At 72.5% G+C, this 56,980-nt stretch carries 49 protein-coding genes and 1 pseudogene (1 of these 50 running past the window's edge); 25 read left to right on the forward strand and 25 right to left on the reverse strand.

Features of this window, described 5'->3' with window-relative positions; all coding sequences use genetic code 11:
- The 3 genes and pseudogenes from EAO75_RS46050 to EAO75_RS25500 form a co-directional block, all read right to left on the reverse strand.
- Positions 1-1,613, reverse strand: a pseudogene (locus tag EAO75_RS46050) (hypothetical protein); the annotation flags it as partial.
- Between the two features lie 52 nt (positions 1,614-1,665).
- Positions 1,666-4,002: a hypothetical protein gene (locus tag EAO75_RS25495; RefSeq protein ID WP_147997348.1), complete on the reverse strand. Its 2,337-nt coding sequence runs from the start codon at positions 4,000-4,002 to the stop codon at positions 1,666-1,668.
- Between the two features lie 144 nt (positions 4,003-4,146).
- On the reverse strand, positions 4,147-4,545 hold the full coding sequence (locus tag EAO75_RS25500) for a hypothetical protein (protein ID WP_147997349.1): 399 nt from the start codon (positions 4,543-4,545) through the stop codon (positions 4,147-4,149).
- 265 nt (positions 4,546-4,810) lie between these two features.
- Between EAO75_RS25500 and EAO75_RS25505 the strand changes: the two genes are divergently transcribed.
- Together EAO75_RS25505 and EAO75_RS25510 are read left to right on the forward strand one after the other, a co-directional pair.
- The gene (locus tag EAO75_RS25505; RefSeq protein WP_147997350.1) at positions 4,811-5,974 is read left to right on the forward strand and encodes an exonuclease SbcCD subunit D; all 1,164 of its coding nucleotides are present in this window, start codon (positions 4,811-4,813) and stop codon (positions 5,972-5,974) included.
- The gene (locus tag EAO75_RS25510; RefSeq protein ID WP_147997351.1) at positions 5,971-8,997 is read left to right on the forward strand and encodes an AAA family ATPase; all 3,027 of its coding nucleotides are present in this window, start codon (positions 5,971-5,973) and stop codon (positions 8,995-8,997) included. Before EAO75_RS25505 ends, EAO75_RS25510 begins: the two co-directional genes overlap by 4 nt.
- Before the next feature lie 246 nt (positions 8,998-9,243).
- On the opposite strand, the gene EAO75_RS25515 is transcribed toward EAO75_RS25510, so the two are convergent.
- Positions 9,244-9,690 (reverse strand): Lrp/AsnC family transcriptional regulator, encoded by a 447-nt coding sequence (locus EAO75_RS25515; protein WP_147997352.1) that lies wholly within the window; start codon positions 9,688-9,690, stop codon positions 9,244-9,246.
- Positions 9,691-9,838: 148 nt separating this feature from the next.
- Between EAO75_RS25515 and EAO75_RS25520 the strand changes: the two genes are divergently transcribed.
- The 3 genes from EAO75_RS25520 to EAO75_RS25530 all read left to right on the forward strand — a co-directional run bounded on the left by EAO75_RS25520 (position 9,839) and on the right by EAO75_RS25530 (position 11,855).
- Positions 9,839-10,348 carry a rhodanese-like domain-containing protein gene (locus tag EAO75_RS25520; protein WP_147998066.1) on the forward strand — a complete coding sequence of 170 codons (510 nt, stop codon included), beginning with the start codon at positions 9,839-9,841 and terminating at the stop codon, positions 10,346-10,348.
- Between the two features lie 57 nt (positions 10,349-10,405).
- On the forward strand, positions 10,406-10,921 hold the full coding sequence (locus EAO75_RS25525) for an immunity 21 family protein (RefSeq protein WP_147997353.1): 516 nt from the start codon (positions 10,406-10,408) through the stop codon (positions 10,919-10,921).
- A gap of 100 nt (positions 10,922-11,021) precedes the next feature.
- Positions 11,022-11,855, forward strand: a complete 834-nt coding sequence (locus tag EAO75_RS25530; protein ID WP_147997354.1) for an SDR family oxidoreductase — start codon at positions 11,022-11,024, stop codon at positions 11,853-11,855.
- Between the two features lie 39 nt (positions 11,856-11,894).
- Here EAO75_RS25530 and EAO75_RS25535 read toward each other — a convergent pair whose 3' ends face one another.
- Entirely contained in the window at positions 11,895-13,583 is a 1,689-nt protein-coding gene (locus EAO75_RS25535; RefSeq protein ID WP_147997355.1) for a DUF885 domain-containing protein, read from the reverse strand.
- A gap of 64 nt (positions 13,584-13,647) precedes the next feature.
- The gene (locus EAO75_RS25540; protein WP_147997356.1) at positions 13,648-14,154 is read right to left on the reverse strand and encodes an Lrp/AsnC family transcriptional regulator; all 507 of its coding nucleotides are present in this window, start codon (positions 14,152-14,154) and stop codon (positions 13,648-13,650) included.
- 93 nt (positions 14,155-14,247) lie between these two features.
- Between EAO75_RS25540 and EAO75_RS25545 the strand changes: the two genes are divergently transcribed.
- The gene (locus EAO75_RS25545; RefSeq protein WP_147997357.1) at positions 14,248-15,486 is read left to right on the forward strand and encodes a trans-sulfuration enzyme family protein; all 1,239 of its coding nucleotides are present in this window, start codon (positions 14,248-14,250) and stop codon (positions 15,484-15,486) included.
- Between the two features lie 3 nt (positions 15,487-15,489).
- Here EAO75_RS25545 and EAO75_RS25550 read toward each other — a convergent pair whose 3' ends face one another.
- From EAO75_RS25550 to EAO75_RS25570, 5 genes are all read right to left on the reverse strand, one after another.
- Entirely contained in the window at positions 15,490-16,944 is a 1,455-nt protein-coding gene (locus EAO75_RS25550; RefSeq protein WP_261989399.1) for a GNAT family N-acetyltransferase, read from the reverse strand.
- A 130-nt stretch (positions 16,945-17,074) separates the two neighbouring features.
- On the reverse strand, positions 17,075-19,735 hold the full coding sequence (locus tag EAO75_RS25555) for a DUF6493 family protein (RefSeq protein WP_147997358.1): 2,661 nt from the start codon (positions 19,733-19,735) through the stop codon (positions 17,075-17,077).
- Entirely contained in the window at positions 19,732-21,141 is a 1,410-nt protein-coding gene (locus EAO75_RS25560) for an SWIM zinc finger domain-containing protein (RefSeq protein ID WP_147997359.1), read from the reverse strand. The genes EAO75_RS25555 and EAO75_RS25560 overlap by 4 nt, the downstream gene beginning before the upstream one ends.
- Before the next feature lie 153 nt (positions 21,142-21,294).
- On the reverse strand, positions 21,295-22,869 hold the full coding sequence (locus tag EAO75_RS25565) for an alkaline phosphatase D family protein (RefSeq protein ID WP_147997360.1): 1,575 nt from the start codon (positions 22,867-22,869) through the stop codon (positions 21,295-21,297).
- A gap of 227 nt (positions 22,870-23,096) precedes the next feature.
- Positions 23,097-24,575 (reverse strand): PLP-dependent aminotransferase family protein, encoded by a 1,479-nt coding sequence (locus tag EAO75_RS25570; RefSeq protein WP_147997361.1) that lies wholly within the window; start codon positions 24,573-24,575, stop codon positions 23,097-23,099.
- A gap of 47 nt (positions 24,576-24,622) precedes the next feature.
- On the opposite strand from EAO75_RS25570, the gene EAO75_RS25575 reads away from it, so the two are divergent.
- The 10 genes from EAO75_RS25575 to EAO75_RS25620 all read left to right on the forward strand — a co-directional run bounded on the left by EAO75_RS25575 (position 24,623) and on the right by EAO75_RS25620 (position 34,403).
- Positions 24,623-25,540 (forward strand): DMT family transporter, encoded by a 918-nt coding sequence (locus tag EAO75_RS25575; protein WP_147997362.1) that lies wholly within the window; start codon positions 24,623-24,625, stop codon positions 25,538-25,540.
- A 65-nt stretch (positions 25,541-25,605) separates the two neighbouring features.
- Positions 25,606-26,100, forward strand: a complete 495-nt coding sequence (locus tag EAO75_RS25580; RefSeq protein ID WP_147997363.1) for a hypothetical protein — start codon at positions 25,606-25,608, stop codon at positions 26,098-26,100.
- Entirely contained in the window at positions 26,084-27,046 is a 963-nt protein-coding gene (locus tag EAO75_RS25585) for a bifunctional lysylphosphatidylglycerol flippase/synthetase MprF (protein ID WP_147997364.1), read from the forward strand. The genes EAO75_RS25580 and EAO75_RS25585 overlap by 17 nt, the downstream gene beginning before the upstream one ends.
- Before the next feature lie 99 nt (positions 27,047-27,145).
- On the forward strand, positions 27,146-28,279 hold the full coding sequence (locus EAO75_RS25590; protein WP_147997365.1) for an acyl-CoA dehydrogenase family protein: 1,134 nt from the start codon (positions 27,146-27,148) through the stop codon (positions 28,277-28,279).
- A 56-nt stretch (positions 28,280-28,335) separates the two neighbouring features.
- Positions 28,336-29,457 (forward strand): SDR family oxidoreductase, encoded by a 1,122-nt coding sequence (locus EAO75_RS25595; RefSeq protein WP_147997366.1) that lies wholly within the window; start codon positions 28,336-28,338, stop codon positions 29,455-29,457.
- Entirely contained in the window at positions 29,454-30,737 is a 1,284-nt protein-coding gene (locus tag EAO75_RS25600) for an aspartate aminotransferase family protein (protein ID WP_147997367.1), read from the forward strand. The genes EAO75_RS25595 and EAO75_RS25600 overlap by 4 nt, the downstream gene beginning before the upstream one ends.
- 65 nt (positions 30,738-30,802) lie before the next feature.
- Entirely contained in the window at positions 30,803-31,267 is a 465-nt protein-coding gene (locus tag EAO75_RS25605; RefSeq protein ID WP_147997368.1) for a type II toxin-antitoxin system RatA family toxin, read from the forward strand.
- The gene (locus tag EAO75_RS25610) at positions 31,239-31,802 is read left to right on the forward strand and encodes a flavin reductase family protein (RefSeq protein WP_147997369.1); all 564 of its coding nucleotides are present in this window, start codon (positions 31,239-31,241) and stop codon (positions 31,800-31,802) included. The genes EAO75_RS25605 and EAO75_RS25610 overlap by 29 nt, the downstream gene beginning before the upstream one ends.
- Positions 31,799-33,121, forward strand: coding sequence for an NAD(P)/FAD-dependent oxidoreductase (locus EAO75_RS25615; protein WP_147997370.1), 1,323 nt, complete (start codon positions 31,799-31,801; stop codon positions 33,119-33,121). Before EAO75_RS25610 ends, EAO75_RS25615 begins: the two co-directional genes overlap by 4 nt.
- 37 nt (positions 33,122-33,158) lie before the next feature.
- Positions 33,159-34,403 (forward strand): wax ester/triacylglycerol synthase domain-containing protein, encoded by a 1,245-nt coding sequence (locus EAO75_RS25620; protein WP_147997371.1) that lies wholly within the window; start codon positions 33,159-33,161, stop codon positions 34,401-34,403.
- Positions 34,404-34,469: 66 nt separating this feature from the next.
- Here the strand turns inward: EAO75_RS25620 and EAO75_RS25625 are convergent, their stop codons facing one another.
- The 6 genes from EAO75_RS25625 to EAO75_RS25650 all read right to left on the reverse strand — a co-directional run bounded on the left by EAO75_RS25625 (position 34,470) and on the right by EAO75_RS25650 (position 40,934).
- A complete protein-coding gene (locus tag EAO75_RS25625; RefSeq protein ID WP_147997372.1) occupies positions 34,470-35,360 on the reverse strand; it encodes an SAM-dependent methyltransferase in 891 nt (296 codons plus the stop codon).
- A gap of 70 nt (positions 35,361-35,430) precedes the next feature.
- Positions 35,431-36,984 (reverse strand): ABC1 kinase family protein, encoded by a 1,554-nt coding sequence (locus EAO75_RS25630; RefSeq protein ID WP_147997373.1) that lies wholly within the window; start codon positions 36,982-36,984, stop codon positions 35,431-35,433.
- 139 nt (positions 36,985-37,123) lie between these two features.
- On the reverse strand, positions 37,124-37,753 hold the full coding sequence (locus tag EAO75_RS25635) for a hypothetical protein (RefSeq protein WP_147997374.1): 630 nt from the start codon (positions 37,751-37,753) through the stop codon (positions 37,124-37,126).
- Between the two features lie 22 nt (positions 37,754-37,775).
- Positions 37,776-38,225, reverse strand: coding sequence for an RNA polymerase sigma factor (locus EAO75_RS25640; protein WP_261989400.1), 450 nt, complete (start codon positions 38,223-38,225; stop codon positions 37,776-37,778).
- A gap of 234 nt (positions 38,226-38,459) precedes the next feature.
- Complete coding sequence (locus EAO75_RS25645; protein WP_147997376.1) at positions 38,460-40,220, reverse strand: NAD(P)/FAD-dependent oxidoreductase; 1,761 nt, start codon at positions 40,218-40,220, stop codon at positions 38,460-38,462.
- Positions 40,221-40,277: 57 nt separating this feature from the next.
- A complete protein-coding gene (locus EAO75_RS25650) occupies positions 40,278-40,934 on the reverse strand; it encodes a hypothetical protein (protein WP_261989401.1) in 657 nt (218 codons plus the stop codon).
- A 220-nt stretch (positions 40,935-41,154) separates the two neighbouring features.
- Between EAO75_RS25650 and EAO75_RS25655 the strand changes: the two genes are divergently transcribed.
- From EAO75_RS25655 to EAO75_RS25665, 3 genes are all read left to right on the forward strand, one after another.
- Positions 41,155-42,537 (forward strand): cation:proton antiporter, encoded by a 1,383-nt coding sequence (locus tag EAO75_RS25655; protein WP_261989402.1) that lies wholly within the window; start codon positions 41,155-41,157, stop codon positions 42,535-42,537.
- Positions 42,538-42,635: 98 nt separating this feature from the next.
- Positions 42,636-43,172: an SRPBCC family protein gene (locus EAO75_RS25660; RefSeq protein WP_147998070.1), complete on the forward strand. Its 537-nt coding sequence runs from the start codon at positions 42,636-42,638 to the stop codon at positions 43,170-43,172.
- A gap of 42 nt (positions 43,173-43,214) precedes the next feature.
- A complete protein-coding gene (locus tag EAO75_RS25665; RefSeq protein ID WP_147997377.1) occupies positions 43,215-44,084 on the forward strand; it encodes an alpha/beta fold hydrolase in 870 nt (289 codons plus the stop codon).
- A 13-nt stretch (positions 44,085-44,097) separates the two neighbouring features.
- Here EAO75_RS25665 and EAO75_RS25670 read toward each other — a convergent pair whose 3' ends face one another.
- Positions 44,098-44,928, reverse strand: a complete 831-nt coding sequence (locus tag EAO75_RS25670; RefSeq protein ID WP_147997378.1) for an alpha/beta fold hydrolase — start codon at positions 44,926-44,928, stop codon at positions 44,098-44,100.
- Between the two features lie 145 nt (positions 44,929-45,073).
- Between EAO75_RS25670 and EAO75_RS25675 the strand changes: the two genes are divergently transcribed.
- Together EAO75_RS25675 and EAO75_RS25680 are read left to right on the forward strand one after the other, a co-directional pair.
- Positions 45,074-45,958 (forward strand): RNA polymerase sigma-70 factor, encoded by an 885-nt coding sequence (locus tag EAO75_RS25675; protein ID WP_147997379.1) that lies wholly within the window; start codon positions 45,074-45,076, stop codon positions 45,956-45,958.
- A 250-nt stretch (positions 45,959-46,208) separates the two neighbouring features.
- Positions 46,209-46,970 carry a GntR family transcriptional regulator gene (locus EAO75_RS25680; RefSeq protein WP_147997380.1) on the forward strand — a complete coding sequence of 254 codons (762 nt, stop codon included), beginning with the start codon at positions 46,209-46,211 and terminating at the stop codon, positions 46,968-46,970.
- A 228-nt stretch (positions 46,971-47,198) separates the two neighbouring features.
- Here the strand turns inward: EAO75_RS25680 and EAO75_RS25685 are convergent, their stop codons facing one another.
- The 3 genes from EAO75_RS25685 to EAO75_RS25695 all read right to left on the reverse strand — a co-directional run bounded on the left by EAO75_RS25685 (position 47,199) and on the right by EAO75_RS25695 (position 50,360).
- Positions 47,199-48,356, reverse strand: a complete 1,158-nt coding sequence (locus EAO75_RS25685; RefSeq protein WP_147998071.1) for an ROK family transcriptional regulator — start codon at positions 48,354-48,356, stop codon at positions 47,199-47,201.
- 157 nt (positions 48,357-48,513) lie between these two features.
- A complete protein-coding gene (locus EAO75_RS25690; protein ID WP_147997381.1) occupies positions 48,514-49,176 on the reverse strand; it encodes a response regulator transcription factor in 663 nt (220 codons plus the stop codon).
- A gap of 14 nt (positions 49,177-49,190) precedes the next feature.
- A complete protein-coding gene (locus EAO75_RS25695; protein ID WP_147997382.1) occupies positions 49,191-50,360 on the reverse strand; it encodes a sensor histidine kinase in 1,170 nt (389 codons plus the stop codon).
- 108 nt (positions 50,361-50,468) lie between these two features.
- Here EAO75_RS25695 and EAO75_RS25700 point away from each other — a divergent pair, with 108 nt between their 5' ends.
- From EAO75_RS25700 to EAO75_RS25710, 3 genes are read left to right on the forward strand one after another with little or no spacing between them, the layout of a single operon-like run.
- Positions 50,469-51,389 (forward strand): ABC transporter ATP-binding protein, encoded by a 921-nt coding sequence (locus EAO75_RS25700; protein WP_147997383.1) that lies wholly within the window; start codon positions 50,469-50,471, stop codon positions 51,387-51,389.
- A gap of 3 nt (positions 51,390-51,392) precedes the next feature.
- Positions 51,393-52,118 (forward strand): ABC transporter permease, encoded by a 726-nt coding sequence (locus EAO75_RS25705; protein WP_147997384.1) that lies wholly within the window; start codon positions 51,393-51,395, stop codon positions 52,116-52,118.
- Between the two features lie 41 nt (positions 52,119-52,159).
- The gene (locus tag EAO75_RS25710) at positions 52,160-52,588 is read left to right on the forward strand and encodes a hypothetical protein (protein WP_147997385.1); all 429 of its coding nucleotides are present in this window, start codon (positions 52,160-52,162) and stop codon (positions 52,586-52,588) included.
- A gap of 4 nt (positions 52,589-52,592) precedes the next feature.
- On the opposite strand, the gene mug is transcribed toward EAO75_RS25710, so the two are convergent.
- Both mug and purB read right to left on the reverse strand, forming a co-directional pair.
- The gene (mug, locus tag EAO75_RS25715) at positions 52,593-53,141 is read right to left on the reverse strand and encodes a G/U mismatch-specific DNA glycosylase (RefSeq protein WP_147997386.1); all 549 of its coding nucleotides are present in this window, start codon (positions 53,139-53,141) and stop codon (positions 52,593-52,595) included.
- Positions 53,142-53,154: 13 nt separating this feature from the next.
- On the reverse strand, positions 53,155-54,597 hold the full coding sequence (gene purB, locus EAO75_RS25720) for an adenylosuccinate lyase (protein WP_147997387.1): 1,443 nt from the start codon (positions 54,595-54,597) through the stop codon (positions 53,155-53,157).
- A gap of 324 nt (positions 54,598-54,921) precedes the next feature.
- On the opposite strand from purB, the gene EAO75_RS25725 reads away from it, so the two are divergent.
- The gene (locus EAO75_RS25725) at positions 54,922-55,884 is read left to right on the forward strand and encodes a hypothetical protein (RefSeq protein ID WP_147997388.1); all 963 of its coding nucleotides are present in this window, start codon (positions 54,922-54,924) and stop codon (positions 55,882-55,884) included.
- An 85-nt stretch (positions 55,885-55,969) separates the two neighbouring features.
- Here EAO75_RS25725 and EAO75_RS25730 read toward each other — a convergent pair whose 3' ends face one another.
- Both EAO75_RS25730 and EAO75_RS25735 read right to left on the reverse strand, forming a co-directional pair.
- Complete coding sequence (locus EAO75_RS25730) at positions 55,970-56,752, reverse strand: SGNH/GDSL hydrolase family protein (protein ID WP_147997389.1); 783 nt, start codon at positions 56,750-56,752, stop codon at positions 55,970-55,972.
- Positions 56,753-56,834: 82 nt separating this feature from the next.
- Positions 56,835-56,980: the 3' end of a hemolysin family protein gene (locus EAO75_RS25735; RefSeq protein WP_147997390.1), read on the reverse strand. The gene runs 868 nt beyond the window's last position; 146 of the gene's 1,014 nt are visible here — the last part of the coding sequence; its start codon lies beyond the right edge, outside the window; the stop codon is at positions 56,835-56,837.

Here is a 56,980-nt window from a genome sequence, read left to right on the forward strand (position 1 = left end):
GGGACCGGCTCGGACACGAGCAGCAGTGGATCCGGCTGGACCTGCCCGCGGCGGGCGGCTTCGGGGCCCCGCGGGTCCGGTTCCGCAACGCGCTGCTGGGCCAGGTCATCCTCGCCTACGCCTGGAATCTGCTCGACGGCCGCCGTGACGCCGTCCTCGACTGGCTTCGTCAGCTGCTGAGCCATCGTGACCTGGACGTGCGTGCCCGGGCCGCGGACGCGGCTCACCCTCGGCGCGGTGTCGTCGCTGCGACGGTCAGTGCGTCCGCCGCTGTCCCGGTCCGTGCCGCCGTCGCCGCGACGGTCGCCGGTGGCGCGGTCGGAGCGGTGGTCGTCACCCGTCCTCCCGGCGCCTTCCCTCTCCCTGTCGGCCGTCGGCTCCCGCCAGGGCCGTGTTCTGCCGCTGTCCTCGGCGCGGCCGGCCGGGGCGTCCGCGCGGCGTTCCGTCGACCGGGCGTCCGCGCGGCGTTCCGTCGACCGGGCGTCCGCCCGTCCGCCGAAGGCTCCCGGCAACGGTTCGTCTGCGGGCGGCCCGGCAGGTGGTCCGGCGGGCGCGGAGCCGGAGCGCCGGCCGCCGGAACCGGACAGCCGCGAACGGGGCGTACCCCCTTCGTCCCGCGGCCGCGTGCGGTCCGTGTCGAAGTCCGAACCGTCGTCGTACCGCTCCCGGAGGACCTCGCCCTTGAGCGGTTCGGGTTCCCGGTCCCGCAGGTCCCGGTCGTCGCCGTCGCCGCCGGGTTCCAGGGCCCGCGCGAGGGTGCCGCGCAGGCGCCCGCGTCGGGTGGCTGTCTCGAACAGGCCGTCACCGTCCCTGAGCACTTCGTCCAGGACGGCCCGCTCCAGCTCCGCCTGTTCGAAGGGCTCCCGGTCGGCGTCGCCGCGTTCCAGGATCATGCGCATCACCTCGCGCCGGACCTCCCGCTTCTCCGCCTCGCCCTTCTCGATCCAGGCCAGGGCGGCGCGCGGGCCCTCCTTCTCCATGATCCCGGCGATCAGACCGTCGACGCCCTCCTCGCGGATCATGTCCAGGTGCCGCTTGCGGCGCATGCCCTCCAGCCGTGTCTCGCGCACGACGTCCCGGAACTCCCGCCCGCTGGCGGCGATCTCGTCCTCGTCGACGAGGAGTTCGATCTGCAGGTTGCGCAGCCGGATCGCGTCGTCGCCGCTGAACCCGGCCAGCGCGGCGTTCAGCGCCATCTCGGCCTCGTGGAACTCGGCGATGTCGTAGTCCCGGGCGACCGAGCGCATCGTCTTGCGCAGAAAGCCGTAGAGCGCGCCGCTCATGTCACGGATCCCGCGGGCGACCACCTCGGCGGGGTCGGCGACCCGGCACACGAGGTCCACCCGGCTGCGGAAGGAGAACGTGGGATCGCGGCTGAGCAGCGGGATGTCCAGGATCAGCCGGTGCTCCGCCATGTCGACCGTGAACACACTGAGGTAGGCCCCGAACCGTGACGAGGGTATTTCCTCGCCGCTGCGGACCGTCAGCGAGGGACCGCTGTCCCGGACGAGAACCAGGGCCCGGCCGGGAGCCGGTGGCCGCAACGGGTTCACCAGCCGCCACTTGGGGACGTCGTCGATGCTCAGGACCGGGTCGTAGGTCTGCTCCTCCATGTCTCCCCCTCTCTTTCCAGTGCTGTTGCGAATGCCGGTGGTACGAGGCCGCTCACCTGGAGCGGTCGAGCGTGCGCAGCAGGCGGGCGGCTCCCGCCGAAGGCCTCTCGCGGTCGCGGGCCCACTTGTCCAGCCACCACGTCAGCCGCTCGCGGTGCCGACCGGGCCGGCGGGCCACGGACAGCAGCAGTGCCTCGACGGCGTCCAGGGAACCGGGGGACTTGACCGCGAAGTCGTCGATCCACTTGTGCAGCGCGTCCAAGGCGGCGTCCTGCACCGGGCGCCGGGCCAGGGCACGCGCCCACAGCTCCGCCAGCCGCTCACGGTGGCGAGGCAGCTCGGTCAGGAGAACAGGCACGCCCGGCACCCGGGCGTGTCCGCTGCCGCCGACGTCGAGGACCGGTGCCTCGTACGGCTGGGAGACGGCGAACACGAACGCCGACAGCGACTTGACGACCATGGGGGACAGGTCCTGCGGCTCGGACCACTCCAGGTAGGCGTCTAGCACCGCGGAGCTCTGCCCCTGGTGGATGAGGTGGACGCCGCCCCATGCCACGGACGGCAGCGTGCCCCAGTCGTCCTCCCGGTCCAGCGCACTGCGCAACACGGCCACGGCCCGCCCGGGCGCCGTACGGCCGAGCAGCCCGCCGACCGCGTTGGCCGCCGTCCCCGCCAGACGGCGCTGGTAGGCGGAGGCGTCGCCGCGCGCCCACCGGTGCAGCACTTCCCACACCGCCTCCGCCGTCTCCGGGCGGCTTCCCGCCACACTGAGCGCGGTGGCGGCGGCCTGCCGGAGCGGCCAGGACGTACTGCCGGCCCACGTCGTCAGGAACCGGTGCACCGCATGGTGCGGATCGGCGAGCGCCAGCACGCCCGCCGCGACCGCGGCCCGGGCACGCACGTCCAGGTCACGATGGCTCAGCAGCTGACGAAGCCAGTCGAGGACGGCGTCACGGCGGCCGTCGAGCAGATTCCAGGCGTAGGCGAGGATGACCTGGCCCAGCAGCGCGTTGCGGAACCGGACCCGCGGGGCCCCGAAGCCGCCCGCCGCGGGCAGGTCCAGCCGGATCCACTGCTGCTCGTGTCCGAGCCGGTCCCCGAACCGCACGTCGGGTGGGGCGGGTTCGGGCTCGCTGAGGGCCGCCCGCAGCTTCATCGCGGCGTCCGCGACGGTGAGGTAGCCGCACTCCTCCAGCACGGCAGCGGCCAGCGCGAACGCCACGGCGTCCGGGGCGCCGTACTGGTTGAACCAGGCGCGCACCTGCTCACTGGGGTCCCGCAGCTGGGCCACGGCAGCGGCCACATCGGCGTCGGCGCGGATCACGGAGGCCAGCCGAGCCGCGTTGCGGGCCGAGGGCTGCTCGCGCAGGGCGGTTGTGGCGCCGGTGCGCTCGAGCAGCGAGCGGAGGTCGGCGCAGGCGTCCGCGCCGCCGCTGTGACCGAGGACCCGGCGTTCGACGACGGCCAGCGGGTCCACGGGAGTGAGCGCGTGCCGGGCCACCTGGTCGCCTCCCGGGCCGCTCGCGAGGACCTCCAGGTCGTGTCCACCGGTCAGGACCAGGAAACAGCCGGTGGCGCGCAGCGTGGCGACCACCGCGGCCCACTGTGCCGTCCCGTGGGAGTGCCCGCTGAGGAAGGCAGAGGCGAACTTCTCGACGGCGGCGGACCCGTCGTCGAGCGCTGCCAGGTACCCCGAGTGCTTCACCGGCGGGTCCCAGCCCACCTCCAGCACGGCGGCGGGGGTCAGTAGCCGGTGGCAGCCCGCCCCGCCGCCGTCCATGGCCAGGGCCTCCCCGAGCAGGTTCACCGCTGCGGCTTCCCGGCCGCTTCCGGGCGCACCGGTGAGCACGAGCACCCGCCGCTCGCACAGGGCATCCAGCGCCTCGCCGTAGGCCTCGGGCGCGACGAACAGTTCGGTGTGGTCGGCGATGTCGGCCGCGTCCATGGCCAGCACGGACACACCGCCCGGCCGCGGCCCGCCGGCACGGGCGCCGCCGGCGTGGAAGCCCCCGCCGAAGCTCACGTCCGCGTTGAAGAGAGCGAGCGTACCGATGCGGGTACCGGAGGCGTCGGCGCTCAGCCGGCGGGCGATCTCGTCGGCGATGGCCCCGGCACGCAGGGCTTCGGACCGCTCGGCGTCGTCACGCCCGTACCCCTCGGCCAGCGAAAGCAGCGCGTCCTTCTCGCTGACCGGCCCGTCGTGCACCTCGGCATCCGTCCGCGGTGACTCGGTGCCGGGGGTCTCGACGTCCTTCTTCGGCTCCGCCGCGTCCTCGTCGACGGCGGCCCGCTTGGTGTCTTCCTTGTTCTTGCCTCGTGGCGGATCGTCTCTGCGGTCCCCCGTACCGGCTCCGGGCCGGGCACTCTCGGGGGAGCTGTCCTCGCTCATGTTCTGGTCTTTTCGGCCTTCGGATCAGCAGTGTTGTCGGTGCACGGAACGTGCGCGCGCGTGCGGATCGGGACGCGGGGAAGGCGGACGTGTCGACGCCGGACCGGACGGTCCCGGCCGATACGGCTCACGACGTCGGTGGTGCTACGACGTCGTCCAGTTCCCCTGAACTTCGACCTTGCCGTTGAACACCTGGGCGTTCTTGATCAGCCCCGCACTGATCTGCGGACCGGACCGGCCCTGCGCGGCGACGGCCTCGTCGACCAGCTTGCGGATCTCCGCCTCGAAATCCGAGTCGAGCATCATGTGCCCGGCGAGCTGCCGCTGAAGGTCCTGTTGAGCGTTCTCGTCGTCGGGGGAGCCGGTCACCTGCTCCAGGGCCTGCTCCGCTGCCGCGTTGCCACGGAACCGTGCGCGGATCCGCTCCACCAGGCGGGCACCTCCGGCCCAGCCCGAGCGGCCGGCCTCCTGCCCCGCACTCTCCAACGCTCCCTTGACCACGAGCGCCACACCTGCCGCTGCGACGGCCGTCACTGGATCCATGCCGTTCCCCCGAAGTCCTGCCTGAACAGGGGAGAAACTGTAGGGCGGCGTCTGCCGGACCCGGAGTGCTTCTTCTCACTATGGCTGGAATGTGTCGCTTCCTGATCGGGATGCGGCCAGGATCGCTCGGTTCCGTTCCGCTTCCTGATCGGTTCCCCCGGGTGTCGTGGGGCAGTCGGCCCGACGGCACAGGTGCAGTCGGGTGCGGGACGATAACGGGAGTAACCGCCCGTGCTGTCAGACCCGGCCGTTAGTCTCGGGGATCATGAGACTGCTGCACACTTCCGACTGGCATCTCGGCAGGGCGTTCCACCGGGTCAACATGCTCGGTGCCCAGGCCGGGTTCATCGGGCACCTCGTCGCGACCGTGCGCGAGCGCGGCGTCGACGCCGTGGTCGTGTCGGGAGACGTGTACGACCGGGCGGTGCCGCCGCTCGCCGCGGTCGAGCTGTTCGACGACGCCCTGCACCGGCTCGCCGACCTCGGTGTGCCGACGGTGATGATCTCCGGGAACCATGACTCGGCACGTCGGCTCGGCGTGGGAGCGGGGCTGATCGGCCGCGCGGGTATCCATCTGCGGACCGAGCCGTCGGCGTGCGGCACGCCGGTCGTACTCCAGGACGACTTCGCAGACGTCGCCTTCTACGGTCTGCCCTATCTCGAACCCGCCCTGGTGAAGGACGAGTTCGGCGTCGAGAAGCCCGGGCACGAGGCCGTGCTCGCCGCCGCCATGGACCGCGTGCGCGCCGACCTCGCCACGCGCGCGCGTGGCACCCGGTCGGTCGTCCTGGCGCACGCCTTCGTCACCGGCGGCCAGGCCAGCGACAGCGAGCGGGACATCACGATCGGCGGGGTGGCCGCGGTGCCCGCCGGGGTCTTCGACGGCGTCGACTACGCGGCGCTCGGCCATCTGCACGGCTGCCAGACCATCACCGAGCGCGTCCGCTACTCGGGTTCTCCGCTGCCGTACTCGTTCTCGGAGGCCGACCACCGCAAGAGCATGTGGCTCGTCGACCTGGACGCCGAGGGCGCGGTCACCGCCGAGCGCGTCGACTGCCCGGTGCCCCGCGCGCTGGCCCGGATCCGGGGCACGCTGGAGGAGCTGCTCGCCGATCCCGGGCTCACCCGGCACGAGGAGGCGTGGATCGAGGCGACGCTCACGGACGCGGTGCGCCCGGCGGACCCCATGGCCCGCCTCGCCGAACGCTTCCCGCACACGCTCAGCCTCGCCTTCGCCCCCGAGCGGGCGCCGGAGGATCCCGACGTGTCGTATGCGCAGCGGCTCGCGGGCCGCAGCGATCAGGAGATCGCGGAGGACTTCGTGGCGCATGTGCGCGGGGCCGGTCCCGACGAGCACGAGCAGGGCGTGCTGCGGGACGCATTCGATGCCGTACGGGCGGACGAGACCGTGCGGGAGGTGGCGCGGTGAGGCTGCACCGCCTCGACATGACGGCGTTCGGACCGTTCGGCGGCTCCCAGACCGTCGACTTCGACACACTGTCCCTGTCCGGCCTCTTCCTGCTGCACGGACCGACCGGCGCCGGCAAGACCTCCGTCCTGGACGCCGTCTGCTACGCGCTCTACGGCTCCGTGCCCGGCGCCCGGCAGAGCGGCCAGGGCATGACCCTGCGCAGCGACCACGCCGAGGCCGGCACCCGCACCGAGGTCCGCCTCGAACTGACCGTCGCGGGACGCCGGTTGGAGGTCACACGCCAGCCGCCCTGGGAGCGCCCCAAGAAGCGCGGCTCGGGCACCACGCTCGACAAGGCGCAGAGCTGGCTGCGCGAGTACGACGTGCAGCCCGGCTCCTGGAAGGACCTCAGCCGCTCGCACCAGGAGATCGGCGAGGAGATCACCCAGCTGCTCGGCATGAGCCGCGAGCAGTTCTGCCAGGTCGTGCTGCTGCCGCAGGGCGACTTCGCGCGCTTCCTGCGCGCCGACGCGGAAGCCCGCGGCAAGCTGCTGGGGCGCCTCTTCGACACCCACCGCTTCGCCGAGGTCGAGAAGCGTCTCGCCGAGCGCCGCCGTGGCGCCGAGGCCCAGGTGCGGGAGGGCGACGCCGCGCTGCTGGCCGATGCGCACCGCATGCAGCAGGCGGCGGGCGACGCGATGCGGTTGCCCGAACTCGCACCGGGCGAGCCGGGCCTCGCCGAGGCCATCCTGGGCGCCGCGGCCGTCGCCCGCAGCACCGCCCGAGAGCAGCTCACCATCGCCCACTGCGGCCTCCTGGCCGCCGAGTCCGCGCAGGCAGCCGCCGAGCGTGCGCTGGCCGACGTACGCGAAGTGGCCCGCCTGCAGGGGCGGTTCGCCGAGGCGCGGGAGCGGGCCCGGCTGCTGGAGGAGCGGGCCGACGCCCACCGTCAGGCACAGGCGCGCATGGAGCGCGGCCGCAAGGCCGAGGTGGTGGCACCCGCTCTGGAGCTGCGGGAGGCGGCCGACGCCGAGCACCGGCAGGCGGCCACGGCACAGGTACACGCGCGTGAGCTGCTGCGGGGTGCGTTCGCAGACGCCGGTGATTCCCAGGCGCAGGGCGCTTTCGCCGATGCCGGTGCGGTGGGGCTCGCCACCGCCGCCCGCCGGGTCGCCGAGGAGCTGGGCGGGCTCGAATCGGCCCGTCGCGGCGAGCGGCGGCTGGCCGAACTCGTCGATGAGCGTGCGCAGTTGGACCGTCAGGAGCGCGCCGACGACGATGTCCGGCTGGAGGCGGAGGCCTGGCTCGGCGAGTGGGAGGAGACCCGCGTCGCGCTCCAGACGCGCATCGAGTCCGCGCAGGACGCCGCGAACCGCGCCGACCAGCTGGCCGAGCGGCGCGAGCCCGCGCGGCAGCGGCTCGCCGCCGCTCGGATGCGCGACCAGCTGGCCGCCGACACGGACACGGCGGCCCGACAGGCGACCGAGGCCCAGGACCAGGCGCTCAAGGCCAGGGCACACTGGCTGGACATCAAGGAACAGCGCCTGAACGGCATCGCCGCCGAGCTCGCCGCGCAGCTCCGGGACGGCGAACCCTGCGCGGTCTGCGGAGCCGTCGACCACCCCGCACCCGCCCGCAAGGACGTCGGCCACGTCGACAGGGCGGCGGAGGAGCGCGCACAGGCCGCCTACCAGCAGGCGGAGGAGCGGCACGCAGAGGCCGAACGCCGCCTGGGCGTCGTACGGGAAGCCCTGGCCGCGGCCACCGCCGAGGCCGGTGACATGCCGACAAGTCGACTCGCCGAGGCGGCCGACGAGTTGGAGCGGCTCTACACCCAGGCCCGCCGGGACGCCTCCGGGCTGCACTCCGCCCACGAGGAGCTGCGCCGCGCCGAGGCGGAACACGACCAACGCACCGCGGCCCACCAGCAGGCGGAGGTCCGGGCCGCCGCGCGGATCGGCCATCGCGAGCGACTGGACCGGGAGAAGGCCACCCTGGAAGCGGAGTTGGCCGAGGCGCGCGGCGCCGCCGAGAGTGTGGCCGCGCGGGCGGGGCAGCTGGAGCGGCAGGCCGCGCTGCTCACCGAGGCCGCCGACACCGCACGTGCCGCGGAGGACACCGCCCAGCGGCTCAAGACCGCCGACGCCCGCCTCGCCGACGCCGCCTTCCGCGCGGGCTTCGACACCCCGCAGGCCGCGGCCGCCGCGCTCCTCGACGACGGCGCCCACCGCGACCTGCAACGACGGCTGGACGCCTGGCAGTCCGAGGAGGCCGCCGTCCGCGCCGTCCTCGCCGAGGCCGACACGGCTGCCGCCGCCCAGCAGCCGCCCGCCGACCTCATGAGCGCCGAGCACGCCGCCTCCGCCGCCGCCCGGCGGACCCGTGACGCCGCCTCCACGCGCGACGCGGCCGCCCGCCGCTGCACCGAACTCGACCGGCTGTCCGCGCGCGCGGCCACCGCCGTACGCCAACTCGCCCCGCTGCGCACGGAGTACGACCGCGTGGCCCGCCTCGCCGGGCTCACCTCGGGCACCTCGGCGGACAACGAACGCAAGATGCGCCTGGAGTCGTACGTGCTGGCGGCCCGTCTGGAACAGGTCGCCGCCGCCGCGACCGTACGGCTGCGGCGCATGTCCTCCGGCCGCTACACCCTGGTCCACTCCGACGACCGCACCGGCCGTGGCCGCAGCGGCCTCGGGCTGCACGTCGTCGACGCCTGGACCGGCCGCGAACGCGACACGGCGACTCTGTCCGGCGGCGAGACCTTCTTCGCCTCCCTCGCCCTCGCCCTCGGCCTCGCGGACGTCGTCACCGACGAGGCCGGCGGTGTCCGCCTCGACACCCTCTTCATCGACGAGGGCTTCGGCAGCCTCGACGACCAGACCCTCGACGAGGTCCTCGACGTCCTCGACTCACTGCGGGAACGGGACCGCAGCGTGGGGATCGTCAGCCATGTCCCCGATCTGCGGCGGCGGATCCATGCGCAGCTGGAGGTGGTGAAGGGGAGATCGGGGTCGGTGCTGCGGCAGCGGGGTGCTTGAGTCCCGCGGCTGCCGGCAACCAGCCACGACCTGGCACGGTGGCGTGCGCAGGCAGGAGATCCGGCCGCTGCGGCCGAGGCCGAGTCCGAGGTGCTGGCCGATCGACTGCGCGTGTTGGGCCCGAGGCACCCTGCCGCCCGGGCCACGGAAGCCGCCCTGGCTCGCTGGCAGGCAACGGCACGGCATGCATGACCGGCGCGTGAGCGGTTCTCGGCCGTGCGACGACCTGTCGAGGCGTCGGTGACCTCACTGGCCGAGGGGACGCCGAGGCAAGGGTGACGAGTAGACGACGCTCGTCGTGACCGAGCCCAGCGTGCCGATCCTTCCCGACACCTCCTCCAGGTGCCGCATCGAGCGGGCCGTGACCTTGATGACGAAGCAGTCGTCGCCCGTGACGTGGTGGGCCTCCAGGATCTCGGGAGTGGCGGCGACCAGGTCATGGAAGGGCTTGTAGTTGCCGTTCGGGTAGCGAAGGCGTACGAAGGCCAGGATCGACAGGCCGAGCCGCTCCGGGTCCACCACGGCGGCGTACCCCTGGATGACGCCCGCCTCCTCCAGCCGCCGCACCCGCTCCGTGACCGCGCTCGCGGACATGGACACGGCACGGGCCAGCTCGGCGAAGCTGGCGCGGCCATCGCGCTGGAGGACATCGAGGATGCGCCAGTCGGTGGCGTCCGGGGAATACGTGGTCATGGACGAGGAATAGCAGGGGAATCACCGGCAGATCAAGAGGAGGGCCGGGGATTGGCCCTTCAGGAAGTGGATCATGGGTCATAGGTTGATGGGCATGACGAACCCTGCCGCCATCGCCTCCATGACAGTCCCTGCGACCGCCGCCTCCATGACCGTTCCTGCGACCGCCACTCCCATCCCTGCTACCGCCACCAGCGCCAATCCTGTCCTGCGCGTCGCGCCCGCCACGCCCGCCGAGGCCGCCGCCCACTTCCGTGCGAGCCTCGCCTTCCACGCCGACGTGTCCGACGTCGCCGCCGCACTCTCGGCCGACGGCGACCCCGGATTCGTCGTCGTGGACTCCCGTTCCACCGAGTCGTGGGACCAGGGCCACATCCCGGGCGCGATCCACCTGCCCACCGCCCTCATCCCCGAGCAGGCCGAGCAGCTCCTCGACAGGTCCGTGCCCGTGGTGACGTACTGCTGGGGCCCCGGCTGCAACGGGGCGACCCGCGCCGCCCTCGCCCTCGCCGAACTCGGCTACCGGGTCAAGGAGATGCTCGGCGGCTTCGAGTACTGGGCGCGAGAGGGCTTCGAGTACGACACCTGGCAGGGGCCCGAACGCCGTACCCCCGACCCGCTCACGGCCCCGGTCGACGCGGACAACTGTGGCTGCTGAGGCCCCTGTTGGACACGGTGAGCTTGTGGGCCGGCTGTGCGTGTAGGTTCTGCTGCCATGGTGAGATACGCGGATCCGGGCACGGTGGAGTGGATCGAGTCGGGCGGCGGCCCCCTGATAGCCGTACCGGAGACGGTACTGCCGTTCTGGGCGGGCGCCGACGGCGACGAGACGGCCTCGGACTACGACCGGGCCTGCGAGGTCGACGGGTTCGTCGGACTGCTGCCCGTGGGAGACAGCGCGGCGCTGGTCTTCGGTGACGAGCCCGCGTCGACCTCCTATCTGCCCGACCACGCCACCTTCGTACGGTGGTGCGCGGCCGACTCCGAGGCGGAACTGCTCGCCCGGGTCCCGGACGCGCTCGCCACCGCGGACTGGGGACGCGAGGTGCGCTGGAAGGTGCCGGGGACGGTGGTGCTGTTCGACTCGGCCTGGCCGGGACGGGACACGGAGCGCACCGAGCATCTGCGGGTGGCCCTGGAGCCCGGGGCGTACGCGGTCCGCGCCGCCCAGGTGCAGCCCGGCCCCGAGACCTGGCTGGGACTCGTCCAGCTGCGCCGGCTGCCGAACTGACCCGCGGGGCGCCGCACGGCGCCGTGCGAACAGCCGTCACGCACGACCACCCTGAATAACCGGGTGCGCCGGACGCGGCCGTTCATCATCATGATCTGCCATGCCGCGATTCCCGCACCCCGCCCCGGAAGACCTGCTCCGCGACCCGCTGCCCCTGCGTGGCCGGACCGCCCTCGTCACGGGGGCCGGCAGACGCGCCGGCATCGGACATGCCGTGGCCCGGCGGCTCGCCGCGTACGGCGCGAGCGTCTATCTGCACCACCATGTGCCGCACGACGCCGCCATGCCCTGGGGAGCCGACCGACCCGAGGAGGTCGCGGCCTCCGTGCGGGAGGCGCTCGGCGATCCCGCCGCCCAGGTCCTCGACGGTCCGGGCGACCTCTCCGACCCGGCCGCGCCCGCCGAACTGATCGCCACGGCCGCCTCGGCCCTCGGCGGGCGGCTCGACATCCTGATCGCCAACCACGCGGTCAGCGGCTTCGACGGCACCCTCGACGAGATCGACGCCGGGATGCTCGACACGCACTGGGCGGTGGACACCCGCTCGGTGGTGCTGCTCGTCCAGGCCCACGCCCGGCTCAGGCCGGCCGGTCCCGGCGGGCGCGTGGTGATGATGACCTCGGGGCAGGACATCGCCGGCGGCATGCCCGGCGAGATCGCCTACGCCCTCCAGAAGGGCGCCCTCGCCTCGATCACCCGCTCCCTGTCCACCACGCTCGTCGAACAGGGCATCACCGTGAACACCGTCAACCCCGGGCCCGTCGACACGGACTACCTGACCGGCGAGGAGTACGAGGCCGTGGCGGCCCGCTTCCCCGCCGGCCGGTGGGGCATGCCCGACGACCCGGCCCGCCTCATCGCCTGGCTGGCGACGGACGAGGCGGGCTGGATCACCGGTCAGGTCATCGACTCCGAGGGCGGATTCCGGCGCTGATCAGAGGTGCTGATCAGCGGGCCGGATCCGAGGCGTTGATCAGAGGGCCGACAGCTCGTCCACCAGGTCGTCCAGGCCCAGCGAACCCTGCGACAGGGCCGCCATGTGCCACGCCTTCAGGTCGAAGGCGTCGCCGTGCCGCTCGCGTGCCTTCTCCCGGCCCTGCAGCCACGCCCGCTCGCCGAGCTTGTAGCCGATGGCCTGGCCCGGAATCGTCAGATACCGGGTCAGCTCGCTCTCCACGAAGTCCGCCGGACGGCTGCTGTGCGACCCGAAGAACTCCTGCGCCAGCTCAGGAGTCCAGCGCTCGCCCGGGTGGAACGGGGAGTCGGCCGGGATCTCCAGCTCCAGGTGCATGCCGATGTCGACGATGACCCGGGCGGCCCGCATCATCTGCGCGTCGAGGTAGCCGAGCCGGTGCTCCGGGTCGGTGAGGAAGCCGAGCTCGTCCATGAGCCGCTCCGCGTACAGCGCCCAGCCCTCGGCGTTGGCGCTGACCCCGCCGATGGTGGCCTGGTAGCGGGAGAGGTTCCCGGCGACGTACGTCCACTGGGCGAGCTGGAGGTGATGGCCCGGCACGCCCTCGTGGTACCAGGTCGAGACCAGGTCGTAGACCGGGAAACGGGTCTGGCCCATCGTCGGCAGCCAGGTGCGGCCCGGACGGGAGAAGTCCTCCGACGGGGCCGTGTAGTACGGGGCCGCCGCGCCGCCGGGCGGGGCGATGCGGGACTCCACCTTCCGTACCGGCTCGGCCAGTTCGAAGTGGGTGCCGTCCAGCTTCTCGATGGCCTCGTCCATCAGGCTCTGCAGCCAGTCGCGGACCTCGTCGACGCCCTCGATGTGCTTGCCGTGCTCGTCGAGGTGCGCCAGCGCCACCCACGGGGTCGCGGCGCCCGGGAGGATCTTCTCGGCCTCCTTCTTCATCTCGCCGAGCAGCCGGTGGTACTCGGACCAGCCGTACGCGTACGCCTCGTCGAGGTCCAGGTCGATGCCGTTGAAGTAGCGCGCCCAGCGGGCGTAGCGCTCGCGGCCCACCGTGTTCGACGCGCCCTCGATGGCCGGCGCGTACACGTCGCGCATCCAGTCCCGCAGCTCCACCACGGCGGCCGTCCCCGCGCGGGCTGCCTCGTCCAGCTCGGCGCGCAGCGCCTCGGGACCCGCCGAGACGAAGTCCTCGAACCAGCCGCGTCCCTCGCCGGTGTCGGACCACTCGGTGAGCTGCTCGACGAAGGTGGCGGTCGGGCGCGGCGCCGCGTACAGCTTGCGCTCCAGGCCGAGCGCGAGCGACTCGCGGTAGCCCGCATACGCGGCAGGCACCGCGCGCAGCCGCTCGGCGATCGCCGCCCAGTCCTCGTCGGTCTCGGTCGGCGTGACGGTGAAGATCTCCCGAACCGAGTGTGCGGGCGTGGCCATGTTGCCGACCGAGCGCAGACCTTCCTCGGTGTCGTGCACGGCCAGTTCCGCGGTCAGGCGCTCGCGCAGCAGGCGCCCGCACCGGCGCTCGATGTCACTGTCCGCGCCGGGCCGGGCTTCGGCCTCGTCGAGCCGGGCGAGCGTGGCCCGCTGGAGCTGCGCGAGCGCCTCCTGGCCCGCGGGAGAGAGATCGGGGAGCTTGCTCGAGCTCTCCTTCACGCCGAGATACGTACCGGTGACCGGGTCGAGGGCGATGAGTTCGTCGACATACGCGTCGGCGACCTCACGGGGAAGCGGGCTGTTGGTCTCAGACATGCGGTCCATCCTCATACGGCGACCGCTGCCGCGTCAGCCCGGTTTCACCGGCCCTTGTCCCAAGTCAGCCCGATTTCGCTGAGGGCGTGTTTCCCGGCGTGTCGGGTGGCAGCAGCGGCCCGCAGTGCCACTCCTGGAAAATCAGCCGTGTCTCCACGCGCGCGACTTCCCGCTGGGACGTGAACTCGTCCAGCACCAGCCGCTGAAGATCGGCCATGTCCGAGACCGCGACATGGACCAGATAGTCGTCCGGACCGGTGAGATGGAAGACGGTCAGCGACTCCGGCAGCGCCCGGATCCGCTCCACGAAGGGCCCCACCAGCTCCCGCCTATGCGGCCTGACCTGCACCGACAGCAGCGCCTGAAGACCTCGGCCCAGCTTTGCCGGGTCCAGCCTGAGCTGGTGGCCGAGAATCACGCCCGAGCGGCGCAGCCGCGTCACCCGGTCAAGACACGTCGACGGCGCGACCCCGACCTGCGTGGCGAGGTCGCGATAGGTGGTCCGGGCGTCGTTCTGCAACAGCCGCAGCAGATGCAGATCGACCGGATCCAGTACGACAGATTCGGCCATTGGCCGAACGTAACACGGGATTCGCCCACCTGTTCCCGGTCACTGTTCACTCTTCCGGCCATGGATCCAGCGAGCAGGGAGGCGCCGAACCGCATGACCGGGTACGACGACGCACGCACCGCACCGAGAGCACTCGCCACCGAGGCCGTGCACGCCGGCCGTGACGACCTCGCCCGGCAGGGCCTGCACGCCCCGCCGATCGACCTGTCGACCACCTACCCCTCCTACGACAGCCGCGGCGAGGCCGCCCGCATCGACGCCTTCGCCACCACCGGCGCCGAGCCGGACGGCCCGCCCGTCTACGGCCGCCTGGGCAATCCGACGGTCGCCCGCTTCGAGACCGCCCTGGCCCGCCTGGAGGGCACGCAGGCCGCGGTCGCCTTCGCCAGCGGGATGGCGGCACTGAGCGCGGTCCTGCTGGTACGGGCCTCGATGGGCCTGCGCCACGTTGTCGCCGTACGCCCGCTGTACGGGTGCAGCGACCATCTGCTCACCGCCGGGCTGCTGGGATCGGAGGTGACCTGGACCGACCCGGCCGGCGTCGCGGAGGCGCTGCGCCCGGACACCGGCCTGGTCATGGTCGAGTCCCCGGCGAATCCCACGCTCGCCGAGGTGGATCTGCGGGCGCTGGCCCACGCATGCGGCTCGGTTCCCCTGCTCGCGGACAACACCTTCGCCACACCCGTGCTCCAGCGCCCCGTCGAACAGGGCGCCAGGCTGGTGCTGCACAGCGCCACCAAGTATCTCGGCGGGCACGGGGACGTGATGGCGGGCGTGGTGGCCTGCGACGAGGAGTTCGCGGGACGGCTGCGGCAGATACGGTTCGCCACGGGCGGCGTCCTGCATCCCCTGGCCGGCTATCTGCTGCTGCGGGGCCTTTCGACCCTCCCCGTCCGGGTGCGGGCGGCCTCGGCGAGCGCCGCCGAACTGGCCCGCCGCCTCGCCGCCGACCCGCGTGTGGCCCGCGTCCACTATCCGCGCATCGGCGGCGCCATGATCGCCTTCGAGGTGCACGGCGACCCGCACGAGGTCATCGCCGGCGTCCGCCTGATCACCCCCGCCGTCAGCCTCGGCAGCGTCGACACGCTCATCCAGCACCCGGCGTCCATCAGCCACCGCATCGTGGACGCGGACGACCGGCGAGGAGCCGGCGTCAGCGACCAGTTGCTGCGGATGTCGGTGGGGCTGGAGGACGTGGACGACCTGTGGGGCGACCTGGATCAGGCGCTGGAGGCGCGGCAGCGCCCCTCCAGGGACGCGGGTCTGGATCGATATGCGGCTCCGCCGCAGGGCGCGACCGGCCACCACGCACCCGCGGTGGCCGGCCGATAACCCCTACGGCGCCTCGGCCCTCCCCGTCTCACTCGCGCTCGACACCCGTCCCGTAATCCCCACGACGCTCTCGGCCTCCAGAGGAGCACCGAGCCGGGCCGTGATCACCAGGGTCCCCTCCTCGATCTGATAGTCGAGGGGGAGCCCCAGGGCGCGCATCGCGGCGACCATCCCGGTGTTGGAGGACTGCGTCACGGCGTACACGCTCTCGCAGCCCGCCTCGACCGCCATCGCCACCAGCCGGCGCAGCAACTCGCCGCCGATGCCGCGCCGCTGCCACGCGTCCTCGACGAGCAGCGCGACCTCGGTCTCGTCCCCGTCCCACAGCAGATGGCCGAGGCCGACGATGCGACCCGAGGCCGTCTGCACGGCCAGCGTCCGCCCGAATCGAGGGCTCAACAGGTGCTTCAGATAGCGGTCCGCGTCACCGACCGGACCGTGGTAGCGCATGCCCAGCGTCCGCGGCGAGCACCGCTCGTGCATCTCCTTCGCGGCCTCTCGGTCACCGTTGTCCGCCCGGCGCACGGTGATGTCGTTGCCCTGGGGCAGCGTCAGCACGTCCTGGCTGCGCGGCACGCGCGGACCGAGCCGGGCGTCCAGCTCCACCAGGGCCCGCGCCCGCGCGAACTCGGTCGGCGTGAACGGCAGATACGGCCGCACCACGGTGATCACTCCACCTTCCGGTGCCCGCAGCCGCATCACGGTGTCCTCCAGAACCCCTTCCACCGGCACCGGCTCGGGTCCCCGACCGCCCACGGCGGGCACCGCGGGCAGTGACCGGATCGTGCACCGGCCCAGCAACTGCCGCAGCGCCAGCGGCAGTTCCGCCGCGTCCAGGGCGGTACGGGTGGCCAGGCCCAGGACCCGGGTCGGCGCGTCCACCAGGTCATGGGCGTCGGCCCGCTCGATCCAGGTGCCGGAGCCGCCGGCCACCGAGACCGCGCTGCTGATCTCGGCCGCCGCGAGCCCGCCGGGCGCGCGCAGCAGGAACTCGTCCACCGTGCCGTCGGCCAGCGGATGCGTCTGCAGGCTCAGAATGTCGACCCGCAGTTCCGCGAGCGCCGCGCACAACGCGGCCAGCGAACCCGGTTCGTCCTTCACCGTCGTCCGCATCCGCCACAGCGCACCTTCCCCGGACACCGTCGCCGCCGTGTCGCGCGGCTGGTCCGACCGCCCGGCCGGCTCCTCGGAGCGCGGCCGGGCATCGGTATCACTGGTCGGCGGTGCGTGACCCTGGCGGCGTGTCCTCCATACGCGGAAGCCGGCCAGGGTGACCAGCAGGGCCGCCGCGGCCAGGAGCAGCGCCGGTCCGTCAGGCCCGAACCCGTTGAGGTTCGCCGCGGCTTCGGCCACCGCCACCGCCGTCAGGACCGCGGCGAGTTCGACGGCGTTGCGCCGCCAGTGGTGCACGGGACGCCCGTGCTTCGCACGCCTCACATCAGATATGTCTCGAGTCATGCACCCACTGTGAAGGAACGGTGTTGCGTGATCACGAACGTATTGTGACCGGGCGGTAAAGAGCCGCTATGTCGTTATTGTGGCTTTTTCAACTGTGTGGGATGGGACGACCAGGACGAGCACACGCCCGTCAGGCGGCCACACCCTCCGCCAGCGCGCTGTGCAGCCGCCGGGCCTGCGCCACGAGTCGCGACGAGCCACGGCGCTCCGCCGTCAGCGCCAGGTGCGGCAGCTCCTCGCGTGCCCCCGTTCGCTCCGCGCACTCGGCAGCGACGGCCAGGAGATCCGCCAGCCCCCGCGCCGGAGCGACCGCCCCGTCGCCCGCCAGGTCCGCCAGCAGGATCGGCAGGGTGCGCCGGAGCACTCCCCACACCGTGGCGTTCGCCCCCGTGGCCGCCGCCGTCCGCACCGACTCCACCAGCCGCGACGGCTTCACGGCACCGCACTGCACCAACTGCCCCAGATCCGCGCCGAGTCGGTCCGTGTCGAGCTGCCCCTGGGCCGCCAGCACCAACAGGGCGTCCACCGCGGCGAGCCGGTCCTCCGGATGCCGTGCGCCGAGCCCGTACGCCACGCACAGGTGCACGGCCTCGCCCGCCTCGCCGCCCGCCTCGGCCAGCAGCGGAAGTATCGCCGCGCCGCCACGCGAGTCTTCGACGGCGACCGCATAGAGATCGCGCAGCATTCTGACCGCCACCAGCTCGCGCTGTTCGGGCAGCAGGGCGAGCCAGTGCGGCTCCATGCCGTCGCTCCAGTGGTAGCAGTGCCAGCGGTCCCGGAACACGCTCACGGACTGTCCCAACGGGCGCAAGCCGGGCGGGAAGTCACCCTGTAGCTCGGCGATCTCCCCGGATTCGACGAATATGCGGTTCCCCGAAGTCCGGCGTCGGGACACCGGCGCGGCCCAACCGCCGCTGAGCAGCCACTGCTCCAGACGCCTGCCCTCCGTCGTGCCGAGCGTCGCCGCACGCGCCGCGGCCGCCTCGGCCGGCCCACGCTCCTCGCGCCGCACCCGCAGCAGCGCCTGCGCGAAGTCGGCCGCCGACACCCGCGCCCCGAGGCGCCCGTACTCGGCCAGACGTGCCACCAGTTCGTCCGGCTCCAGCAGCCCCGTGCCCCAGGTGGGCGTGGACAGCAGGAACGGCAGGGGCTCGGTACGGATCCGGTACGCCACCTCGCAGAGGCGGACCTCGAAGGCCCGGGTGAGCGGGCTGTGAGCGCACTCGCCGCTGACGGTGCCGTGCTGGAGGGCGTGGTGGAGCGTGGCGGTGCGCACCTTGCCCAGGAGCGTCGCCAACAGGAGCTCAAGTCCGTGCGCCGGGCTGTTCAGGCCGTGGTACCCGGTGAAGTAGTCGTCCGCGCTCGACCCGTACGGTGGCTCGGGCTGCGCCCACCAGCGCCCTGCGACGACGGGTTCCAGCGCCTCCAGCAGCGCGTCCCGGTCGCCGTACGCATGACGCACGAGTCCGTCCAGGGCCCGCTCGAACGCCGCGACGTCACCGCCGGCCACGAGCAACGCGCCGACCTCCTCGGCGAGTTCCGCCGCCGACTCGGGCGCGGGCGCCACACGCACCGGCTCCGGTGCGGGCGGCAGGACCTCCTCGTAGGCCACCGGCTGCGACGGCACGGGGGAGGCGCCCAGGCTCTCGGCCGCCCGCTTGCGAAGCGTCGGAATCAACTGGGCCGCGGCCACGGCGAGTTCCTCCCGCACCTCGGCCGCGCCCGGCTTGCCCACATGCCGCTCCACCAGCTTGAGCGCCCGCTCCTGCACCTCCGCGTCCTCGTGCCCGAAGGCCTGGGCGACGGTGGGCAGCAACTCCCCGGCGGTGGACGGGTCGCGGGCGATGACCTTGCCGAGCAGGACCAGCTGGGCGCGCACGAGCTTCTTCTCGGTGCGGAACAGGACCGCGCCCGACATCTCGACCAGCTGACGCGCGGCCACCTCACCGTCCAGGGCCAGCGACGCCAGCACCGACTGCGCGTGCGCGGCCACGACGGACGCGGCGTCGGCGGCCAGCGCGAGCCAGTCCGCGATGTGCTCGCGCTGCTCCTGACGGGTGAGGTCGAACGCCTGGAGCATCCGCAGGAACACCCGGTGGTCGGCGGCCGGACCGCCTCGCAGCAGCCGGGCCAGGCACGCGTCGACCGTAGCCTTCCGGTCCAGGACGCCGTCGACGGTCAGCTGGGCGATCGCCTCGTGCCAGCTGTTCGGACCCTCGACGGCGGTCCAGGCCAGACGGCTGCCGATGTCGTCCGTCTCGAAGAGCGCCGCCACCAGCCGAGCCAGGTGCGGGTCCCTGCGCAGCCGGGCCAGGACGGTGTCGCCGCGCTGCCAGACATGGCCGATGTGCTCCACCCAGCCGTGGACATAGGCCTCCGTCGTCGGCACCGGGCAGCCGGAGAGCCGGACCAGGCCCGCCGTCAGCTCGTACGGCACCCGCGCGGAAGGCGGACGCTCGGCGATCCGGTGTGCCACATCGCCGAGCCAGGCGGGGGCCCGGTCGCCCAGGACGTCGATCAGCACACCCGGCGACGCCGGCCACCAGCGCATGTCGGCGGCGGCGAGCCAACTCGCCACACCGGCCGCACCGGTCTGGCAGGCGGTCCCCGCCGCATGCAGGGCGGGATAGGCGCGGCGGGCCTCGGAGGTCCACTGGTCCGCCCTCAGCTCCTTGCGCAGCTGCCTCAACTCGGGGAAGAGCGCCCGCCGTTCGGCGTCCGTCATGCCGTCCAGGAGGCTCACCACCTCGGCCGTCCGTCCCGCCCGCACCGCATCCATCAGTGAAGTCATCGCGCATCCCCCTCGACTCGTGCCAGGTCCCGCTCAGCCGCGGGGACGCCCCGCCGCACCATGCGTACCGCCAGCGCGTGCTTGCACGGCCCGCGCCCGCCCCGGTACTTCGCCCACCACGGACAGCTGCAGCTGAGCACCCCCGCCTCGTCGCGCACCCGGTGCACATGCCCGTCCTCGGCCGTCACCGTCCCCAAGGCGCCGTCCAGCGCGACCGCGCCCGCCGCCACCAGCGCCCGCGCCGAACGCAGGCGAGGGTTGTGGCGCTCCACCCGCTCGGCGTCGTAGGGCAGCTCCCGGTGGAAGTAGGCCGCCTCCGCCGTGTCGTATCCGACCCGCCCCGACGTGCCGAGGCGGACGAGGGCCGCCCGGACGCGCTCGGGCGTGAGGCCCGAGGCCGCGGCCAGGTCGGCGACGTCGACGCGGGGTTCCCACGCCAGGAGCACCGCGATCAGCTCCGCGTCCTCGGCGGCCTCGTCGGTGGCGAGCGCGTCGAGGACGCCGCCCTCACCGGAGAAGCCGCGCGAGGCGTCGGGCGACAGTGTCAGGGTCAGCCGCATGCCGGGCAGGACCACCTCCCAGGCACTCGCCGTGGCGGGCGCACCGCCGGTGACCGCCGGGCCGTACACGCGCAGGGCCGTGGCATGCCGCAGCACCCGCTGGAGCGCGACCAGCCGCTCCGGACCCGGCAGGCACACCGCGCCGGGCACCGCGCGCGTGGTCGGCCGCAGTCCGCTCCCCGACGGCACCACCCACCGCGGGCCGCCCGAGACGCCGCGCGCCCCACCACGCGGCAGCGCCCGCAGGAACCGCACCGCCTCCGCGGCCGGCAGCTCGGCCCGCAGGTCGAAGCCGGCCGCAATCACCTGCGCCTCCGCGAAGCCCCGCAGCCAGCGGTCCGGGAGCGGCACCTTCTTCTCCACGACCGGCCCGTCCAGCGTGGTCACCGCCAGCTCCTCGGGGCCCACCCGCAGATGCAGCGGATCGTCCGAGCCGATCCTGGACAGGGCCTCGCGCAGCGGGTTGTTGACGTCGACGTTCGTCGTGCCGTGCCCCACCTCGCCGCCGTCCAGACCCGGCTCCAGCACGTCCAGGCGGGCGTACACCCCGCAGCAGCCGGAGAAGGACTCGAAGCGCAGCCGGTCGCCGTTGCCCGTCACCACCGGGTCGAGCGAGGCCGGCCGCTGCCGCTGGTAGTACCGGGCGGCCGCCACGTCGGCCACCGCGAGCAGCGCGGCCGAGGCCACCTGAGGAGTCGTCAGGAAGCCTGCGAAGAACTGCGGATGGTCCTTCACCCCCGAGGGTGTCGCACCCCGGGAAGTCTCCAGCCCCAGCAGCTGTCCGCCCGCTGCGGACTCCAGCACGGAGGGTCGCCGATAAGCCACGGCCTGCAAAGATCGCGTCATGGAAAAACCGTAGAGGCGGCCACTGACAATCCGCCCTGACCTGCGAAAACACCCCGGCGGGTGGCGAGTTGGCGCAGACCCCCGCCGCGATGTGCGAGTGCCGCGCACCAGGGGATGACACAGGTACGCGGCACTGTCACGAGCGTACGGGATCTACTGGCCGACGCGTCCCGGCTGGAGCACCTGGGTGAACAGCACCGTGCCGTCCTGCTCGCGCAGCCGCACCGTCAGCTCACCGCTGTGGCCGTCGATGTCGACCTCGCCGAAGAACTGGTAGCCGCCGGCGGGGGAGACGTTCGCGGTGGTCGGCGCCTTCACGAACACCCGCTCCGGACCGAAGGTGTCGTCGAGCGTGCTGGCCGGGAAGGCACCCGCGTTGAGCGGACCCGACACGAACTCCCAGAACGGCTCGAAGTCGGAGAAGGCCGCCCGCGCCGGCTGGTAGTGCTGGGCGGAGGTGTGGTGGACGTCGGCCGTCAGCCACACCGTGCCGGTGATCCGCCGGTGCTTGATGAACCGCAGCAGCTCGGCGATCTGGAGTTCACGGCCGAGCGGGTTGCCCGGGTCGCCCTGGGCGACGGCCTCGATGTTCGGCTTGCCGTCGCCAGTGTCCGGTACGACCAGGCCCAGCGGCATGTCCGAGGCGATCACCTTCCACACCGCCCGGGAGCGGGACAGCTCGCCCTTGAGCCACTTGAGCTGCTCCGCGCCGAGGATGCCCTGGGCGTCGGTGGTCTGGTTGTCCGTGGAGTTGGCGTTGCGGTAGGTGCGCATGTCCAGCACGAACACGTCCAGCAGCGGCCCGTGGTGGACCGTGCGGTACACCCGGCCGTCCGGGCGGCGCAGCGTCGAGATGGGGAAGTACTCCGAGAACGCCTGGCGGGCCCGCCCGGCCAGGACGTCGACGCTCTTCTCGGTGTAGCGGGTGTCGCCGAGGATCTCGCCGGGGTACCAGTTGTTGGTCACCTCGTGGTCGTCCCACTGGATGATGGAGGGGACCTGGGCGTTGAACCGCTTGAGGTTGTCGTCGAGCAGGTTGTAGCGGAAGTTGCCGCGGAACTCCGCCAGGGTCTCGGCGACCTTGGACTTCTCCTCGGTGGTGATGTTCCGCCAGGTGCTGCCGTCGGGCAGCGCGACGGACGACGTGATCGGCCCGTCGGCGTAGATGTTGTCGCCGCTGCACAGGAAGAAGTCCGGGTCCAGCGCGCCCATCGCGTTGTAGATGGTGTAGCCGCCGAATTCGGGGTTGATGCCCCAGCCCTGCCCGGCCAGGTCGCCGGACCAGACGAACCGGATGCCGTCACGCCGCCGTGCGGAGGCGGTACGGAAGGTGCCGGTGACCGGCTCGCCCGTGCGGCGCGGGTCGTCCGGGTCGGCGAGCAGCACACGGTAGTGGATCTGCTCGCCGGACGGCAGGCCGCGCAGCCGGGTCGTGCCGGTGAAGTCCGTGTCCGCGCCGAGCAGCGGGCCGCGCCATCTGCGGGGGTTGCGGAACGACTCGGTCGCGGACGTCTCGACGATCATCCTGGCGGGCCGGTCGGAGCGCACCCACACCAGCCCCGAGTCGCTGGTCACGTCGCCCGCCTGCACGCCCCAGCCCGCCTTGGGACGCCCCGAAAGGGCGAACGCCGGCGCCGAGCCGAGTGCCGTGGGCAGGGTCAGGGCCGCCGACGCGGCGAGCGAGCCGCGCAGGACGCTGCGGCGACCCGGGAACGGACGGTGTGACATGGGGGCCTCCAGTGGCGGGATCCGGCCAGTGTGCAGAGCCACAACTACTGGTGCGCCGCAGCGCACACGGAAACCACAAGTGAACAACTGACCGCATACGCAAGGGAACAGACACGTCATGCGGGAGTCACGCCGAGGTGTCTCTGCGGTCACCCGCCCGTGGTCGGGGCGGGGTGGCGGCTGCCCGGTTCACCTGCCCATGGCCGGGCGCAGGCGCGCGATCGCGGTCATCGCCGACCCGTCGCCGCCGCACGGGCCATCAGCCGTACGCCGTCTTGGATCCGCGCGGGCGACAGATGGGCGTATCCGAGCACAAGCCGCACGCCCGGCTCCTCGACGTCGTCGGCACCCGGGTGCGCGTAAGGCGAGTCCCCGGCACGCGCGTGTGCATAGTCCGTAAGCGGCCGCACCGCCACACCGGCCGCGCCCACGCGCGCGAGGAACCGTTCCTGAGGCCCGTACGGCTCCGGCAGCGCGGCGATGACGTGCAGGCCTGCCGCGATCCCGGTCACCCGCGCGCCCGGGAAGTGCTCCTCCAGCGCGGCGACGAGGGTGTCGCGACGCTCCCGGTACGCGCGCTGGCAGCGCCGCAGCTGACGGTCGTAGTCGCCGCGCTCCACGAACCGGGCGAACAGCGCCTGATCCAGGGTGGGATGACCGAGGTCCATGGTCCGCTTGCGCTCGACGACGTCCTCGGCCAGCGCCTCCGGTACGAGCAGCCAGCCGAGCCGCAGTCCCGGCGCGAGCGACTTGCTGACCGACCCGGCATACGCGACGCGCTCCGGATCGAGCCCCTGGAGCGCGCCCACGGGAGCGCGGTCGTACCGGAAGTCTCCGTCGTAGTCGTCCTCCAGGACGAACCCGTCGACGGACCGCGCCCAGTCGAGCAGTTCGGCACGGCGATCGGCCGAGTAGGCGATGCCGGTGGGAAACTGATGGGCCGGCGTCGTGACGACGCAACGCACGCCCGACTCCCGCAGCGGGCCGATCGAGAGCCCCTCGTCGTCCATGGGCACGGGCACGGTGGTCACCCCGGCGGCCGCGTACAGCGAGTCATGCTGCGGACTCCCCGGGTTCTCGACGCCGACCTCGCGCATCCCGCGCGCGTGCAGCACGAAGCCGAGCACCGTCGTCGCCTGCGACACCCCGGAGACGATCACGATCCGCTCCGGGTCCGCGACCACGCCCCGGCGGCGCGCCAGCAGTTCGGCGAGCGCCGTGCGCAGCCGGGGCAGCCCGCGCGGGTCGGGATAGCCGAGCTCCTGGTGCGGCAGCTCGGCCAGCACCCCGCGCTGTGCCGCCGCCCACGCGGCGCGCGGGAACAGCGACACGTCCGGCGTCCCGGGGACGAAGTCGGCCCGCGCGCCGGTGGAGCGTGGCGCGAGGTCACGCGCGCGTGGCCGGGCGGCCCGTACGGCATCGCCCACCCAGGTCCCGGCGCCCCGGCCGCTGCGCAGATAGCCCTCCGCCGTCAACTGCTCGTACGCCTCGGTGATCAGCCCGCGCGACACCCCCAGGTCGGCGGCCAGATCCCGGCTCGACGGCAGTCGCGTCCCCGGCACCAGCCGCCCCGACCGCACGGCCTCCCGCAGCGCCGCCTGGAGGGCACGTCCACGCGCGCGTGCGGGCGCCGACGCGGCGGGCACCAACAGCTCCCAGGCGGGGGAGACGGCGCGCGGGTCCGGATTGGTCTGCGATGACGTCATGAATGTGGACCTTAATCCGGACCGCCGCACTTCCTAGCGTCGCTGCCATGAACGCCAACTCCACGCGCGGCGCCCTGCTCGCCGCGTTCGCCTGCGTCCTCGTCGGAGGGTCCTTCACCGCCAACAGCCTGCTCGGCGACTACCCGTACGCGGGCGGCCAGTTCCTCCGCTACGCCCTGGCGTGCCTGCTGCTCCTGCCGCTCGCCGGGCCGGGTTCCGGGGCCCGGCTCCGCGCGCTCACGGCCCGCCAGTGGGCCCGCCTCGCCCTGCTCGCGGCCCTCGGCATGGTCGGCTTCAACCTCGCCGTCATCGCCGCCGAACGCACCGCCGAACCGGCCGTTCCCGGCGTTTTCGTCGGGTGCGCACCCGTCGTCGTGGCCGTGCTCGTGCCCGTCCTGGAGGGGCGCAGGCCCCAACGCGTCGTCCTGAGCGGCGCGTTGCTCGTCGTGGCCGGCGCCTGCACGGTCCAGGGTTGGGGGCGCACGGACGGCACCGGCATCGCCTTCTCGGTGTGCGCGCTGGTGGGCGAGGTGGCGTTCGCCGTGCTCGCCGTACCCGTCCTGCGGCCGCTCGGCCCGCGTCTGCTGTCCGCCACCGTGTGCGGCGCCGCGGCCGTCGAGTCGGCGGCGGCCGGGGTGATGCTCGACGGCGCCGCCTGGCTGCGCCGACCGGACGCCACCGAGACCGCGGCCCTGCTGTGGCAGGCGGCGATCGTCACCGTCGTCGGCTTCGTGTGCTGGTACATGGGCATGCAGCGGATCGGCGCCGAACGGGCCACGCTGTTCTCCGGACTCATCCCCGTCGCCGCGGCCTGCACCGCCCCGCTCGTCGGAACCGGTTCCTACGGCGTAGCGCAGGCCGTGGGCAGCGCGCTGGTCGGCGCCGGAGTCGTCCTGGGATGCCGTACGCGCCCATCGCCCCCGCGATACGAGGGGTTGCCTGCGTTGGCGCGTAAACAGGTATGAAAGCCCGCAGGGAAGGAGCCGGCTGAAGCCCGCCCCTCGCATCGCACGCGCATTCCTGGAGCCCCGTGGACGCCAAGAACCGATTCGAGACGAAGACCACCTTCGCATTCTCCCGAATGGAATGGCTGGCCTTTCTGGTCGTTTCCCTCGTGCTCGCTTTTCAGCACCTTTCGGAAATCCGCTGGGGCGTCTTCGTGGCGCTCTTCGCGGTGATCGACGTCATCGGCTACATTCCCGGCGCGATTCGCTACCGGCGCAGCCCGGACAAGCGCATCGCACGCGGCTATTACGTGGCCTACAACATCATGCACAGCCTGGTCACGGCGGGTGTCATCGCCGGGGCGTGGGTCCTGTTCGCCGGGCCGGAATGGGCCCTGCTCGCCCTGCCCATCCACCTCCTGGGGGATCGAGCCCTGTTCGGGAATTCGTTCAAACCCTTCGGTGTCGCCTTCGAACCGGAAACACACCCCGCCTATCGACGGTTCGAGCAGCAATACCGGACCGAATTCGCCGAAGAGGCCCGGCGTCAGGAGGAGGGCTCACGTGTCGTCCGTGCTTGACACCCTCACCGAACACAGCGACAACCCCAGTTCCTTTCTCGCCCTGAACAGTGGGAACGAATATTTCCGCGACGAGCCGATCGACGGCGTGTGCGCCTATCGCCGCGCCGGACGCCATGTCCTGCAATTCGGCGGCCCGTTCACCGCCCCCGAACACCGGGCGCGGCTGCTGGACTCCTTCGTCACACACGCGGGACGACGCCTGGTCGCCGTGCAACTCCAGCGCGAGGACGCCGAGCTGTACGCCGGTCAGGGCTTCACGGTCAACCAGATCGGGGCGTCGTACGCCGTCGACCTCGCCCGTTTCACCCTGCGCGGCTCACGGTTCGTGCGGTTGCGGAACAAGATCTCGCGGGCCCGGCGCGCGGGTCTGGAAGTGGCCGAGGTCCACCCCGGCGACGACGGCGCCGAACTGGACCGGGTCGACGAGCCCTGGCTCCGCGAAAAGGGCCGGCACGTCAAGGAGCTGCAGTTCCTCGTCGGCCAGCGGACCGGGCCGCTGCAACGCCACCGCCGGCTCTTCGTCGGGCGCGTCGACGGCGAAGCGGTCGGCTACATCAACTACTCGCCCGTCTACGGCAGCCGCCCCGGCTGGCTGCACGACCTCAGCCGGCGAAGGCCCGACGCGCCGCCCGGCGTGATGGAGGCACTCAACGCCACCGTCATGGAACGTCTCGTGGCCGACGCCGCCGCCTGGCTGCACTTCGGCTTCACCCCGTTCACCGGGCTCGACCAGGAACACGAAGTACCCGGCCACAGCCGGATGTTCGCCCGGTTCGCCCGACTGCTCGCCGAGCGCGGCAAGGCGATCTACCCCGCCGCCTCCCAGCTCGAATACAAGGAGAAGTGGGCCCCGCACGTGGTCCTTCCGGAGTACATCGCCTTCCTGGGCAGGCCGCGCGTCCCCGCAGTGTGGCAACTGCTGCGCGCCACCAACGCCGTCTGACGCCGCTGCGCCCACCGGCGCACGGCCACGCCACCGGGCCGCCCTCCCGCGCCGCCGTATGCCTGATGACCACCCCCCACCCCGGAGGACCGCAACCGCATGAGATTCCTCGAGCGCGAACGCACCACCCTGGCCAAGCTGCTGCCGGACCTGGACCCGGCCCTGCGCGAGACACCGCTCATGGAGCTGGAGCGGCGGGACAGCCCCGGCATCCGGTTCTTCCGGGACAGCGGCGGGCCGGGGCTGCTGGTCCCCGAGGCCCATCAGGGCCGGGGAGCCACGGCGTTGGACGCGGTGCGTGTGCAGCGGGCCATCGGCAGCCGCTCGCCGTCGCTGGCCGTGGCGACCACCATGCATCACTTCTCCATGGCCACACTCGTCGGCCTGGGCGACCGGGGCACAGGACTGGAGTGGCTGCTGATCGAAGGAGTGGCGGCCGACAACCGCGTCATCGCCTCCGGCTTCGCCGAGGGACGCCGCGGCGCCGGCATCCTCGAACCGACGATGACCGCCAAGGTCACCGAGGACGGCGTACACATCAGCGGCGTCAAACGGCCGTGCAGCCTGGCCCGCTCCATGGACGTGCTGACCGCCAGTGTCCTCGTGCCCCGCGAGGACGGGCAGGGGGACGAGCTCGCGGTCGCTCTGGTGCCCGCCGAGAGCGAAGGCGTCGGTGTCAGCGGCTTCTGGTCCAGCGCCTTCCTGGCCGGCGCCGAGAGTGACCAGGTCACCCTCACCGACGTCGTCGTACCGCCGGAGCTGCTGCTGCGTACCGCGGCCACCGCCCAAGGGGGGATCGACGAGCTCCAGACGGCCGGGCTGATCTGGTTCCAGCTGCTGATGACGGGCAGCTACCTCGGCGCCGCCTCCGCCCTGGTCGAACGGGTGCTGCTCAACGACCGGATCCCCGAGCACGAGCGCGTACGGCTCTTCGTGGAGACCGAGGCCGCGGCGGCCGGCGCCGAGGGCCTCGCCCGCCGCGTCGACGACGGCGACCTCGGCGAGTCCGCGCTCGCCCAGGCGCTGTACGTCCGCTACGGCGTCCAGGACGTCATCGCCCGGGTCGCCCCGCGCGCGGTCGAACTGCTCGGCGGGCTCAGCTTCATGACGTCCGACGATGTCGGCCATCTCGCAGCCTGCGCCAACGGACTGTCCCTGCACCCGCCGTCCCGGGCCAGGATGACCGGCCCCTTCGCCGACTACCTGGCCGACCGGCCGCTCGCGGTCGCCTGACCGGCGCCCGCACCCACCGCCCTGTGCCGGCCGAGACCTGTTGAGGGAGCACACCCATGCCGCGACACCTCCCGCGTCCCACCGCCCCACCCGCCCCGAGGACCGGCGCACGCGACCGCCCGACCCTGCTGCTCACCGGAGGGACCGGCGTCCTCGGGCGGGCCCTGATCGACGAGTTGGCGGCCGACTTCGACCTGCTCTGCCTGCGCCGCAACCGCCCCCTGGGCGACCCGCGGGTGCGTGAGCTGCGGGGCGACCTCCTCGCCCCCCGCCTCGGCCTGAGCGCGCTCGCCTGGCACGAACTCGCCCTCGAAGTGGACGTCGTCCTGCACTCCGCCGCCGAGACCAACTGGCGCATGCCGCCCGCCGACATCGAACGGACGAACATCCTCGGCACTCAGGCCGTGCTCGACCTGGCCGCCCGCGCCGACGCGCCCCTGTACCTGGTGAGCACCGCGTTCGTGGCCAGCGCCCCGAGCGAGGAGGACGCGCGGCGCTTCCCGGGGGCCGCCGCCTATCTGGCCTCCAAGACCACGGCCGAACAACTGGTGCGCGAGGCCGACCTGCCCGGCGCGATCGTGCGCCCGTCCGTCGTGATGGGCGACTCCACGACCGGCCGGATCGCCGGCCAGCAGGGCCTGACCAAGACCCTCGGCTCGATGGTCCTGGGACAGGTGCCGGTGCTGCCCGGCGCGCCCGACGCCCGCGTCGACATGGTCCCGCAGGACTACGTCACCCGGGCCGTCGGCGACCTCGTCCGCGGCGGGGTGAGCAGCGGCGAGTTCTGGCTCACCGCCGGCCAGGACGCGCCCCGGGTGCGCGAGATCGCGGACACCTGCGCGGAGTTCGCCGTACGCCGCGGCCTGCCCGCACCGCACCGGCCCCGGCTCATCCCCGTCGAGGCGGTGCACCGGCTGTTGCTGCCCATGCTGGAGGGCACAGCACTGCCCCAGGCCACCCGACGCAGGTTCCAGCACTACGCCGAGCTCCTGCTGGTCTTCCAGCGCGAGCTCCCCTTCGACACCTCGCTCGGCCGGCCGCACTGCGGCACCCGCCTCAGCCACGCCGGCATCCGGGCCGCGCTCGTACGCAACCTGGAGAGCTGGGCCGACGACCACCCGGCCCTCCTCGCCCGCCACCGCACCGCCCGTACGACCCCGACCGAGGTGGCCTCATGACGATCTCCCCGGACACGACGGCCGTACCCGCACAGGACGTCACAGCCGAGTCCACCACCCTCGACCTGTACCTGCGCCACATCGGCTCCGGCCGAGCCGTCATGGGCCGCGTGCTCGGCGGCATGTCCGAGGTGCTCTCCGAAGGCCCCTGGATCCACACCGACGACGGCCGCAGGCTCCTCGACTTCGGCGGCTACGGCGTCTTCATCCTCGGCCACCGGCACCCGGCCGTCGTCGAGGCGGTGCACCGGCAGATCGACGTCCACCCGCTGGCGAGCCGGGTCTTCCTGGAGCCCGTCGCCGGGCGCGCCGCTCAGGCGCTGGCCGCCCACACCCCGCCGGGTCTGGACTACGTCCACTTCGTCAACTCCGGTGCCGAGGCCACGGAAGCCGCCCTGAAGCTGGCCCGCGCGCACGGCCGCAACGCGATCGTCACGACCCGCAAGGGCTTCCACGGCAAGACGCTCGGCGCCCTCAGCGTCACCGCCAACGCCACCTACCAGACGCCCTTCCAGCCGCTGCTGCCCGACACCACCCAGGTCGCCTACGGTGACGCCGGCGATCTCAAGCAGGCGCTGGCCGCCCGTCGCGACCGGGCCTGCGTCATCCTCGAACCGGTGCAGGGCGAGGGCGGCGTACACATCCCGGAGCCCGGCTATCTCACCGAAGTCGCGGCCCTGTGCCGGGAGTTCGGCGCGCTCCTCGTCGTCGACGAGATCCAGACCGGGATGGGCCGGCTGGGCACCTGGTGGGGCGTGGACGCCGAGGGGATCCGCCCGGACATGCTGCTGGTCGGCAAGGGGCTCAGCGGCGGCGTCGTACCGGTCGCCGCGATGGTCGCCACGGCCGAGGCGTACGCCCCCTTCAGCCGTGACCCCTATCTGCACACCTCCACCTTCGGCGCCTCCCCGATCGCCTGCGCCGCCGCCCTCGCCGCCGTCGAGACCATGGAGCGCGAGGACACCGTGGCCCGCGCGGCGAGCCTCGGCGCGCGCATTCTGGCCGGCGTGCGGGCCACCTGTGAGCCGTACCGGGAGATCCTCGTCCAGGACGTGCGCGGACGCGGGCTGCTGATCGGCATCGAGTTCACCGAGGACCGGGCGGTCGGCGAACTCCTGCTGGAACTCATCGCACGCGGCGTCCTCGTCAACCACTCCCTCAACTCCACCCGCGTGCTGCGCCTGACTCCGCCCGCCGCCGTGGCGGACGACGCACTCGATCTGTTCTTCACCAACTTCGCCGAAGCACTGCACACGACGGCCGCCCGTATGGCCGGGTGAGCCCGCGGCCCGGCAACTCGTCGTACCGGAACCGGAACCAACCCAGGAAAGGAACCGAACGACCCATGCGTCATGTGGTCCTGCACGCGATCGCCCACGGCTCGCAGCCGGCTGCCGTGTACCACCGCATCACCGACTTCCGCCGCTATCCCGAACTCACCGACACCGTGCGCGAGGTCCGCGTGGACACGCTGGCCGACGGTTCGGTGGTGTCGGACTGGACCGTCTCCTTCCGCGACGGGCTGATGCGCTGGAGGGAACGCGACACGTTCGCACCGGACACCCTCACGCTCACCTTCGAGCAGCTCAGCGGCGACTTCCAGACCTTCGAGGGGAGTTGGCGCTGCGAACCGCGCGACGACGGCACGCTCGTCGTGTTCACCGCCGCCTTCGACCTCGGCATCCCGACCCTCGCGGAGATCCTCGACCCCGTCGCCGAGTCCACCCTGCGGACGAACATCGCCCGCATCCTGGCGGGCCTGGTGGGCGCGGAGGTGATCGATGAGTGCGCCGCCACCGCTCACGGCTGACCCCTCCCCGTACGACGACCCCCTGCACGACGAACCCGGCCCCGGCGCCGCCCGCTGTCTCGGCCTCTACGCCAAACTGGCCGCCGGCGTGAGCGTCGTGACGGCCCGGGGCGAGGACGGGCCCCTCGGGATGACGGTCTCCGCCGTGACCTCGCTGTCGGCGCGGCCACCGCTGCTCCTGGCCTGCCTGCGCGACGGCTCCCGCACCCTCGCCGCCGTCCGGTCCCACGGCGCCTTCGCGGTGCACCTGCTGCGCGAGGAACAGCACGACCTCGCAGGCCGGTTCGCGAGCCCGACGACGCCTGCCGCCCAGCGCTTCGCCGGTACGGACACCCGGCAGGTCCTCGGCGTCCCGGTGATCGCGGGCGCGCTGGCCTGGTCGGTGTGCCTGGTGAAGGACGTACGCCGCTACGGCGACCACCACCTCGTCGTCGGTCAGGTCGCCGCCGTGCACGTGGGCGGCGGGCGCCCGCTGCTGTGGCACGACCGCCGGTTCAGGACGCTCTGCAAACTCGTGCCGGAGGGCGCCGAATGACGCCGCCGGCGCACGGAACCCCGGCCTGGGACCTGCCCGACCTGCCCGCCCAGCCCCCGCTGCACGGCACCGGCACGGCGGACGTGGCGGTCGTCGGGGCCGGTCTGGCCGGCCTCGCCTGCGCCTACCACCTGGCCGAACGTGCCCCCGGCCGCGACATCGTGGTGATCGACGCCGAGGGCCCCGCCGCCGGGGCCAGTGGCCGGGGCACTGGGCTGCTGGGCCCGCGAGCCGGGCCCGCGATCGACCGCGCCGTACGCCGGCACGGGCCCTGGGCCGCACGCCGGATGCATCTGGCGAGCGTACGGGCGGTGCAGGAGGTCCTCGACCTGTGCGGGCGGCTCGACCTGCCGTGCGCAGTGCGGCCCGGCGCGCAGATCATGGCGACACGCGCACCGGCCGGCCTGGCGTCACTCGACCGGCAGGCCCGGGCCTACCGAGCGCTGGGCCTGGACGTGCCGGAGCTGTCCGGCGCCCAGGTACGCGCGCGCGTGGGCGTCCCGTACACCGCGGGGCTGCTGCACCGCACCGCCGCCACCCTCGACCCGGCTGCCCTCACCAGTGCCCTCGCCCGTGCCTGCGCCGCCAACGGCGTGCGGTTCCACGGGCGCAGCCCGCTGCTGGCCGTGCGCGCGGGGGAACGGGGCGGCTGCGAGCTGCTCTTCCCGCACGGCCGGCTCCGCGCCGGGCAGGCGGTACTGGCCGTCAACTCCGCCGCCCGGTCCCTCGCCCTGCCGGTCGGCACGATCCTGCCGCTGGAGGTGTACGCCGTCGCCACCGCGCCCGTGAGCGACGCGGCGTACGAGGCGCTGGGCGGGCACGAGGGGTACGCCGTCGTCGACGCCTTGCCGATGGCCCCCTACTTCCGGCCGCTGCCCGACGGCGGGCTGGTGGCCGGCGGCGGCACGGTCACCCTGCCCGCCGGCCTCGGCGGCCCTCGGTTGCGCGCCGCGCGCGAGCGCGCCTGGGCGTGGCTGGGCCGCTGGGTGCGGTCCCTGCACCCCGAGCTGGCCCACCTGCCCGTCACCCACCGATGGTCGGGCCGCGTCGGCATGACCGGCGACGGGCTGCCGGTGGTCGGCCCCGTCCACGGCCTGCCCGGCTTCTGGTACATCGGCGGCTGCTGCGGCCACGGCCTGGCGATGTCGGTGGCCCATGGCGCACACGTCGCCGCGGCCCTCTCGGGGGAGCCGGAACCCACGGACCCGCTGCCCTGGCACCGCTGCGCCGCCCCGCGCATGCCGGTGAGCGGACCCGCCCGCCCCCTGCTGCGGACCTACCTGGACGCCCTCGGCCGGGCCACGCGGCGCACCTGCTGATCCCCACAGCCCTGTTCCCCCACACGGAGGTCGTTGCATGACCCGACGTTCCCTCGGCAGCGGCGGCTGCCTGCCGCCGACGCTCCGGATGGGCGCCGCCGACGTCGCCTACCACCTGGCCATGCGCGGCAGACCGCTGCCGGTCGTCTTCATGTTCACGTTCGGCGGCCGGGCGCCGACCCTGGACGCCGTACGCGCGCGCGTGGCCGAACGCGCCCACCGCGTCCCGGCGTTGCGCTACCGCATCGCCCGGGACCGCCCGGTGTTCCGGCGCGTCGACGGGATCGCCGTGGAACAGCACGTGCACGAGGTGTGGCTGCCCGAGGACGCCGACGAGGCGGAAGCGGCGCGGATGATGCTGACCCGGCCCATGAACACGGGTGAACGGCCGTGCTGGGACGTGTGGCTGGTCCACGGGCCCGCGGGCGGCCACAGCCTGTGCTACCGAAGCGACCACACCATCCAGGACGGCGTCGGCGCGGCCCACACCGTCCGGGACCTCCTCGACGACCACCCCCAGGGCGGCCCCGCGGCCCACCACCCCGGCAGGCCGACCGGCCGCGGCCTGGCCGACGCCCTCGCGGACGCCGTGGGCGGCTTCCGCGCGCCCACCGCCAAACCGGCCTTCGACGGGGCGAGCAGCGGCCGCACCACGCTGTGCCGGGTGCACACCCCGCTGGCCAGGCTGCGCGCCATCGCCCGCGCACACGGCGGCACCGTCAACGACGTCTACCTCGCCGCCCTCTCCCACGCCGTCCACGCCTGGCACATGAAGGCGACCGGAGCGCCGCATCCGCCGCTGCCCGTAGCGGTCCCCATGTCGGTGCGGGCGCCCGGCGAGGAATGCGCCCCCGGCAACCGGATGGTCACCGCCCGGCTCCTGCTGCCCTGCGACGAGCCGTCACCGCACCTCACCCTCGCCCGGGTCGCGGCGGCCACCGCCCGCTGGCGCGCCACCCGGCGCCGCGACGCCGTCCGCATGCTCCTGGCGGCAACGCCACGGGCCCTCGGCGCGCGCGTCGGCACCCGGATGGTCAACGGCGACGTCGTCTCCGGGCCGGCCAGCAGCGTGAACTCCGGTGCCGCCCTAGTCCACCAGGGGGCCGCGTCCGACAGCGCCGCGGTCTTCACCGGCCTGGCGGCCGGGATCCGCTGTCTGACGACGCTGACGAGCCAGCACGACACCTCCTGCCTCACGATCGTGCACGACGAAACGCTGGCCACCGCCGACGAACTCCCGGACCTGTGGCTGGCCGCGCTGCTGGAACTGGAACGGGCGTAGCGCGCCGTACGGCGGCAAAGGCAGGAGCCCCTGGCAGTACCGCCCGGGGCTCCTGCCTTGTGCCGGTCACTTCTTCAGCGTGCCCGTCGTCAAGAACGCGCACTTGGCCGCGGCCTCCGTGAGCAGCGGCAGATACGGGGAGAGCCGCTGGATCACATACGGCAACGTGAAGAGATCGGCGACGCGGGCCTCCCAGCCCCGCTCCGCCCACCAGGCCTCGGGGTCGGCGAGTTGCCAGTTCCAGGCGATGCCGGTGGTGGACAGGGCCTCCAGGAACGGCGCCACGAACGCAGTGGAGGCCGCCTCGGCGTTCACGCACTCGGCGCCGAACGTGCTGCCGGGCGCGGAGAGTTCCGTCATCGTGGCGACGACGGACGTCACCGCATCGGGCTGGAGGTGGTAAAGGAGTGTCTCGCTCAGCCACGCGGTGGGCCGGCGCGGATGGAAGCCCGCCGCGAGCAAGTCGTCGGCCCAGGACCCGGTCGGGTCGACACCGACCGTGCTGCGCCGCCCGCACGTGGGGCGGTTCCAGTCCAGCACCCGGTCCTTGAACTCCAGCACGGCGGGGGCCTCGACCTCGAAGACGTGCACCCCGGTCGGCCAGTGCAGCCGGAAGGCGCGGGTGTCGAGTCCGGCCCCGAGCAGCACCACCTGACGGCAGCCCGAGCGGGATGCCGTGAGCAGGTGCTCATCGAAAAAGCGGGTGCGCACCACGGCCCAGTCGGGCAGCAGACGTTGCAACGGGCCGTCGCCGGGGGGCCCGCCGCCGAACCGGGCGGCGTGCAGGAAGTCCGCGGCCCAGGGGTCGAGCACGTACGGCGTGTCCCGGCCGCACTCGGCGGCATGCGCGGCGGCAGTCCACAGCGCGACGTGCGGGAGGCCGTACGACGGTGAGGCGCCCTCGGCAAGGGTGGCGTCCGGCGCCGACGGTGGCTGCGGGCGTGTGGTCTCGGGCAAGGAGAACCTCCCTGTGATCAGCGGGTTCGAAGGGTCAGCCGGGGGAGCGGCGGGTGAGCGGTTTCGACGGTCAGGTGGAGCGGCGGCGGGCGAGCAGGAAGGCCAGCGCGCCCAGGGCGACCATGCCGCCGGAGGGGCGCGTGGGACGCTGGCCGCCCATCGCGGCCGTGGTGCGCGGTTCGTGGACCTGCAACGCGAACTGGCGGTTGGCGATGTCGCCGAGCACACCACGCATCTGCTCGGGGCTGGTGACCGCCGCGAGCAGCAACTCCATCGAGTTGCGGGCGAACTGGTGCCGCCCGAGGAACTCGCGGCCCAGCGAGAACAGGATTTTCGGCACCTCGCCCTGGAACACCTCCGGCAGCGTGATCTCGGGGGCGAGGCAGCGCACCGAGCCGTCCAGGTTGGCGAAGGACTTGCCGAGCAGCGACACCGCCGGCGGTGAGCCGATGCCCCGCTTCGTCGCCTTCGCGAGCACGGTCGTCAGGGACACCCCGAAGTTCATGTCCTCCAGCGACAGATGGGAGACCTTGGGCACGAAGGCGGCCATGTCGGCGGCGAACGCGGGCATGTTGGACCACGACGTCACCCGGCCCATCTCGGCCCAGTGGTGCGCGAGCCCGGCGCCGTCGTTCTGCGCCAAGGTCATGAACAGCGGCAGCAGTTGCAGACTGGTACGGCGGTCCAGGCGGCCCACCATGCCCCAGTCGATCAGCGTCGCGGGCCCGCCCGGCACCGCGAAGACGTTGCCCGCGTGGGGGTCGGCGTGGAAGACGCGGTGCACGAAGTACCCGTGGTACATGAAGCGCAGCAGGTCCCTGCCGATCTCGATGCGCTCGTCGTCGGTGAAGTGGGCGCGGTCGACGTGCCGCACCGACGTCCCCGGGGCGAGCGACTGGACCAGGACCCGGGGGCTCGCGTGCAGCACCCTGGGCACCTCCAGCGTGCGGAAGGGCCGTACGAACTGCCGGGCCTCGTCCATGTTGCGGGCCTCGCCGGTGAAGTCCAGCTCCGGCTCCATCGCGTCGAAGACGGAGCCGAGCATCGCCTCGACGTCGATGACCTCGTTGAAGCGTGGCGCGACACGGGCCACGATCCGGGATGCCCGGCGCATCAGCGCCATGTCCGCGAGCACGCCCTCGCGGATGCCGGGGCGCTGGATCTTGACCACGGCCGGCCGGCCGCCGGGCAGCGTCACCCGGTACACCTGGGCGAGGGAGGCGGCGCCGAGCGGGGCGCTGGTGTCGATGTCGTCGAACCGCCGCTTCCAGTCGGGGCCGAGGTCGCCGGCCAACACGGCTTCGAAGGCCGGGAACGGCTGGACGTCCACCTCGTCGTGCAGGTTCTGGAGCTCGTCCCGGATCGACTGCGGCACCATGTCGGGGCGGGTGGACAGAATCTGCCCGAGCTTCACATAGAAGGGACCGAGACTCTCCAGGGCGTGCCGCACGGCCTTGGCCCGCCGTTCCTCGGCCCCGGCGGAGCCCGCGCCGCCCTCCGCCGGCCCCTCCTGCCCCTGTCTCGTACGTCTGCGCAGCCGCGTGGCCTGCCCGACCTCGTCGACGACGAGGCTCCCCAGGACCTTGACCACCAGCCGCAACCGATCCCCGACGACAGACGCCATCGTGAGTGATCTCCTCAGGTAGAGCGGGTCGCGAGGACCGGTCAGGTGACCGGCCCAGCGGGATGTACATGCCGAGCCGGTCACCGCGAGCCCATGACCGCGAGCAGGGTGACCGCGAGTCGTTGGGGCGCGGTCGCCGTCAGGCCGAGGAGGCCTTGCCTGCCTTGCCGGCCGGGACCTGCAACGCCTGGATGAGCTTCGGGATCAGTTCGAGGAGCTGGGCGAGCTGGGCGGGGAGCGCGAGCACGTCGCCCACGCCCTGGGCGGCGTGTCCGACACCCCCCGCCAACTGGCCCATTCCTCCGGCCAGTTGCCCGAGCCCGCCGAGCGCGGCCAAGGGGTTGCCGGCGCCCGCGGCACCGGTGAGCGTGGCGAGGGGGTTGGCGGCCCCGGCCGCACCCGCCGCCCCGGCGAGCGCGGCCAGCGGGTTGGCCRCCCCCGCGGCGCCCGCCGCTCCGGTGAGCGCGGCGAGGGGGTTGGCGGCCCCACCCGCTCCCGCCGCCCCCGTCAGCGCGGCCAGCGGATTGCCCGCCGCGCCGGCAAGCGCCCCCAGCGGATTTGCGGCGCCCGCGAGCAGCGCGGCCGGGTTGGCGGCGCCGGCCAGGGCCGCCAGGGTGCTCGCCGGCAGCCCGGCCAGGGCCGCGACCTGACCGGCGGCGGACGACGACTTCTCGGGCCGGTTGAGAATCTCGTCGAACGCCTCCTTTCCGCTGTCGGCCATATTGCCCATGAAGTCCTTGAGGATGTCCTGCATGTTCTTGTCGGACATGAGCGAGTTTCCCTTCGGTTGGTTATCCCGTGGCATCTTCCATGGCCTTCACACAGGCCGTTCTGAGGCGTGCCCGCCCTCTGGTGAAAGCGGCCTCGGCTGCCTTGAGGGAGATGTTGTGCATACGGGCGAATTCCGCCGTGGAAATTCCCTTGGACCGGGCGATTATGACTTCCTGCTCCCGGCCGCGCAGCTGCTGGACCTGGGCGAGCAGCCATTTGCCGAACTCCTCGTCGCAGACGTCCTCCTCGGTCGTCCCGGGGTCGTCCAAGAAGGCCGTCCGTTGTAACAGACGTCTGCGTCGCTCCAGGTCACGATAGAAATCCGTACACAGGCGCAGCGCCACGGAGGTGAGGAAGGGCCCCAGCCGGCTGCCGTCGAGGGCGGAGTGCGCGGCCGCCCGGGTCAGCGTCTCCTGCACGCAGTCCTCGGCGTCCTGGTGGCTCGGGAGTCGTCGTCGGACCAGCCGCATGAGGCGGTCCCGGTGCTGGGATATGTCATCCCAGGAGCATTGGGCGGGCGAAGGGCAGGTGGAATTTCGCGCCATATGGAATGCAGCCCGTAGTCTCTCGATCGAGCAGGGGGAATGGTGGCCCAATTCAGATTTGTGGGCCCCCAATTTTTTCCTACCCGAGCCGCCGGGGCGGCAAACCGGAAATCTATCCTGCGAAATGCGCAGGAATGATTTTCCGGGCGCATACCGCTCTTATTTTCGGGCGCGAATCTCCCGGCGCGTCCAGTCGCGGTTCCAGTTGACCCACATGTCCCGCACGGTCTGCTGCACCAGGGAGGAGCCGCGCCGGACGTCGGTGGTCAGGGCCTGGACCGCCTCCTTGCCCACCAGCCGCCCACCCCCCGTGAAATACGTGCCCCGGACGTGCTGGGGCGAGCGGAACCTGCCCCACAGCAGGATCCTCATCAGCGGCCACAGGGTGAACACCCCGGACGGGCAGCGGTCCTCGGGGTCGAGGGTGCCCCACACCGCCGGGCACAGCCCGCTCTCCCGCAGCAGGTCGAAGATGCGCGTCACGGCCTGATCCTTCGTCAGACTCCCTGCGCCATAAGCGAGTACGACATCCCGGGCCTGCTCGAAGAGCTGCCCGACCCACGGATTGTCGACGCCCTGAAGCCCCCGATAAGGCGCTGTCTCCAACGCGTCGAAAGAGGCGGGATCACCCGTCTTCTCGAATGCCACCGCCGCCTGGTTCTGCGCGTTCGTCCCGTACAGCGTCGTGATGGTCCACACCCGGTTCCACGCGTTCCACAACGCGAAGTCGTCGAACGACAGGTAACTGCACGACACCAGGTCGTCGTAGAACCGGAACATGCGCTTGATCCACTGCTCCAGATACGCGAACCGGGCGGTGTCGAAATCGTCCTCGCGCACCGCGTCGATGATCCGGTGGCCCAGCGCGTTGAGCGCCATCACCGTGACCGCCAGCCCGCTGGAGAAGAGCGGGTCGATGAAATCGCTCGCGTGCGGCAGCAGACACCAGCGGTCCCCGACCACCGTCCGCGACGAGAACTGCGTACGGTCGGTCGACACGTACGGCCGCACCGCCCGAGCCCCCTCGAACTGCCGTGCCACACTGGGGAAGCGCCGCACATGGCGCCAGAACTCCTCCTCCGCGGACACCCCCTCGGGACGCGGATGGCGATCGAGGTCGAGATTGACGCCGACGCTGCACAACTCGCTCGTACTGGCACTGTGGTTGTCGAACGGGATGACCCAGAACCAGCCGCCCTCGAAGAGATGGTGCAGTGTCCCCTGGCTGAACGGGCTGGGCATCCCGTGCTGTTCGCGCGGCGGGGCGACGGTGTCGAAGGGGCGCACGTTCACCATGTGCGTGAAGATGGTGCGCGAGCGCGTGCGGTACGGCGGCTCCTGCCGCAGCCCCAGCCGCTCCGGCAGCAGCGCGCGCATACCGCCGGCGTCGACGACGTACGACGCCTGGAAGGTGCCCTTCTCCCGGGTGACCAGGGTGACTCCGTTTTCGTCGAACTTCACGTCGTCCACGACGGTGTGGGTGTGGGCGGTCGCGCCGTACGAGACGGCGACATGGAACATGTACGCGTCGACGTCCTGCCGCAGATAGTGCGAGTCGGGTCCGAGCGGCGGCCCCCAGGTGGGGTATTGGGTGCACTCCTCGGCGCGGGTGGGCTCCGACTCGCGGTGGTAGACGAAGCTGAAGTTGCGCTTCACGCCGCAGTTCGACGACACATGGCGGCGCAGTGCCCCGTTGGTCGCCAGGTGCTCGATTTCCGGGACGTCGTAGCGGCGGGCCAGGACCCGCAGGCCGAAGGTGGTCTCGGGGACGGTGGACTCTCCGATGGCGAATCTGGGGTGACCGCTTCCCTCCAGAAGCAGCACCCGCACGCCGTGGCGGGCGAGGATCGCCGCCAGCATCGTCCCGCCGATGCCGCCTCCGACGATGGCGACATCGAACACACGCTGGTCGTCTTGCACGTCTTCGTCCTTTCGCGACGGGAAATGCGCTGTGCCGGGCCGGTGTTCGGGCGGGCCTCAGAGGGCCGCCGGGCCCGGCAGCGCCCGGCGCAGCCCGCAGGCGGCCACCCGGGCGGAGAACGACAGGGCGAACCAGGGAGTGGGCGCGAGCTCCGCCAACCGCCGTCGCTCGCCCGGCAGTCGACGACCACCGCGTCCGGTGACGTCCAGCCACGCCCCGAAGTGCAGCAGCCGCTCCTCCGGCCCGGCGCGGCGCGCGGGCCGGGGCCGCATGTGCTCGCGCACCGCCCGGGTCAGCGCCGCGCGCCGCGCGTCGTCCACGCCGTGCCCGGCCAGGAAGCGGTCGAGCAACGCGGCCGAACGGGCCGGGAATCCACCCCGCAGCGGCGCGCCACCCCGGGTCAGCCCGGTGTCGTGGAACGCCGTGGCGACGAACAGCCCCGCCCGGTCGTAGTGGATTCCGCGGGCCTGCGCGAAGGCGTCGGCCAGCAGGAACGTACGCAAGGAGTGCAGGGCCGTGCGCGGCGGCACGAGCCGGTGCAGTTCGCGCAGCGCCGCCGCCACCAGCCGATCCCCGAGCAGCCCCTCGACGGACGGCTCGGCGAGCAGCGGACGCCATGCCTGCGGCGCCGTACGACGTGGACCGCCCTCGTCCGCACCGGGGCGCTGCACGGCGTGCGGCTGTGCGGACATGTCGTGCGGCTTCGCGGACATGACGAACTCCTCTCGCATATGCGATGTGTCGGTTGCGCCTGTCTCTTCTCTTTACGCCCGGATCCGGCATCCCCCTGCCCCCGTCCGGCCACCGCCCGGACCTTGGCCGATCTTCGCCCTCGCAGCGTCGAACGCGGATACGGCCGGGCGCGAACCCGGCGAACCCGGGCATGGATGACCGCACTGACCAGCCGCCACCGTGCTCGACAAGGAGCCGCCCGTGAAGGCCAGTACGTCCCTCTCCGCCGAACCCGAAGCCACCCTCGCCCCGCGCCGCATGCTCCTGGGCTACGGCGCGTTCGTCGGGATACCCGTCGGCTTGACCGCGCTGATCCTTGCCTCGATCGGCTACGCGGGCCCCACCGGGCACGCGCCCGCCGACTCCGGCGCGGTGCCCCTCTACCGGATCCTCGGCGCGCTGGCCCTGGTGACCGCCTGCGCCGCAGCGGCCGGCGCACTGGCCCGGCGGATCGGACAGCCGCGCGTGGTCGGGGAGATCGCCGCCGCGCTGCTGCTCGGCCCCTCGGTGTTCGGCGCGCTCCTGCCGGACGCCCAGCGCTGGCTGCTGCCCCCCGAGGTGTTCCCGTTCCTCAACACGCTGGGGCAACTCGGCGTGACCCTCTTCATGTTCACCGTGGGACGCGAACTGTCGCTGACCGCGCTGCGTCGTGACGGCCTGTCCGCCTCGACACTTATCGGCCATTCCGGCATCGCCATCCCCTTTCTGACCGGCGTGCTCGTCGCCCTGGCCCTCCCGGACTCCTACCGCCCCGCCGGCGTGGGCACCGTGCCCTTCGTGCTCTTCCTGGGTCTGAGCCTGAGCGTCACGGCCGTACCCGTACTGGCCCGGCTGCTCTCCGACGAGGGGAAGCTCAACACCCGGCTCGGCACGCTCGCCATGGCCTCGGCGAGCGTCGCCGACGTCACGGCCTGGTGCCTGCTGGCGCTCGTCCTGGCGATCGCGAGCGGTGGCTCCCTGACGGCGGCGGCCGTCACGGTCGGCTGGGTCGTCCTGTTCGGCCTCGTCGTGTGGCGCGTGCTGCGCCCGCTCCTCGTGCGCCTGCTCGCCGCGAAGCGCCCCGACGGCCCGATGGCCGCTGCCCGCACGGCGTCCATCGTCCTCGTGACCGTCCTGCTGTGCGCGCTCGCCACCGAACAGATCGGCGTGCACGCGCTGTTCGGGGCGGTCGCCGCCGGCCTCGCCATGCCGCGCACGGAGGCGGTGGAGCAGATCGCCTGGCGGGTGGAGGGGCTCACCAGCTGGATGCTGTTGCCTTCGTTCTTCATGGCCGTGGGTCTCAGCACCCATCTTGGCGCGGTGCACGGGGCGACCGGCTGGCTCATCTGCCTGGCCGTCCTGGCCGCCGCCGCGGCTGCCAAGTTCGTCGCCACGGTCGTGCCCGCCCGCCTGCTGCGCTTCTCCTGGCGGGAGTCGGCGCAGCTCGGCGCGATGATGAACTGCCGGGGCCTGACCGAACTCATCATCCTCAACACGGGACTTGCGGCCGGACTGCTGTCGCCGGCGCTGTTCGCCATGCTGGTGGTGATGGCGCTCGCTACCACCGCCATGACGGGACCCCTGCTCCGGCTCATGGACGACTGACCCGGCGTGGGACGAGGGCCTCGCGCGCCGGGCGTGCTCTTCGTGTCTCCTTTCGGGGGAGTTGCCGGGTGCGGGGGAACGGGCAGCCAGACACGGTGATCACCGTGTTGAACGTCCACGAACGCGCGCTCCCCGCATCCCGGAAGGCGGTCGGCGCCCTGATCGACGGCCTGGGAGCCGTGGATGACCGGCTGTGGCCGCCAGGCTGGCCGCCGATGCGCTTCGACGGGCCGCTGGCCGTCGGGGCGTGCGGCGGCCACGGCCCGGTGCGCTATGTGGTGAGCCACTACGTGCCGGGCCACTGGGTGCGCTTCCGGTTCACCGGCCCGCGCGGATTCGACGGCTTCCACGAGTTCAGCGTCGAGTCCCTCGACGAGGAACTGACCGTCCTGCGCAACATCCTCGTCCTGCGCCCGCGCGGAGTGCGCTGGCTGGGCTGGCTGCTGTTCTTCCGGCCCCTGCACGACGCGGCCTTCCGGCACAGCCTGGACTGCGCCGAGCACGCGCTCACCGGACGGGTGGCGTGCCCGGTGAAGTGGGGTTGGTACGTGAGGCTGTTGCGCGCCGCGACCGCCCGCCTGGTGCCCCGACCGGCCGTCCGGTCCGGATCAGGGGTGGTCGAGCCGGGGCCGTAACACCGGGCGAACGCAGGCCACGCGGACGAAGGGCGGATCGCCGTGATTTTCCCGCAACCGAAGATCCCCGGTTTCAACACGGACGACGTCACCACCGACCTGACCGAGGCACCGCACCGGGCGGCCGGGCTCGGACAGACCGCCTTCGCCGCAGTCGTCGCCACCGTCGACGTGGAGGCGGGGCAGGACGACTGGGAGCTGCCCCTGACCGAGGAACATCCACGCCCGGTGGTGCTCGTGCACGGCACGTTCGGCAACCGCGGCTACACCTGGACCGAGGCCGCCCCGCTGCTGCGGCGCAGCGGCTACCGGGTCTTCCGCCTCGACTACGGCCGGCACCTGCACCCCGTGCTCTTCGGGCTCGGCGACATCAAGGACTCCGCCCGGCAGTTGGGCGAGTTCGTCGATGAGGTCCTGCGGCGAACCCGCGCCCGGCAGGTGGACCTCGTCGGCTTCTCGCAGGGCGGCATGATGCCGCGCTATTACCTCAACGCGCTCGGCGGCGCCCCCAAGGTGCACAGTTTCGTCGGCATCGCCCCCAGCAACCACGGCATCACCGCCGAGGGCCTGATGAACCTCGCGCGCCAGATCCCGGGCGCCTTGGAGTTGGTCGAGCAGGGCGCCGTCGGCACCGTCGTCCCGGCCTGGCCGCAGCTCCAGCACGACCACCCCTTCCAGCGCGAACTCGCCGACCTGGGCGAGACGGCGCAGGGCGTCCGGCACACGGTGATCGCGACCCGGTACGACGACGTGGTCACGCCGTACACCTCCTGCGCGCTCGCCGAGAGCGAGGGCCGCCGCGTCACGAACGTCGTCCTTCAGGACCTCGACCCCGACGACCACACCGCGCACGCCGCCATGCCCTACAACCCGACCGTCCTGAAGGTGGTCCTCGAAGCGCTGGCCGGCTGATCCCGCGCCGCGCTCAGCGGCTGCCGTCCAGCAGCACCCGGGCGACCAGCGCCGGGTCGTCGCTCATCGGCACATGACCGCAGCCGGGCAGCCGCACCAGCCGGGCCCGGGGGATGATCCGCTTCGCCCGGATCCCCTGCCGGGGCACCAGGAGCCGGTCCTTGCTGCCCCACGCCACCGTGACCGGAATCCCCGTCACATCATCCTTGAACTGCACCTCTTTGCCCGACCGGAGGGTCTCGAAGAAGCCCTCCGCGCGGGCCAGCCCGACCGTCTCGGCGACCACGGACTCGGGCGAACGGCGGCCGGGACGGGCGTAGATGGAGCTCGTCAGGGTGGCGCGGCCGGCGGCCGAGCGGGACAGCCACTCCACGAGGGGCAGCGGCATGCGCTCGGCGGTCCGCCGCATCCCCGTGAGCACGGTGAAGGCGTACTGCCGCTCCAGCTGCGACCAGAAGCCGGCCGGGGACAGTGCGGTGACGGAGCGCGCGAGCCCCGCCCGGCCGAGGTCCAGGGCCAGCAGTCCGCCCAGCGAATTGCCCGCGACATGCGGCCGTTCCAGCTCCAGGGCCTCGCACAGCGCTCTGAGTGCGACGCTCATCGTCGCCAGGTCGTGCCCCAGCCCCTCCGGCAGCCCCGGGGACTCGCCGCACCCCGGCAGGTCCACGGCTATGACATCGCGCTCGGCCTCCAGGACGGGTATCACCGGGTCCCACACCTGACGGTGGTGGCCGATGCCGTGCAGCAGGAGCAGCGGTTCGCCGGTGCCCACGCGCGCGTAGGCGACGGTCATGCTCTTCGGGCCGTGCGGAGTGGGGACTTTGAAGGAGACGGTGGCGGACATGCTGCTCCTCGCAGGGGCTCACGGGCTTTCGTCGTGTAGACAGCCTGTCAGCAATTGCTACCGACGGGTAGACCTTGGCGGTGTGCCCTGTGCGCCGCGTCGATTCCGCCTGGACAGGGGCGGACGGGTGGGCTGGGATGGTGCGGTGACCACCGACACCCAGACCGACGTCTTCGAAGAGCACCGCCCCGTCCTCCTGGGCGTCGCCTACCGCATGCTCGGCCGGGTCGCCGACGCGGAGGACGTCGTGCAGGAGGCCTGGCTGCGCTGGTCGGGCGCCGACCGGTCCGAGGTGCGCGAGCCGCGCGCCTATCTGGTGCGCGTCACCACCCGCCTCGCCATCGACCGGCTCCGCCAGGTCAAGGCGCGGGGTGAGACGTATACCGGCCCCTGGCTGCCCGAGCCGTACGTCACCGACTTCGGGGACACCGTCCCCGACACCGCGGAGCGCGCGGTCCTCGCCGACTCCGTCTCGCTCGCCGTCCTCGTCGTCCTGGAGTCGCTGTCACCCCTGGAGCGGGCGGTGTTCGTGCTCAGGGAGGCCTTCGGCTACCCGTACGGCGAGATCGCCGTCATGCTCGACCGCGGCGAGGCGGCAGTACGGCAACTGGCCGGCCGGGCCCGCAAGCACGTCGACGAGCGGCGCCCGCGCTACGAGGTCGACCCCACCCAGCGGCGCGATCTCACCGAACGGTTCCTGGCCGCGGCCGCGGAGGGCGACCTGGAGGGGCTCATGTCGCTGTTGGCCCCGGATGTCCGGCTGGTCGGCGACAGTGGCGGCAAGGCGAAGGCCCCGCTGCGGGTCCTGGAGACGGCCGACCACGTGGGCCGCTTCCTCGTGGGCGCCGCGCGCAAGGGTGTCGAGGACCTGTCCTGGCGCTTCCTGGAGATCAACGGCGGCATCGCGGTGCTGGCCCTGTCCGGCGGCAAGCCCGACTCCGTCTTCCAGCTCGACGTGCTGGACGGCCGCATCCAGGCCGTCTACATCATCCGCAACCCCGACAAGCTGCGGTCGCTGGCCACCGCCTAGACCACACCACAAGTCCCGCCCGGCGAAGCCCCCGTCGATGTGACGGGGGCTTTGCCTTCATGTAACAAATGCCGTTGTGTACGAACGTGCCGTGAACGTTCCCGGGCGCCACGCGCACGCGTGGCCATGGGATGCAGGATTGGTATTGACCAAGGGTGAGGGCCGCCCTATGGTCGCAGATAAGTGCAACAACCTTTAATAAACAAGGGCGCTAAAACGCCGCCGGGCAACGGCGATTGCGGAGGACAGGGTGGGGACCACGCAACTGGAATCGGTGCCGGAACCGAAGTACTGGCATCTGAGGACCGTGCTCAGCGAGGCACTGGACTCGGAGTTCTCCGTGGGCGAGATCCTGCCCAACGAGCGAGACCTGGCAGCCCGCTTCGGCGTCGCCAGGGCCACGCTGCGCCAGGCTCTCGAACAGCTTGAACTGGAAGGCAGGCTCCAGCGCCGCCGCGGTGTCGGTACGACCGTCGCGCCGCCGCGCGTGGGAGTGGCCGTCGGCACCGAGCAGCACGCCTGGCCGGGTGCGGCCGGCGACGTCTGGCAGGCCACCGACTGCGCACTGCTCGTACCGCCCGCCTCGGTGGCCGACGCCCTGGACAGTGGCCGGGACGAGCCCGTGCACATCGTGCGCCGCTCGCGCGGGACGCACGGCCAGCCCGTCGCCGCCGAGCTGCTGCACATCCCGCAGTCGTCGGTGCCCGACCTCTCCGGCATCGACGCCCCGTCCGGTGCCGCACGCGCGCGTGCCGTGCTGCGCGAGCTGCACCGCCTGGAGCTGGAGGGTCAGGAGAGCGCCGTCGAGCTGGGCTCCGCGCGGGCGGACGACGCCAAGGCGCTGGACCGCCTCCCCGGGGCGCCCGTCCTCGTCGTGACCACCCGCTACCTGGCCGAGGGCCGCACCGCCGCGCTCTCCGTCGCCACCTACCGCGCGGACACCTGCCGACTGACCTTCGGTGACTCCGGTGGAGTGGAGATCCACGAGGACCCGGAGCGCCGGGCGTCCTGACCGCCGCAGCGACCGACACACACCTCGCGCCCCGGATCTCCTCCGGGGCGCGTCGCGTTCACCGGCACGGACCGCACATGTCACGGCGTGCGTACGGCGTAGGGCCGATGCCCGATCCGGCGTGCGCACGGTGTTGGAGCGATACCTGATCCGGCGTGCGAACCGCGCTGGGCCGATGCCTGACGCGCACTGCCAAGGGCGCTGACCGACGCCCGGCCCGGTGGACGGTCAGCGCCGCCCGGTCACCGTCCCCTCCACCGCGAACAGCTGCTCCTCGACATGGTCTAGGGCGAGCCGCAGCGCGCCCGTGGCCACGGCCGCCTCGCCGAGGAGGGAGAGGGCGACGTTCGGCGGGCGCAGGCAGTAGCGGGCGAGTTCGCTGCGCAGCGGCTCCAGTACGCCGTCCAGTCCGGCCGCCCAGCCGCCGACGACGACCAGCTCCGGGTCGAGGGCGAGGACGAGCGCGGCCACGTCGTGGACGAGGCGCTGGATGAAGCGGTCGACCGCCGCTCGGGCTCCCTGGTCGCCCTCGCGGGCTTGGGCGAAGACCTTGGCGACGGCGTGCTCGTCGAGGGGGCGCAGCGGTTCGTCCGTCGTCGACAGCAGGGTCTCCGGGGTCGCCTCACGGCCCAGCAGATGCAGCGCGCCGATCTCGCCGGCCGCTCCGCCGAAGCCGCGGTGCAACTGCCCGCCGATCAGCGAGCCGGCGCCCGGGCTCAGCCCGGCCAGCACGAACACCACGTCGTCGGACTCGGTCGCGGCACCCTTCCAGTGCTCGGCGACCGCCGCCGCGTTGGCGTCGTTCTCCACCAGGACCGGGCACTTGAAGGACCGGCTCAGCCGCTCGCCGAGCCGCAGCCCCGTCCACTCCGGCAGCGCGGCGCCCAGCCGCACGGTGCCGTCGGCCTCCACGATGCCCGGTGTCGCGACCCCCACGGCCCGCAGCGAGCCGCGTGCGACCCCGGCCCGGCGCAGCAGTTCCGCCACCGCCGTGCGCACCCGCTCCAGCCGCTCGTCCGCCGGGGCAGCCTCGTCGACGTCCTTGGTGATCGAACCGAGGATCCGGCCGTCAAGGTCGGCCAGCAGCGCGGCGACCCGATGCGCGCCGACGTCCACGCCCAGCAGATGCCCCGCCTCCGCCCGGAACCGGAACCGCCGCGCCGGCCGGCCCTGACGCCGCACGACGCTCTCGTCCGCCGCCTTCTCGACGACGTACCCCGCCTCGATGAGCCCCTCGACGACGCCCTCGACGGTCGGCCGGGACAGGCCGGTCACCCGGGTGATCTCCGTCAGCGTGGCGGCGTCCGTGGCACGCAGCGCGTGCAGCACCACCGCGGAGTTGATCCTTCGCAGCAGCGAGGGATCCCCGCCCGTCAGCTGCCCCAAACGTCCGTCCTCCCAGCTCGTGCGCATGTTGGGCGGATGTTACTCGCCGGGACCGACCCCGGCGAGTAGCGGGCACCGATGACCTGCCCCGGCTCCCGACGACGTGCCACCCGGCCCGGCGACGACGCGACCTCCGCCCGCCCTCGACGAGTCGGGGTCAGCCCGGCGCCACGAACCCCGACTCGTACGCCGTGATCACCGCCTGCGTGCGATCCCGCGCCCCCAGCTTCGCCAGGACGGCACTCACATGCGACTTCACCGTCTCCGTCCCGACCACCAGCCGGGCGGCGATCTCCGCGTTCGACAGCCCGCGCGCCATCAGCCGCAGCACCTCGGCCTCCCGCTCGGTCAGCCGGGCCCGCTCAAGGAGTGCGCGCGCCGCACGGTTTCCGCCGTCGTCGCCGTACTGCGCGGCGAGTTGCCGTACGGAGGCGGGGAACAGCAGCGACTCGCCCTCGGCGACCAGCCGCACCGCGTGCACGATCTCGGCCGGCCGGGCCCGCTTCAGCAGGAAGCCGTCGGCGCCGGCCCGCAACGCCTCGTACACGTACTCGTCGTTCTCGAAGGTCGTGACGACGAGGATCTTCGGCGGCTCGTCGACCGTCCTCAGCACCGCGCGCGTGGCCTCGATCCCGTCCAGCAGCGGCATCCGTACGTCCATCGCCACCACGTCGGGCCGCAGCTGCCGCACCAGCGGAATCACCGCCGCCCCGTCGGCCGCCTCTCCGACGACCTCGATGTCGGGCTGCGCCTCCAACACGGCCCGCAGACCCGCGCGTACGAGGGGTTCGTCGTCGACGAGGAGCACGGTGACCGGCATCCGGCCAGCCTAGATCAACTCAGGGGCAGCTCCACATGTACCTGCCAGTCACCTTCGGCGGGACCGGTCCGCGCGTTTCCGCCCAGCAGGGCGGCGCGCTCGCGGATGCCGCGCAGGCCGCTGCCTCTGCCGGGCCCGGGTATGTCGGCGGTGAGCGCGTTGCGGATGTCGAGGGTGAGGGTGCCGTCCGCGACCGCGATGCGCACCCGGGCCGGGACGGAGCCCGCGTGCCGCAGCACATTCGTCAGCGACTCCTGGAGGATGCGGTAGCCCTCCCGGGAGACCGGCCCCGGGACGGTGTCCAACGGCCCCGTCATGTCAGCGTCGACCTTGGCGCCGGAGGCCCGCGCGGACTCCAGCAGGCGGTCGGCGTCCGTGAGCGTCGGCCGGCTGCTGACCGGCCGCTCGGATTCGCGCAGGATGCCGAGGACCCGCTCCAGGTCCTCCAGGGCGGCCCTGCCGGTCTCCTCGATGGCGCTCAGCGCCCGGTCGGTGAAGGCCGGATCACCGGCCGCGCGGGCCGCGCCCGCCTGCACGACCGCCACGGTCAGGGCATGGCCGATGGAGTCATGCAGCTCGCGGGCGATACGTGTGCGCTCCAGGAGTTGCTCGGTGTGCTCCTCCAGGGCGGCGAGGCGCTCGGCGGGGGAGGGGCCGAGCAGGCGCAGGGCGAGCGCGGTGATGAGGTGGCCCGGGGCGAGCACCGTCACCGCCAGTGTGACGAGCAGCAAGGGCACCAGCAGCACATGCCACCAGGGGTGACCGTCGGGGAGGAACCGCACGGCCTCCTCGACGTCACGGCCGAACGGCGTCGACAGCAAGTCCACCATGGTGTAGAGCAGTTGGGCGGTGAGGGTCGCGGTCACACAGCCGAGCAGCAGCCGTGCCTCCAGCCACACGACGACCCGTCCCCGGTCGCCCCAGGACGCGGACGGTGCCACGACGATGTCGGTGTTCCCCCGGTCGGGCCGGTGATCGGTCAGCAGCAGGCGTGCCTGGAGCCCCTCCGCGGTCCGCATCGCAGGCACCAGGCCGGCCGGGGCGAGCGCCGCGGCGGCCACCAACCAGATCCACCACTCTTCCCGGATGAACAGCCACAAGCTCGGCCACACGATGCCGATCGACAGATGCAGCCATCGTGTGTACGTCACCGCCCGACCGAACGGGCGCAGCAAGCGGACCATTTCGTCATCGTGCCAGCCGCCACTGACAACGGACCTCCCCCGCACGGGGGAGACGATCTCCACCGGCGGGGGAGGGCCCGGACCACCCGCGACGGCCAGGCTGATGCCATGACCAGCATCGAAGTCCAGGCCCTCACCAAGGAGTACGGCAACCGGCGCGCCGTGGACGACCTCACCTGCACCGTCCAGCCCGGCCGGGTCACCGGCTTCCTCGGCCCCAACGGCGCCGGGAAGTCCACCACCATGCGGCTCGTGCTCGGCCTCGACCGGCCGACCGCCGGCACCGCCACGATCGGCGGCCGCGCCTACGCGACCCTGCGAGAACCTCTGCGCCAGGTGGGCGCGTTGCTCGACGCGCAGGCGGCGCACGGCTCCCGTACCGGCCGTGACCATCTGCGCGTCCTGGCGGCGAGCAACCGCATCCCGAGCCGCCGGGTCGACGAGGTGCTGGAGGAGACGGGCCTGGCTTCGGTGGCCCGCCGCCGGGTGAAGACGTACTCCCTGGGGATGCGCCAGCGGCTCGGTATCGCGGCGGCGCTCCTCGGCGATCCCGAGGTCGTCCTGCTCGACGAGCCGTCCAACGGCCTCGACCCGGAAGGCATCATCTGGATCCGCGGGCTGCTGCGCCGTCTTGCGGGGGAGGGGCGCACGGTCCTGGTCTCCAGTCACCTCATGAACGAGACCGCGTCCTTCGCCGACCACCTGGTGGTCCTCGGCCGGGGACGCCTGCTGGCCGACACCCCGATGCGGGAGTTCATCCACGCGCGTGTGGAACCCCGCGTCCGGATCCGCACCGCGGACGCCACCGCCCTCACAACGGCGCTCGCCCGGCACGGGCACGAAGCCGTCCAGCACGAGGACGGGCACTGGACCGTGCGCCACGCACGCGTGGACGACATCGGCCGGCTCGCCTCGCAGGCGGGCGTCCCCATCCTCGAACTCGCGGCGGAGGAGGGCACGTTGGAACAGGCCTACCTCGATCTGACGGCCACCGAGGCCGAGTTCACCGCACAGCCCCAGGAGGCCTGACCCATGGCATTCGCGCCCGCACTCCACGCGGAGTGGCTCAAGATCCGCACGCTCCGCTCGCTGCCGGGAGCGCTGCTGGCGCTGTTCGCCGTGACCACGGCGTTCTCCGCGCTCGCCGGCGTGGACGCAAGCTCCGACCCCGACTTCGACCCGCTCTTCACCACGCTGTCCGGGGTCCTGCCGGGCCAGATCGCCGCCGTCTCCTTCGGTGCGATGGCGGTTTCGTCGGAGTACCACGGGGGTGCGCTCCGGCTGACGCTCGCCGCCGTACCGCGGCGCGGGCCGTGGTTCGCCGCCAAGGTGACGGCCATCGCCGTGCCGGCCCTGCTCGTCGGACTGGTCACCGCCCTCACGGCGCTACTCGTGGGACGCGCGGGACTCGGCACGGCGGCGAGCGGGCTCACCGCGGCGCAGCAGGTGCGTGGGGTCCTGGGCTGCGGTGTCTACCTCATGCTCATGGCCCTGTTCGCGGCGGGCCTCACCGCCGTGCTCCGCAGCTCAGTGGCCACACTCTCCCTCCTGATCCCGCTCATCCTCGTGGTCTCCTTCGTCATCGGCGACGCCGCGGGCACCGTGGCCGACTTCTTCCCCGACAAGGCCGGCCAGATCGCCCTGCACCAGACGTACGACGGCACCCTCGGCCCGTGGTCGGGCCTGACGGTGACCGCGCTGTGGACCGCGACGGCGCTGCTGGCGGGGGCTTGGAGCGTGCGACGCCGGGACGCCTGACGGCACGCCAAATGTCAGTGCCTCCGGGTTTACTGGACCACATGAACATCGCACGGCACATCGCCCTCATCGACGAGTTGTGCCTCCGCCCGTTCGGGGCGGAGCACAGCCCGTGGGAGGCCGCAGAGGGCGGACCCGGGTATCACGTCGTGGTGTTAGAGAGGAGCCACGGCGACTGTGCGACCCGGGCGGCGACGGTGGAGCAGTTCGAGAAGTACCGCGACGCCCTCTACGACCCGCTCGCTGCCCGCTGGGGAGACTCCCCTCCGTGGAGCGGGCAGACGACTTTGCTGCGCACCGAACACGAGGACATACCCGCGCCCTGGGCCTCCCTCAGCGCGCGCGTCCGCGTGGCCTACGTCTGGGAAGCAGTGGGGACGGGCCGCTGGGTCGCGGTGGCCGTCGCCGACCGTGACGAGGCGGACGACGTGAAACTCATCGCCATGTCCACGGAGACGGCCCCACCGTGACCTCTCAATCCCCGGCCGCCGCCACCCGCAAGCGCCCGTACTCCTGCGCCATCGTCGTCGCCGTCCAATGCGCGTTCAGCCCGCTCGGATTCGGCAGTACCCACAGCCGCGTGTCCCCGATGGTCCGTTCCTGCGGACCGATCTGGGCCTTGGGGTCGTCGAAGGCCGCCCGATAGGCGGTGACCCCCACGACGGCCAGCCAACGCGGCCGCAGTCGCGTCACCTTCGTCGCGAGAAGCCGCCCGCCCTCCCGGTACTCCTGCGCGCTCAGCTCGTCGGCCCGTGCGGTCGCCCGCGCGACGACGTTCGTGATGCCGAGCCCGTACGACAGCAACTCGCCCTGTTCCGACGGCTTCAAGAGCCTCGGGGTGAAGCCGGACAGGTGCAGGACCGGCCAGAAGCGGTTGCCGGGGCGGGCGAAGTGATGGCCTGTCGCCGCCGTCATCAGGCCGGGGTTGATGCCGCAGAACAGCACATGGAGACCGTCCGCGACGACGTCCGGGACGAGACGGTCGCGGGCGGCCTCCAGCTGCTCCGGCGTGAAGCGCGTCATGCTCGCAGGCGCGTCAGAGGATGGCCCCGGGGGTGTAACCGGCAGCCTCCGGGCGCTGCTTCACGATCTCCTCGACACGGCCGACGACCACGCCGACCTGGTCGGCCGCGGCGCCCGTGAAGGACAGCTTGTCGGCCATCAGCGCGTCCAGCCCGGCGCGGTCGAGCGGGATGCGCTCGTCGGCGGCCAGCTTGTCGAGCAGTTCGTTGCGCTCGGCGCCCTGCTCGCGCATCGCCAGCGCCGAGGCGACGGCGTTCTCCTTGATCGCCTCGTGCGCGACCTCACGACCGACGCCCGCGCGCACCGCGCCCATCAGCACCTTGGTGGTGGCGAGGAAGGGAAGGTAGCGGTCCAGCTCACGGGCCACGACCGCCGGGAACGCCCCGAACTCGTCCAGCACCGTCAGGAACGTCTCCAGCAGACCGTCCAGCGCGAAGAACGCGTCCGGCAGCGCGACCCGGCGCACCACCGAGCAGGACACGTCACCCTCGTTCCACTGGTCGCCCGCCAGCTCGCCGGTCATCGAGGCGTAGCCGCGCAGGATGACCATGAGGCCGTTGACGCGTTCGCAGGAGCGCGTGTTCATCTTGTGCGGCATCGCGGAGGAGCCGACCTGGCCCGGCTTGAAGCCCTCGGTCACCAGCTCGTGCCCGGCCATCAGCCGGATCGTCTTGGCCAGCGAGGACGGCGCCGCCGCCAGCTGCACCAGCGCGGTGACGACCTCGTAGTCCAGCGAGCGCGGGTAGACCTGGCCGACCGAGGTGAACGCCTGCGAGAAGCCCAGGTGCGTGGCGATCCGCTGCTCCAGCTCCGCCAGCTTCGCCGCGTCCCCGCCGAGCAGGTCGAGCATGTCCTGGGCGGTGCCGACCGGGCCCTTGATGCCGCGCAGCGGGTAGCGGCCCAGCAGCTCCTCGACCCGGCCGTACGCGACGAGCAGCTCGTCGGCGGCCGTCGCGAACCGCTTGCCGAGTGTCGTGGCCTGCGCGGCGACGTTGTGCGAGCGGCCGGCCATGACCAGCTCGCCGTACTCACCGGCCAGTTTGCCCAGACGCGCCAGCACGGCCACCGTGCGGTCGCGCATCAGCTCCAGGGAGAGCCGGATCTGGAGCTGCTCGACGTTCTCCGTGAGGTCGCGGGACGTCATGCCCTTGTGCACGTGCTCGTGCCCGGCGAGGTCGTTGAACTCCTCGATCCGCGCCTTCACGTCGTGGCGCGTGACCTTCTCGCGCTCGGCGATGGAGGCCAGGTCGACGGTGTCCAGGACGCGCTCGTAGTCGGCGAGCGCCTCGTCCGGCACCTCGATGCCGAGGTCCTTCTGGGCGCGCAGTACGGCGAGCCAGAGCCGGCGCTCCAGCTTCACCTTCTGCTCGGGGGACCAGAGCGTGGCGAGCTCGGTGGAGGCGTAGCGTCCGGCGAGGACGTTCGGGATGCGGGGCTTGGCGGGCGCAGAAGTCACGTGTACGGAGTTTACCCGGCGCCCTGGGGCCCCCGGTCGGCCGTGCCCTGTGGAGCAACCCAGGTCAGAGATGCTGTCCGTGCCGTCCTGCCGCTGGTGCGCGAGACGGATGTCATCGGCGGGCGATCGGGTGAATTCCCCGGCTGTCGACGCGTCCCGGTTTCCTCGGACCTCCACATTTCGTTCATAGTCTGCAAGTCGTGGCGAGTGTGAACGCCCGGCATCACAACTCCTGCGACGATCTCGCCAATCCCGGCAATCGACAACATCACGTCAATGACCGACGTCGGCTTCCCCATTCCGCATGAGAGAAAGAAAACGAGAATGCGACAGGCTCTGACCAGGGGATTGATCGTGGCCGCCGCCGCGACGAGCGCCCTGTCCCTGTACGGCACATGCGCGTCCGCGGCCCCACGCGTGCAGGGGACCATGGTGAACTCCGCCGCCGCGCTGCCGGGCCACAAGGACCCTTGGGACTCGGACGGGCTGGACGAGAAACTCGGCAGGGTGCACGAACAAATCGGCGAGGCGAATGAGGAAGTCGAGGGGGTGAAGGACAAGCTCGACCACCTGAATCTGCCGGGGAACACTTCCGGCGAGAACACCTCGGGACATGGAAACTCCGGCTACGGCACCGACGGGCCGAGCACCCAGGGCTACGGCTACGAGAAGCCGAATGACCATGGCTATGGCTACGGCTCCGAGAAGCCCAGCGACCACGGCTACGGCTACGGCTCCGAGAAGCCGAGCGACCACGGCTACGGCAGCGACAAGCCCAGCGACCACGGCTACGGGTACGGCTCCGAGAAGCCGACCGACCACGGCTACGGCTCCGAGAAGCCCAGCGACCACGGTTATGGCTACGGCTCCGAGAAGCCCAGTGACCATGGCTACGGGTACGGCAGCGACAAGCCGAGCGACCACGGTTATGGCTACGGCTCCGACGAGCCGAGCGACGACGGCTATGGCTACGGCTCCGAGAAGCCGAGTGACCATGGCTATGGCTACGGCTCCGAGAAGCCCAGCGACCACGGCTACGGCTCCGAGAAGCCCGGCGACCACGGCTACGGGCACGACGACGACTGCGGCTATGGCCATGGCTACGGCTGCGACTCGCCCACTCCCACGCCGACCAAGACGCCGCCGGGGAAGCCGGACCACCCCCACATGCCCGAGACCGGCGTCGGTGCCGAGGGCATCATCGGCGGCATTGCCGCCAGTGGGGCGCTGCTGGTCGCCGGAACCGTCCTGTACCGGCGCAGCCGCGCCGCGTCCCGCCGGTCCTAGTGTGCACAGGGCGTCGGCGTACGGCCCGTAGCGGTCGTACGGCTCGGCGCCCTCGGGCAGGCGTAGGTCCGGGACCCTAGCGGGCCTACGCCGCCGGCCCCTCGTACGGCAGCAGCTCGGGACGCTTCGCCGGCAGTCCGTCTCCGGAGGAGCGTCCCGTCAGCCGTCGGCCTATCCACGGCAGCAGGTGCTGACGCGCGAACCGCGCGTCGGTGACCCGCCGGGTGACCCAGCCCGGCGGCGCCGTGGCCGGTATCGGCGTGCGCCACTCGGTGTCCTCGGGGTCGTACCCGAGCCCCTGCCACACCGCCTCGGCGACCCGGCGATGGCCCTCGGCCGTCAGATGCAGCCGGTCCACGTCCCAAAGGCGAGGGTCGCTGAGCGAGGGGGCGCCGTACAGGTCGACGACGACCGCGCCGTGTCGCTCGGCCAGGTCGTCGACGCACGCGAACAGCTCCTCCATGCGCGGCCGGAACCGCGCCAGGACCGGGCCCTGGCGTCCCGGGCTGCGCATCAGCACCAGTCGGCGGCAGGACGGGGCGAGCTTCTCCACGGCCTCCTCGAGCAGGCCGCGCACCCGCCCCATGTCGCACTTGGGCCGCAGTGTGTCGTTGAGCCCGCCGACGAGGGTGATCACATCGGCGCCCATCGCGGCCGCCACGTCGACCTGCTCCTCGACGATCTGTCCGATCAGCTTCCCGCGCACCGCGAGGTTGGCGTAGCGGAAGTCGGGCGCGCGGGCGGCCATCCGCCCGGCGAGGAGGTCGGCCCAGCCCCGGTAGGAGCCGTCGGGGAGCAGGTCCGACATGCCCTCGGTGAAGGAGTCGCCGACCGCGACAAGGCTGCTGTAGGTGGGGTTCGTCTCCATGGCGACAGAAATGGTATCCCGGCTCCATACCCGTCGGTCGGTCGGGCATGGAGCCGGACACGCCACCCGCTCGGCCCGGCTGTCAGACCCGCCGGCCGAACAGCTTGCGCAGCACGTCCTCCATGGTCACCAGCCCGGACAGGAGCCCGTCGCTGCCCAGCACGGCCGCCACATGCGTACGGCTGCCCCGCATCGCGGTGAGCACGTCGTCCAGCGGTGTGCTCTCCC

The sequence above is a fragment of the Streptomyces sp. UW30 genome, assembly GCF_008042075.1.
Lineage (GTDB): Bacteria > Actinomycetota > Actinomycetes > Streptomycetales > Streptomycetaceae > Streptomyces.

Excerpts from the sequence above, each read along its gene's own strand:
- EAO75_RS25495 (WP_147997348.1), bottom strand. The coding sequence starts at position 4,002 with ATGAGCGAGGACAGCTCCCCCGAGAGTGCCCGGCCCGGAGCCGGTACG.
- EAO75_RS25500 (WP_147997349.1), bottom strand. The coding sequence starts at position 4,545 with ATGGATCCAGTGACGGCCGTCGCAGCGGCAGGTGTGGCGCTCGTGGTC.
- EAO75_RS25505 (WP_147997350.1), top strand. The coding sequence starts at position 4,811 with ATGAGACTGCTGCACACTTCCGACTGGCATCTCGGCAGGGCGTTCCAC.
- EAO75_RS25515 (WP_147997352.1), bottom strand. The coding sequence starts at position 9,690 with ATGACCACGTATTCCCCGGACGCCACCGACTGGCGCATCCTCGATGTC.
- EAO75_RS25520 (WP_147998066.1), top strand. The coding sequence starts at position 9,839 with ATGACCGTTCCTGCGACCGCCACTCCCATCCCTGCTACCGCCACCAGC.
- EAO75_RS25525 (WP_147997353.1), top strand. The coding sequence starts at position 10,406 with ATGGTGAGATACGCGGATCCGGGCACGGTGGAGTGGATCGAGTCGGGC.
- EAO75_RS25530 (WP_147997354.1), top strand. The coding sequence starts at position 11,022 with ATGCCGCGATTCCCGCACCCCGCCCCGGAAGACCTGCTCCGCGACCCG.
- EAO75_RS25535 (WP_147997355.1), bottom strand. The coding sequence starts at position 13,583 with ATGTCTGAGACCAACAGCCCGCTTCCCCGTGAGGTCGCCGACGCGTAT.
- EAO75_RS25540 (WP_147997356.1), bottom strand. The coding sequence starts at position 14,154 with ATGGCCGAATCTGTCGTACTGGATCCGGTCGATCTGCATCTGCTGCGG.
- EAO75_RS25545 (WP_147997357.1), top strand. The coding sequence starts at position 14,248 with ATGACCGGGTACGACGACGCACGCACCGCACCGAGAGCACTCGCCACC.
- EAO75_RS25550 (WP_261989399.1), bottom strand. The coding sequence starts at position 16,944 with ATGACTCGAGACATATCTGATGTGAGGCGTGCGAAGCACGGGCGTCCC.
- EAO75_RS25555 (WP_147997358.1), bottom strand. The coding sequence starts at position 19,735 with ATGACTTCACTGATGGATGCGGTGCGGGCGGGACGGACGGCCGAGGTG.
- EAO75_RS25560 (WP_147997359.1), bottom strand. The coding sequence starts at position 21,141 with ATGACGCGATCTTTGCAGGCCGTGGCTTATCGGCGACCCTCCGTGCTG.
- EAO75_RS25565 (WP_147997360.1), bottom strand. The coding sequence starts at position 22,869 with ATGTCACACCGTCCGTTCCCGGGTCGCCGCAGCGTCCTGCGCGGCTCG.
- EAO75_RS25570 (WP_147997361.1), bottom strand. The coding sequence starts at position 24,575 with ATGACGTCATCGCAGACCAATCCGGACCCGCGCGCCGTCTCCCCCGCC.
- EAO75_RS25575 (WP_147997362.1), top strand. The coding sequence starts at position 24,623 with ATGAACGCCAACTCCACGCGCGGCGCCCTGCTCGCCGCGTTCGCCTGC.
- EAO75_RS25590 (WP_147997365.1), top strand. The coding sequence starts at position 27,146 with ATGAGATTCCTCGAGCGCGAACGCACCACCCTGGCCAAGCTGCTGCCG.
- EAO75_RS25595 (WP_147997366.1), top strand. The coding sequence starts at position 28,336 with ATGCCGCGACACCTCCCGCGTCCCACCGCCCCACCCGCCCCGAGGACC.
- EAO75_RS25600 (WP_147997367.1), top strand. The coding sequence starts at position 29,454 with ATGACGATCTCCCCGGACACGACGGCCGTACCCGCACAGGACGTCACA.
- EAO75_RS25605 (WP_147997368.1), top strand. The coding sequence starts at position 30,803 with ATGCGTCATGTGGTCCTGCACGCGATCGCCCACGGCTCGCAGCCGGCT.
- EAO75_RS25610 (WP_147997369.1), top strand. The coding sequence starts at position 31,239 with ATGAGTGCGCCGCCACCGCTCACGGCTGACCCCTCCCCGTACGACGAC.
- EAO75_RS25615 (WP_147997370.1), top strand. The coding sequence starts at position 31,799 with ATGACGCCGCCGGCGCACGGAACCCCGGCCTGGGACCTGCCCGACCTG.
- EAO75_RS25620 (WP_147997371.1), top strand. The coding sequence starts at position 33,159 with ATGACCCGACGTTCCCTCGGCAGCGGCGGCTGCCTGCCGCCGACGCTC.
- EAO75_RS25630 (WP_147997373.1), bottom strand. The coding sequence starts at position 36,984 with ATGGCGTCTGTCGTCGGGGATCGGTTGCGGCTGGTGGTCAAGGTCCTG.
- EAO75_RS25640 (WP_261989400.1), bottom strand. The coding sequence starts at position 38,225 with ATGCGGCTGGTCCGACGACGACTCCCGAGCCACCAGGACGCCGAGGAC.
- EAO75_RS25650 (WP_261989401.1), bottom strand. The coding sequence starts at position 40,934 with ATGTCCGCGAAGCCGCACGACATGTCCGCACAGCCGCACGCCGTGCAG.
- EAO75_RS25670 (WP_147997378.1), bottom strand. The coding sequence starts at position 44,928 with ATGTCCGCCACCGTCTCCTTCAAAGTCCCCACTCCGCACGGCCCGAAG.
- EAO75_RS25690 (WP_147997381.1), bottom strand. The coding sequence starts at position 49,176 with ATGCCGGTCACCGTGCTCCTCGTCGACGACGAACCCCTCGTACGCGCG.
- EAO75_RS25695 (WP_147997382.1), bottom strand. The coding sequence starts at position 50,360 with ATGGTCCGCTTGCTGCGCCCGTTCGGTCGGGCGGTGACGTACACACGA.
- EAO75_RS25700 (WP_147997383.1), top strand. The coding sequence starts at position 50,469 with ATGACCAGCATCGAAGTCCAGGCCCTCACCAAGGAGTACGGCAACCGG.
- EAO75_RS25705 (WP_147997384.1), top strand. The coding sequence starts at position 51,393 with ATGGCATTCGCGCCCGCACTCCACGCGGAGTGGCTCAAGATCCGCACG.
- EAO75_RS25710 (WP_147997385.1), top strand. The coding sequence starts at position 52,160 with ATGAACATCGCACGGCACATCGCCCTCATCGACGAGTTGTGCCTCCGC.
- mug (WP_147997386.1), bottom strand. The coding sequence starts at position 53,141 with ATGACGCGCTTCACGCCGGAGCAGCTGGAGGCCGCCCGCGACCGTCTC.
- EAO75_RS25725 (WP_147997388.1), top strand. The coding sequence starts at position 54,922 with ATGCGACAGGCTCTGACCAGGGGATTGATCGTGGCCGCCGCCGCGACG.
- EAO75_RS25730 (WP_147997389.1), bottom strand. The coding sequence starts at position 56,752 with ATGGAGACGAACCCCACCTACAGCAGCCTTGTCGCGGTCGGCGACTCC.